The sequence below is a fragment of the Saccharopolyspora shandongensis genome (genome assembly GCF_900106995.1).
Classification (GTDB): domain Bacteria; phylum Actinomycetota; class Actinomycetes; order Mycobacteriales; family Pseudonocardiaceae; genus Saccharopolyspora; species Saccharopolyspora shandongensis.
In genome coordinates this window covers 112,214-169,884 of the sequence record NZ_FNOK01000011.1, presented here as the reverse complement: position 1 = coordinate 169,884, position 57,671 = coordinate 112,214, and the positions used below count along the sequence as shown (strand labels likewise).

The window sequence follows — 57,671 nt, the reverse complement described above, 5'->3', positions numbered from 1 at the left end:
TCGACGGCCCGCTCGGGCGCGCCGCTCTCCAACGCGCATGCCGCGGCATCGGCCGCGATCGTCGCCCACCGCTGCTGCGCGGTCGGCGACGCGACGACCCGTTTGCCGCGGGTGACCAGCGGCAGCAGGTCGACCGCGACCTCGAACGACTCCAGCGCCTCCGACCACCGGTGCGCCTGCGCACAGATCTGGCCCGACAGGCTCGCCGCCCGGATCCGCTGGTCGACGGGGGCGTTGGACTGCTCGGCGGCCTCCATGAGCACCTTGCGCGCCCACCGGTAGTACCGTCGCCGCCCGCTGCGCTGGTAGAGCGTGCGCAGGGCGCGACCGAGTTGGACGGCGATGCCCACGCGGTTCGGCGCGGTCGCCGGCATCGCGATGAGCGCCTGGTCCAGCAGCTCGATGGCGGCCTCGATGTCCCGCATCTTGCCGGTCAGCCGGAACCGGTGCGCCGAGACGATACCGAGCTGCGCCCACGCCGCAGGCTGCGACGCGGTGTCGAGCTTCGCGGCCTCGCGCGCGATCTCGGCCGCCCGGTCCAGATCGGTGGCCTCGCCGTGGTGCTCGAAGCGGCCGATCAACGTGGTGACCAGCGAGTGCAGCATCGCGCCGCGCTCGTCCGCGTTCGCCGCCTCCACCGCGGCCTCGCCGGCGGTGACCGCGGTGTCCAGCACCTTGGCCTCCCCGCCGTGCAGGAAGTGCCTGCGCAGCAGGGTCGCGTAGCCGGTGAGGGCGACGGCGCGGCTCTGGTCGTCGGTGGACATCGCGCGCACCGCGGGCGCGATCGGCCGCAGCACGCGGCGCAGCTGGCTCGCCTCGCCGGTGGCGTCGACGTGCTCGACGGTCGCCGCGGCGAGGTGCCAGATCGCCGTGCCCAGCAAGGGGTTTCCGCTCTCCAGCACCCCGAGCACGCCGATCAGCTCGTTGATCGCCGAGTTGAGGTCGGTCAGATCGCCGTCGCGGTGGAACCGCAGCCGCAGCGCCTTGGCCAGGTGGCACAGCGCGGCCCGCCGCGGTTCGCCGTCGGCGAGGGCACCGGCGCCGGACCCGAGGTGCTTGATGCCCTCGTCGAGATCCTCGGGCGAGCCGCCGCGCTCGAACCGGCGCAGCAGTGCCGCACCGAGGTTGATCAGCAGCTCGGAGGTGGCCGGTTCGTTGGCCGGCGAGATCCGGGCGGCCTCCCGGAACACGTCGATCGACTCGTCGTCGGACTGCGGCGCGTCGGCCAGCCGGGCGTGCAGCAGCAACGCGTTGGCCAGCCGGATCAGCGTCATCGCGCGGCGCTGGTCGCGGCGCGGTGTCTGCTCGACGGTCTCCCGTGCCACCTGCACGCTCTCCGCCGCCGATGAGGCGCTGTCGGTCTTGTTCGCGAGATCGGTGAGCGCCAGCGAGAGGTTGCACTGGTAGAGCACCCGGTCTTGGTCGCTGCTGTGCGCCGAGTCCCGCGCCGACCGGTAGTAGGAGATCGCGTCCTCGAGATCGGCCAGCGCGCCGCTGCGCACGTGCGTCAGCTGCGCGGCGCTGCCGAGGTTGTTGAGCACACCCGCGCGTGCGGGGTCGTTCTCGTGCAGCACTCCGGCGGTCGCCCGGAACACCTCGGCCACCCAGGGCAGCTGCTCGAAGTCCAGGGTGGTGACGATCTTGTTCATCGCCGCGATGGCATCGGCGTAGCGCTGCTCGGCGCTGCGCCGGGGTTCGGCGGCCGTCGCCTCGGGAGGTTGCGGGGCCTGCCGGGGTGGGGGCGTGGCGTCGTCCGGTTCGGCGGAGAACCAGCTGGAGCCGGAACCGCTGCGGTCCGGCCCCCCTGTCCAACGCTGCAGCCCGCTGAACCGTTCGCTCGCGCGGCTTGCATCGTCTGTCATCGGTCAGTTCTCCTGTGGCCTGCTCACCCGGGGCACCTCGAACAGGTGGGGCGTATCACGCTACCGGCGGACGCTTGCGCCGAATAGCCCGCGTGCATCACCTGAGATCGTGCCGTCGGGCAGTTGTGCCCGATGGTGCGATTCGTTAAGTGCTCGTGATCGAAAGTACCGCTTCGCGAGCGGAAAAGGTCATTCCTGCGACCATTACTACTCACGGCCAGCACGCGTCGGCGGCGACTTCGCGGTCGGCCGACCGCGGACGGACCGGTCCGGGGGCGGGTGATCGCGTCGGGCTCCCCGCCGTGCCGAGCCGTGCGCGTTCCGTGCCCGCCCCGCGAGGTCTACATTGGACGACTGCGCCTCCGCGGCGCCGCTTCGGCGGGTGGTCTCCCGATCTCGCGCGGTGCGCGCATCGCGGCGTCGCGTACTCGGTGGCACTCCGCGCCTCCCCGGGTGGATCGGGAATTCGAAGATCGAATTTCTTGGGAATGGAAATGACTGCAGGTGTCGATGTGAGCACGCGGAGTGAATGTGGCGGGGCGGCTTTGCGGGAATGGCTCCGTTCGGCTGAGTCGTCCCAGGAATAGGGAACGCGATCCCGGATGTTGAGGTGCTCGTCACTCCCAAGACGATCGACGGCAGGACTGTCAAGGGCCGTTCGGCGGGGTGTCGGGAGCGTCGCCGGGGAGCACCTGGAGTTACCTGGAGGTAGCGCTCTGACCAGGCAGGACGATGCCTCTGATGGTCACGAGCGGTGATCGTGTTTTGCGCCACGAGGGTGATCGAAGCGTGATCTCTTGACTGCGGGCTCGCGCGGGTTCACTCTGGTGCTCAACGCGGGGCTGGGCCGCCATCGGTGGGTCCCCTCGACAGCTGGCGTAGTTCCGGCTAGACTGCTACTTTGCGCTGCCCTCTTTCCGTCTGTCCTGCACCGGACCGTAGGATCGTGGGCGCCATTGCACCCTTGACAGCTGTGTTAGCGAACTGTGCCAGCGGGTACGGACCCCCGTCGGTCACTTCGCCGGGCACTTTCGCTGATGCGGCTGTAGCCAGTTCAGAGTCCCGGAAGGACGCATCTTGGCAGTCTCCCGCGCGACCAAGGTCTCTGCAGCTTCCAACTACACGTCGGGGATCCCTGGGGCACCCAAGCGGGTCTCGTTCGCGAACATTCGCGAACCGTTGAACGTGCCGAACCTGCTCGACCTGCAGATCCAGTCCTTCGAATGGCTTGTCGGTAACGAGGCCTGGTTCCAGCGCCGGGTCGACGCCGGCGAGGAGAATCCGGTAGGCGGTCTTGAGGAGGTCCTCAGCGAGATCTCCCCGATCGAGGACTTCTCCGGATCGATGTCGCTGTCCTTCTCCGACCCACGCTTCGACGAGGTCAAGGCCTCCGTCGAGGAGTGCAAGGACAAGGACATGACCTACGCGGCCCCGCTGTTCGTCACCGCGGAGTTCACCAACCACACCACTGGCGAGATCAAGAGCCAGACGGTGTTCATGGGTGACTTCCCGATGATGTCGAACAAGGGCACCTTCATCATCAACGGCACCGAGCGGGTGGTCGTCACCCAGCTCGTCCGTTCCCCCGGTGTCTACTTCGACACGGCGGTCGACAAGACCACCGACAAGGACGTCTTCAGCGTCAAGGTCATCCCCAGCCGCGGTGCGTGGCTGGAGTTCGACGTCGACAAGCGCGACACCGTCGGCGTCCGCATCGACCGCAAGCGCCGGCAGCCGGTCACCGTGCTGCTCAAGGCGCTGGGCTGGACGGCCGAGGCGATCCGCGAGCGGTTCGGCTTCTCCGAGACGTTGATGACGACCCTCGAGAAGGACCACACCGCCGGTACGGACGAAGCTCTGCTGGACATCTACCGCAAGCTGCGGCCGGGCGAACCGCCGACCAAGGAGAGCGCGCAGACGCTCCTGGAGAACCTGTTCTTCAAGGAGAAGCGCTACGACCTCGGTCGGGTCGGCCGCTACAAGGTCAACAAGAAGCTCGGGCTGGGCCACCCGTACCAGGCCGGCGTGCTGACCGAAGAAGACATCGTCACCACGATCGAGTACCTGGTCCGGCTGCACGCCGCCGAGACCGACATGCCCGCTCGCGGTGAGGGCGAAGGCGCGACCGTGCCGGTCGAGGTCGACGACATCGACCACTTCGGCAACCGGCGCCTGCGCACCGTGGGCGAGCTGATCCAGAACCAGGTCCGGGTCGGCCTGTCCCGCATGGAGCGCGTCGTCCGGGAGCGGATGACCACCCAGGACGTCGAGGCGATCACCCCGCAGACCCTGATCAACATCCGCCCGATCACGGCGGCGATCCGGGAGTTCTTCGGCACCTCGCAGCTCTCGCAGTTCATGGACCAGACCAACCCGCTCGCGGGCCTGACGCACAAGCGGCGTCTGAACGCCCTCGGCCCGGGTGGTCTGTCCCGGGAGCGCGCGGGCATGGAGGTCCGCGACGTGCACCCGTCGCACTACGGCCGCATGTGCCCGATCGAGACGCCGGAAGGCCCGAACATCGGTCTGATCGGCTCGCTCGCGACGTTCGCGCGGGTCAACCCGTTCGGCTTCATCGAGACGCCGTACCGCAAGGTCGTCGACGGCCGGGTCACCGACCAGATCGACTACCTGACCGCCGACGAAGAGGACCGCTACGTCAAGGCGCAGGCCAACGCGCCGATCGACGACGACGGCAACTTCATCGACGAGCGCGTGCTGGGTCGACGCAAGGGCGGCGAGGTCGAGCTGCTCGCGCCGACCGAGATCGACTACATGGACGTCTCGCCGCGGCAGATGGTCTCCGCCGCGACCGCGATGATCCCGTTCCTCGAGCACGACGACGCCAACCGCGCCCTGATGGGTGCGAACATGCAGCGCCAGGCGGTGCCGCTGCTGCGCAGCGAGTCGCCGCTGGTCGGCACGGGCATGGAGCTGCGCGCCGCGGTCGACGCCGGTGACGTGATCACCGCGGAGAAGGCCGGTGTGGTCGAGGAGCTGTGCGCCGACTACGTGACGGTGATGGCCGATGACGGCACCCGCCGCTCGTACCGGATGCAGAAGTTCTCCCGGTCCAACCACGGCACCTGCATCAACCAGAAGCCGATCGTCAACGAGGGCGACCGGGTCGAGGCCGGGCAGGTCATCGCGGACGGGCCGTGCACCCAGAACGGCGAGATGGCGCTGGGCAAGAACTTGCTCGTCGCGATCATGCCGTGGGAAGGCCACAACTACGAAGACGCGATCATCCTGTCCCAGCGCCTGGTGCAGGACGACGTGCTCACCTCGATCCACATCGAGGAGCACGAGGTCGACGCCCGCGACACCAAGCTCGGTGCCGAGGAGATCACCCGGGACATCCCGAACGTCTCCGACGACGTGCTGGCCGACCTCGACGAGCGCGGCATCATCCGCATCGGTGCCGAGGTCCAGGGTGGCGACATCCTGGTCGGCAAGGTCACGCCGAAGGGCGAGACCGAGCTGACCCCGGAGGAGCGGCTGCTGCGCGCGATCTTCGGCGAGAAGGCCCGCGAGGTCCGCGACACCTCGCTGAAGGTGCCGCACGGCGAGACCGGCAAGGTCATCGGCGTCCGCGTGTTCAACCGCGAGGACGACGACGAGCTGCCCCCGGGCGTCAACCAGCTGGTGCGGGTCTACGTCGCGCAGAAGCGCAAGATCCAGGACGGCGACAAGCTCGCCGGCCGCCACGGCAACAAGGGCGTCATCGGCAAGATCCTGCCGGCCGAGGACATGCCGTTCCTCTCCGACGGCACCCCGGTGGACATCATCCTGAACACCCACGGTGTGCCGCGACGGATGAACATCGGCCAGGTGCTGGAGACGCACCTCGGCTGGATCGCCTCCCAGGGCTGGACCATCGACGGCGACTCCGAGTGGGCCCAGCGCCTGCCGGAGGACCTCTACGACGTCGAGCCCGGTACCAACACCGCCAGCCCCGTCTTCGACGGTGCGCGGGAGGAGGAGATCACCGGCCTGCTGGCCTCCACCAAGCCGAACCGCGACGGTGAGCGCATGGTGGGCGGCGACGGCAAGGCACAGCTGTTCGACGGCCGCAGCGGGGAGCCGTACCCGTACCCGATCGCCGTCGGGTACATGTACATCCTCAAGCTGTCGCACCTGGTGGACGACAAGATCCACGCCCGGTCGACCGGCCCGTACTCGATGATCACCCAGCAGCCGCTGGGCGGTAAGGCGCAGTTCGGTGGTCAGCGCTTCGGTGAGATGGAGTGCTGGGCCATGCAGGCCTACGGCGCCGCGTACACGCTGCAGGAGCTGTTGACGATCAAGTCCGACGACGTGGTCGGCCGCGTCAAGGTCTACGAGGCGATCGTCAAGGGCGAGAACATCCCCGAGCCGGGCATCCCGGAGTCCTTCAAGGTGTTGCTGAAGGAGCTCCAGTCGCTGTGCCTGAACGTCGAGGTGCTCTCCAGCGATGGTGCGGCCATCGAGATGCGCGACAGCGAGGACGAGGACCTGGAGCGTGCCGCGGCCAACCTCGGCATCAACCTGTCCCGCAACGAGTCGGCCTCGGTCGACGACCTCGCGCACTGAACCTCGCCGCCGGTCCGCGGGAGCTGATCTCGCGGACCGGCGTCCGACCCAACCTGGCACCGCTGCCGGAGCTACCCGGCAGAACCTCTCGATCAAGGGAGAAGACCCGACGTGCTTGACGTCAACTTCTTCGATGAACTCCGCATCGGCCTCGCCACGGCCGACGACATCCGCCAGTGGTCCTTCGGCGAGGTCAAGAAGCCCGAGACCATCAACTACCGCACCCTGAAGCCGGAGAAGGACGGGCTCTTCTGCGAGAAGATCTTCGGCCCGACCCGGGACTGGGAGTGCTACTGCGGTAAGTACAAGCGGGTCCGGTTCAAGGGCATCATCTGTGAGCGTTGTGGCGTCGAGGTCACCCGCGCCAAGGTTCGCCGCGAGCGGATGGGCCACATCGAGCTGGCCGCCGCCGTCACCCACATCTGGTACTTCAAGGGCGTCCCGTCCCGGCTGGGCTACCTGCTCGACCTGGCCCCCAAGGACCTCGAGAAGATCATCTACTTCGCCGCGTACGTGATCACCTCGGTGAACACCGAGATGCGGCACAACGACCTGTCGACGCTGGAGAGCGAGATCAGCGTCGAGCGCAAGCGCGTCGCCGACCAGCGCGACTCCGACCTGGAGGCCCGGGCCCAGAAGCTCGAGGCCGACCTGGCCGCGCTCGAGGCCGAGGGCGCCAAGAGCGACCAGCGTCGCAAGGTCAAGGAAGGCGCCGAGCGCGAGATGAAGCAGCTGCGCGACCGCGCGCAGCGCGAGCTCGACAAGCTCGACGAGATCTGGGAGACCTTCACCAAGCTGGAGCCCCGCCAGCTCATCCCGGACGAGATCCTGTACCGCGAGCTCTACGACCGTTACGGCGAGTACTTCACCGGCGGCATGGGCGCCGAGGCGATCCAGTCGCTGCTGGGGACCTTCGACATCGGCGCCGAGGCCGAGCTGCTGCGCGAGACCATCCGCAGCGGCAAGGGCCAGAAGAAGCTCCGCGCCCTCAAGCGCCTGAAGGTCGTGGCTGCCTTCCAGGCCACCGGCAACGACCCGAGCGGCATGGTGCTCAACTGCGTGCCGGTCATCCCGCCGGACCTGCGTCCGATGGTGCAGCTGGACGGTGGCCGCTTCGCGACCTCCGACCTCAACGACCTGTACCGCCGCGTGATCAACCGCAACAACCGCCTCAAGCGACTGATCGACCTCGGGGCTCCCGAGATCATCGTCAACAACGAGAAGCGGATGCTGCAGGAGTCCGTGGACGCGCTGTTCGACAACGGCCGTCGCGGGCGTCCGGTCACCGGCCCGGGCAACCGGCCGCTGAAGTCGCTGTCCGACCTGCTCAAGGGCAAGCAGGGCCGGTTCCGCCAGAACCTGCTCGGCAAGCGCGTCGACTACTCGGGCCGTTCGGTCATCGTGGTCGGCCCGCAGCTGAAGCTGCACCAGTGCGGTCTGCCGAAGGAAATGGCGGTCGAGCTGTTCAAGCCGTTCGTCATGAAGCGGCTGGTCGACCTCAACCACGCGCAGAACATCAAGTCCGCGAAGCGGATGGTGGAGCGCCAGCGCCCGCAGGTGTGGGACGTGCTGGAAGAGGTCATCGCCGAGCACCCGGTGCTGCTCAACCGTGCTCCCACGCTGCACCGCCTCGGCATCCAGGCCTTCGAGCCGCAGCTGGTCGAAGGCAAGGCCATCCAGCTGCACCCGCTGGTCTGCGAGGCGTTCAACGCGGACTTCGACGGTGACCAGATGGCGGTGCACCTGCCGCTGTCGGCCGAGGCCCAGGCCGAGGCCCGGATCTTGATGCTGTCCAGCAACAACATCTTGTCGCCGGCCTCCGGCCGGCCGCTGGCGATGCCGCGTCTGGACATGGTCACCGGCCTGTACCACCTGACCCGTCAGGTGGACGGCGCCAAGGGCGAGGGCCTGGCGTTCTCCTCGGTCGGCGAGGCCATCATGGCCTTCGACCGCGGCGCGCTGGACCTGCAGGCCAAGATTAAGATCCGGCTGCGCGACGTGGTCCCGAACAAGGACCAGCTGCCGGAGGGCTGGGAGCCCGGTCAGCCGTGGCTGGCCGAGACCACCCTCGGCCGCGTGTGGTTCAACGAGCTGCTGCCCGAGGACTACCCGTTCGTCGACGACCTGCTGCCGAAGAAGAAGCAGGCCGCGATCGTCAACGACCTGGCCGAGCGGTACCCGATGGTCACCGTGGCGCAGACCCTGGACAAGCTCAAGGACGCCGGTTTCCACTGGGCGACCCGTTCGGGCGTGACCGTGTCGATCACCGACGTGGTCGTGCCGCCGAACAAGACCGAGATCCTGGACGGCTACGAGGCCAAGGCCGACCAGGTCGAGAAGCGGTACCGCCGCGGTGCGCTGTCCTACCAGGAGCGCAACGCCGAGCTGGTCAAGGTCTGGACGGCCGCCAAGGACGAGGTCGCCGAGGCCATGGAGGCGAACTTCCCCGAGGACAACTCGATCAGCGTGATCGTGAAGTCCGGGGCCGCCGGTAACATGACCCAGGTCGTCCAGCTGGCCGGTATGCGTGGTCTGGTGTCGAACCCGAAGGGTGAGTACATCCCGCGCCCGATCAAGGCGAACTTCCGCGAGGGCCTGTCGGTGCTGGAGTACTTCATCTCCAACCACGGTGCCCGAAAGGGTCTGGCCGACACGGCGCTGCGTACCGCCGACTCGGGTTACCTGACCCGTCGTCTGGTGGACGTCTCGCAGGACGTCATCGTCCGCGAGACCGACTGCAGCACCGAGCGCGGTATCCGGATGCCGATCGCGGAGCTGCTGCCGGACGGCACGCTGCTGCGCGACGCGCACGTGGAGACCAGCATCTACGCCCGCACCACGGCCGAGGACGTCACCGACGCCGACGGCAACATCGTGCTGGCCCGCGGTTCGGACCTGGGCGACCCGGCGATCGAGAAGCTGCTCGCCGCCAAGGTCACCACGGTCAAGGTCCGCAGCGTGCTGACCTGCGAGTCCGGCGTCGGCGTCTGCGCGGTCTGCTACGGCCGCTCGATGGCCACCGGCAAGCTGGTGGACGTCGGCGAGGCCGTCGGCATCGTCGCCGCCCAGTCGATCGGTGAGCCGGGTACGCAGCTGACGATGCGTACCTTCCACCAGGGCGGTGTCGCCGGTGACGACATCACCACCGGTCTGCCGCGTGTCCAGGAGCTGTTCGAGGCCCGGGTCCCGAAGGGCAAGGCGCCGATCGCCGACACCTCGGGCCGGATCCGGATGGAGGACAACGACCGCTACTGGAAGATCACCATCATTCCGGACGACGGCGGCGAGGAGATCGTCTACGACAAGCTGTCCAAGCGGCAGCGGCTCGCGGCGATCTCGGTGGACGGCAGCGAGCGGCAGATCGCCGACGGCGACCACGTCGAGGTCGGCCAGCAGCTGCTGGAAGGTGCGGTCGACCCGCACGAGGTGCTGCGCGTGATGGGCCCGCGCGAGGCCCAGCTGCACCTGGTGCGCGAGGTGCAGGAGGTGTACCGGTCGCAGGGTGTGGGCATCCACGACAAGCACGTCGAGGTCATCGTCCGCCAGATGCTGCGCCGGGTCATCATCATCGACTCGGGTGCCACCGAGTTCCTGCCCGGTTCGCCGGTCGAGCGCTCGCAGTTCGAGTCGGAGAACCGTCGCGTCGTCGCCGAGGGCGGCGACCCGGCGTCCGGCCGTCCGGTGCTGATGGGTATCACCAAGGCGTCGCTGGCCACGGACTCGTGGCTGTCGGCGGCCTCCTTCCAGGAGACGACCCGCATCCTCACGAACGCCGCGATCGAGGGCGCGAGTGACAAGCTGGTCGGCCTGAAGGAGAACGTGATCATCGGTAAGTTGATCCCGGCTGGTACGGGCATCAACCGGTACCGCAACATCCAGGTGCAGCCGACGGAGGAGGCGCGGGCAGCGGCATACGCGATCCCGTCCTACGACGACAGCTACTACACCCCGGACGTGTTCGGCACCGGTACCGGTGCGGCGGTTCCGCTGGACGACTACGACTTCGGCCGCGACTACCGCTGAAGTAACTAGTTGACCAAAGGGCCCCTGTCCGACTCCTCCGGACAGGGGTCCTTCTCCGTGCTGATACGAACAAAGCCCCATCCCGGCACCGTCGGGATGGGGCTTTGTCCGTCCGGTGTCAGAGGTCGAGCCGGCCTGACTTGACGGTGGTCAGGAACGTCTGGAGCTGAGCCTTGGTGAACACCTGCTGGCACGTCCTCGCCGCCCGCCTCTGAGTCATACCGCCACCTGAGGCGCGGAGAGCCCCAATTTTAGGCAAATTTGGAAAGGACACCGTCACCATGCTCTGGCTCCAGTTGAGCACGTTCGTGCTGTTCAACCTGCTCATCCTCGCCATGCTCACCACCCGGATCCCTCTGCGCGGCCTGAGGTTCGCCGCCGGGCAGCATGCCGGAGGCGGCGAACGCGACTACACCGTCTGGCGCCTCATCGCCGACGTCGAGGCCGAGAACGCCGAAGCTCGCGGCGCTGGACGGCGCCGTGCCACTGACCGAGAACTGCGCGAAATACCAACGGAATTCCCGGAGACCGACCCAGATCGACCCACACCGTGTCCCGCTGGCACAGCTCCAGGTTCTGTCGGCGTGATGGGGCGCGGCCGGTTGGCCGGTTGGGGCTTCGCGGTTACGGTGTGCGGCGGTGATGGGAGGCGGGGATGAATCAGCCCGGACAACCGTGGCAGCAGCCGATGCACCCTCCGGCGGGGGATCCGTTTCAGCAATGGGCGGCGCAGCGCGGTTGGCGAATGGCGCGGGACGTGCCTGGGGACGTGCTGGGGCAGCTGCCCGGGCCGCCGTTCCACGACTACGAGCACAAGGCGATTCCCTTGCTGCTGGCCGGTCTCCACGAAGGCATGCCGGCGCTGGTGATGCAGATCGCGAACTCGTACAAGTACACCGCGACGACTGGTTCGTACTATTCGACCACTACCGACCGGCAGGTCACCACGTCGAAGTCCGGCACTGCGACATCGTTCACGAGTGTTGCGGTGCTGGAGCTGTCATCGCCGATCCCGGAGCTCCTGGTTTACCAGCGACACGAAAAGCCGGGGGGATTGCTGGGAATGCTCGGCTTCGGCCGTTCCGAACAGGGCCCGCTCGCGACGGTGCAGATCGGCGATCCGTCACGGTCGCTGGAGGCGTTTGCGTACCAGATTTCCGGAGCCAGCCCGGAATACGCGCAGGCGGTGGCGACTCCGGCACGACTGAACTGGTTGTATGAGTCGTTCGCTACGTATGCAGGCCTGGACGTGCAGGCCAGGCCGTACTTCCGGTTCTCGGGCCGCAAGGTGATGTGCTGGACCGGATCGCGCCTGTTCAACCCGAGAGCGGTCGATGATCTGCTCGGCTGGGCGCGCTACCTGACGAGCTGGATTCCGCCCGCGGCATTCCAAGATCCAGCAGCCGCCGAAGCGGATCGGCAACACGTCCCGCTGTCGCAGTTGCGGCTTCCGTTGGGATGACTCCAGCGCATGAAGGGCGTCTTCGACCGGCTATGCCGACCGAAGGCGCCCTTCATCTGTCACTTGATCGGATGGCTCACCAGTTGAGGTCGCCGCTGATCGTTTCGTCCGGTGGGACGTCGGTGAAACCGCCCCCTTGGGCCTGCTTCTCCAGGGCGTCGGCGGCGGAGCCGAGGCCGCTGGCGAGCTGGTTGGCGGCGGATGTCCTGACTTCTTTGGCCCCGTAGGAAGGGGCATCGCGCTGGTATGTGGTGGCGTTGCCTTGCGCGTCGGGCACGACGTTTCCACTCGCGTCCCGCTGCGTGATGTTGTCGTTGGCGTCGATCTGCGTGACGTGCCCCGACTTGTCGTCGACGGTGTAGCCGCGGTCTTCGGCTTCGGACTGGAAGCCCTTGCCGAGCTGGTCCACGACTTTTCGCTCGTCCGCGGTTTCCTTCGTCACTCCGTCGAGGATCTTGCTGCCGATGTCCGCCGGGCTCTTGCCGCCGTCTCCGCCCGGCTTCCCGTCCGTGATCTGCTTGACGCTCTCGATGATTCGGATCGTGTCCAGGAGCGCCTTGATCGCCGTGATCACGTCCATGATGTGGCCGATGATCTTGGTGATCTTCTGGATCTGCTGGGCGGCCCGGGCGCAGGTGATGCCCGCTTCCGCCGTCGTCACCGCGGTCGCCGCGGCGATCGAGCCGCCGAAGGTCGGGCCGGCCGACGCCGTCGCCGTGATCCAGGTGGTGATCGCCCAGGTCAGGAAGTCGGAGAGGATGCCCTTGATCACGCCCTCGGCGGCTTCCATCATGGTGCCGCTCATCTGCAGCAGCTGCGAGATGTTGTTCGCCTGGCCGCCGGTGGCGTGCACGCCATCGACGAACTTCGCCATCTTCTTGCGCAGCGCGTCGGCGGCCTCGCCGTCCCAGTCCGCGAGCTCGCTGTCCAGCCTGTTGGTCAGGTTCTCGCCGAGCTTGTCGATCTCGCTCTGGACCTCGGCGAACGACTGGGCGCTCTTGGCCAGCGCCTCGCTGTCGCCGGTGACGAGCTGGATCGCGTCGCGCACCGGGGCCACGAAGTTGATCACGAACTCGACGCCGGTGCCGATGAGGAAGCCCATCGGGTCCAGCGCGAAGCTGGTCGCGCTGGACAGGTAGCTCTCGATGTCGCCCTTGAGCGCCTCGACGTCGCCCTTACCGGCGTCGTCGTTGGCCTTGATGATGTCCTTGACGAACGGCAGCTTCCCGAACGCCGACCCGTCGACGCGCGGGGCCGCCGGGTTGAGCGCGCTGTTCTCGCTGATCGCTTCCGCGTTGCTGGTCACCAGGAACCACCGCCGCCACCGCCGCCGCCCTTGCCGACCTCGCCGAGGATCTTGCCGAACATCTCGGCCATCGACCGGTCGGATTCCTGGTAGTCACGGCCGCAGGCGGTGATGTCCTCGCCGGCCTTGGTCAGCCCTTCGCTCATCTCGTCGAGGTGCTGCTTGAACTTCTCCAGCAGGTCGCGGTAGGAGCTGTAGGTGGTGGCCAGGCCGAGCAGGCCCCACGAGACCTCCGGGACCTCGGCGCCGGCGACCTTGTCCCGGACGGCCTTCGCGTCGGCGTTCATCCCGCCGATGTTGCCGCCGCACTGCATGATCATTTCGGCGGATGCTTTGTACCCCGGCATCGTCATCTCCTGCCGTCGAGGAAGGAATCCGGCTGCTCGTCGTCGTCGACCGGCGCTTCGGGCTGCTCGGGCTGGGCGCCGAACAGCTCTTCCTGGGTGCGCAGCACTCGGTCGAGCACGTCGCTGTCCGGCACGTACTCCTGCACGATCTCGGCCTGCTTGCGGGCGGCCTCGGCGACCGCGAGCTGCAAGGTGCTCATGACGGTGCTGGACAACTGCGCGGGAGACAGGCGCATCGCGTCCTGGGTGAACTCGATGCCGGTGACGCCGCCGGGGCTGGCGGTGACGGTGACCGAGCGATCCGCGGACGTGGCGGCCACCTGCAGCTCGCTGATCTGCTCGCGCATCTGACCGAAATCGCCCATTCGTTCCTCGGCCCGGCGGCCGGCTTCCTTGAGCGCGTCCAGTTTGCGTTGCAGATCATCCAGATCCGCGGACATGATTCGCCTCCTCGGCCCAGTGCTGACTGGTTCTGATCGGCTATCCTTGCCCATCGGACCCCAGCGGCGGGTCGAGTACCCGAAAAAATCCCGGAAACGGCGCAACCTTTTCCGGTCCAGGCGTACCGGCTGGTCATCGCCACTGCGTTGGAATTCCCGGCATTCGAGATCGAATTCATCGGCCGCGTCGCCGCCGTTACCGCAATGGCGCGCGCAGTTTCTCGATCGGCCGCCCGGAATTGGCTCGACCAAACGCGTTTTCCGGGCGGATCGCGAGGAGGCGGCCGGGCTCTCGGGCCGGGAGAGCGCATGTCGTGCGGCGCAGCATGGGCTCGATCGACCGGCCGGTATCGAAAGTTGCGGGGTCGCCGCCGCGTCTGGGAGTCTCCCAGCCTCGCGGCTCACCCCGCGGTGGTTCGGCCGGCGGAGCCGACCGGGTCGGGACTGCGGCGGGCATGCCGTGTCGTCGAGGGGCCGGCACGGCATGCCCGGTTGTTCGCGGCTGTCAGCCTTCGAGCTCGGAGAGGGCCTTCCGGACCCGCTCGACCTCGGCCTCCAGTTCGGCGAGCTTCGCCTCGTGCTGCTGGCGCGCCTCGTTCAGCACGCTCTCGATCGTGTCGGAGATGTCCTGGTGCAGCTCGGCGGCCGCCTTGGACACCGCGGCCGCCGCGACCGGCAGGCCCTGCACGATGCGCTTGCCCGCGTGCATCAGGTCGGCCTGCCACTCGCCGTCGGCGGTGCCGGTGACCGTCAGCGTGAGCTCGACCGTCCGGGTCTTCTTGGCCGTGCTCTGCTTGCGGGCCCGCGGCTTCTTCGGCGCCTCGGTGGCCTCTGCCTCGGACTGCGTCGACTCAGACTGCTCCGACTGGGGCTGCGCCGACTCGGTCTGGGTCGACTCCGGCTGGGCCTGCTCGGACTGGGCCGACGCGGTCTGCTCGGTGCTCGTCTGCTCTTCAGTCAATTCTGTCTCCTGTGTGTCGCGGCGCGGGAACCCAGAATAGAACAGGTGTTCCCTTTGTTGGTGTGGACATGTCGGGCGGTCGGGCGGCGCCGCCCGACCGGGTCACCGCTGCAGAACGGTGACCAATGCTTGCAGCGCGGGGCGGAAGGCGTGTTCCGCGGGGGCGGCGTAGCCGACCACCACGCCGGGTGGGTGTTGGCCGGGTGCGGCCCAGTGCGGCCCGAGCACCTCGAGCTCCACCGAATGCTTCCGCGCCCGAGTCAGGACTTCTCGCTCCGTCGGTCCCTCCGGGTCGAGCTGCAGGGTGATGTGCAGTCCGGCCGAGATCCCGGCCGGGTAGGGCCGGTGGTGCGCGCGCAGGTCGCTCAGCGCATCGAGGAGCTGCTCCCGTCGCCTCCGGTACACGGCGCGCGATCGGCGGACGTGCTGATCGTATGCGCCCGACCGGATCAGTTCCGCCATGGCCAGCTGTTCGAAAAGCGGGGCGTGCAGCCCGCTGTGCTCCTTGAGCGCGCGCACCGGCGCGACCAGGTGCGGAGGCAGCGCCAGCCACGCGAGCCGCAGGGCGGGAGCGAGGGTCTTGCTGGCCGTGCCCGCGTAGGCGACGTGGTTGGGCGCCATGCCCTGCAGCGAGCCGATCGGCCTGCGGTCGAAGCGGAACTCGCCGTCGTAGTCGTCCTCGATGATCAGCCGGTCCTCGGCCTTGGCGAGTTGCACGAGCTCCGTCCGGCGGGCCGAGCTCATGGCGACGCCGAGCGGGAACTGGTGCGCCGGGGTGACCACCACGGCCCGGCTGAGCTGCTGCGCGACGTCGATGCCGTCGCGGTCCACCGGCACGCCGCGCACCGCCATGCCGAAGCCAGCGGGGATCGCGCGCAGCTGGGGCAGGGACGGGTCCTCGAAGTCGATCGACTCCAGCCCCTGGTCGTGCAGGGCCTTGCTGAGCAGCGACAACGCCTGGGAGTAGCCGTTGCAGATGATGATCCGCTCCGGCGTGGTGGCCACCGCGCGGACCCGCGCCAGGTATTCGGTCAGCGCCTCGCGCAGCGCCGGGTGGCCCTGCGGATCGCCGTAGTCGAGGTCGCCGTCGGGGGTCGCTTGCAGAGCGCGGCGGCTGGCGGCCAGCCAGTCCCGGCGCGGGAAGGAGCTGAGGTTCGGCCGCCCGGGCCGGAAGTCCCAGCGCGGCGCCGGGGTTTCCGGGTCGGGCGGGGCGTCGATCGGGTCCGGGCTCGCCAGCCGTTCGGCGACGGTGGTCGGCGCGCCCTGGCGGGACAGCAGGAAGCCCTCGGTGACCAGCTGGTCGTAGGCGCGGGTGACGGTGCCGCGGGCGACGCCGAGGTCCTGCGCCAGGGCGCGGGTGGACGGAACGCGGCTGCCGGCCGGGAGGCGGCCCTCGCGGATCGCGGTGCGCAGCGCCTCGGCCAGCTTGCTGCTGTCCGGCCGGTCCGCCCAGTCCAGGTGCAGATCCAGCGAAGCGGGCCATCCGACTGTCACAACCACCGACCCTACCGAAGTGCCCGATTCGCCGATCCTGGCTCAGACGTGTTCCAGGCTCACCGTGCGTGGCGGTGCGGGTGGCGGCCCCCTGCGGGAACTACGGCCGCCGTCTGGACTCCGGGATCCCCGACTTGTGTATGACCAATACGCGGCTTCGGGGCTGTCCTCGCCCAGTAGCCCCGAAAGACGGGCCCAGTCTGAGAACCCGCGGCGGTGCGAGCTGAGTCCCACACCGCATGCGGCTGACGCCGCATTCCGAAACGACCACACCGCACCGGCTCGCAGCGCGGCCGCCCCGCTATGGGTCTTTTGCGCCGTTCTGCTCGCGCGGGGACCCTGCTCGTGATCGTCACTACACGGGTAATCCGGCCGATCCGTCCCGGCCTCGCGCGCGCGGTTGATACGGTTCCCGCCGGACGAGATCGAGTAGGAAACCGTGCCGGAGCTGGGGATCGCGGGCTGTCGCCGGGTGGTGGCGCAGCGCCCCGGCCGGTGCGGCGGAGCAGGTCGGGGGACGGGTGCCTGAGGACGACTTCGGACGCGACATCGGCGCGACCGAGCGGATGGTTCGCGAGTGGCAGGAGCGGGCGACCGAGAAGGCCGAGAAGTTCGGCCGGATGCAGCAGGAGATCGAGCAGATCTCGGTGACGGAGACCTCCCGGGACGGCGCGATCCAGGTGACGGTGAACTCCGCCGGCATCCTGCAGAACCTGCAGCTCTCCGAGAACGCCAGCAACCGCCCGATGCCGAAGCTCGCCGCCGAGATCATGCGCGCCGTGCAGACCGCGCAGGCGAAGGTTCCCGAACTCATGCAGCAGGCCGTGGCGGGCACGGTCGGGCTGGAGGATTCCGCCGCGCAGCACGTGCTGGGCCAGGCCCGCAAGTACTTCCCGGAGATGCCGGAGGACGAGGAAGAGCCGCAGAAGCCGGGTTCCGGCCTGCAGGAGTTGCGGTACGGCGTCGAGGACGACTACGAGGAGCCGCAGCAGCGGAGCCAGCCCTCGGCCCCGCCTGCGCCGCCCCAGCGCCCGGCCGCCCCGCCGCAGCAGCCGCCGTCGCGTCGTCGTCCGGACGACTTCGACGACGACGACTTCGGCGGCGGCTCCTTCCTGCGCTGATCCTGCCGAGCTGACCCGAGGGACCTTTTGCGATGCCGGACGAGATGAACGTCGTCATTGAGAACCTGCGCACCCATGCGTCCAAAGTGGATGGTGTGGTGGATCAGCTGAACGTCGCCGTCGACGCGTCGCAGCAGGTTTCGCTGGACAACGACGCGTACGGGATCCTCTGCCGTCCCTTCGCCTGGATGCTCGACCCGGTGGAGCAGCACGGCGTCGAGACGCTGCAGAAGGCCGTCGAGGCGATGCAGGAGGTCGCCGAGAACGTGCGCGGCGCCGCCGAGGAATACCAGGCCGCCGACGACACGGGCAGCGGCGTGATCGGCGGGGTCGAGGTATGAGCAACCCGCTCGTCGCGCAGCAGAAGGAGAATCCGGACGGACCCGGCCCGCTCACCGCGGGCACCGGCGACGCCGGGTGGGGCACCGGGATCGGCATCGCCGAGTCCATCAACGACGTCTCGTCGCTGAACGACGGTTCGAGCTGGGTCGAGAGCGGGCTGGCCTACGGCGGGCTGGCGCTGGAAGTCGTCAGCATCGCCACCGACCCGATCGGCACCCTGCTGTCCTACGGCCTGTCGTGGCTGATCGAGCACGTCGAGCCGCTCAAGGAGGCGCTGGACTGGTTCGCCGGCGACCCGGACGGCGTCAAGGCGTACGGCGAGACCTGGGCCAACGTCTCCAAGGCGGTGGGCGAGGCCGCCACCCAGTACAACGACGCGGTCAAGGCCGACACCGCGCAGTGGTCCGGCGCGGCCGGCGACGCCTACCGCCAGCAGGCGGGCGAGAAGGGCGAGGCACTCGCCGGCGCCGCGGAACTCGCCAACACGATCAGCACCGTGGTCACGGTGATGGGCGAGGTCGTCTCGTTCGTCCGCGAATTCGTCCGCGACCTGGTCGCCGACTGCATCTCCCGGCTGATCACCTACGCGCTGGAAGCGCTGGCCCCGCCGGGCGTCTCGCTGGCCTGGGTGGTGCCGCAGGCGGTCTCGTTCATCGCCAGAACGGTCGGCAAGATCACCAAGATCGTCACCAAGCTGATCAAGACGATCAGCAACGTGGCGCCGAAGCTGGCCAAGCTGGTCGAGGTCTTCGGCGACATCATGAAGGCCCTCGGCAAGCTGGGGAAACGAGCGGCCGACGGCGTGAAGACAGTGGCGACCAACGTCGGCAAGGTCGCGGACAAGCTGGACGTCGCGGGCAAGCTGGGCGACAAGCTGGCGGAGAAGACCTGGAAGAAGGTCGACGACGTCTTCGGCACGGACGTCGTCGGCAAGCACAACGCCAAGTTCGGCGGCCCGGACGCACCGGGCGGCGGCTCGGACGGCGACGGCGAGAGCGGCTCGTCCGGGACCGGGTCGAGTTCTTCGGGCAGCGGAACGGGATCGGGCTCGTCCGGCAGCGGCTCCGGTTCCTCGGGCGAGAGGCCGGGTCCGGGCGGCGGATCGGGATCGGGCGGCGGCACGACCTCGAGCCCCGCGGGCGGCGGCACGAGCGGTTCCGGCTCCACGTCGACGGGTGGCGGGTCCGATTCTCCCGGCACGGGTCCGCACGGCGGTTCGGGTTCGTCGCCGGATGCAGGCGGTTCGCACGGCGGAAGTTCCTCGTCGGGCGGTCCGGATTCGCAGGGCTCCTCGCCCGGCTCGGGTTCCCACGGCGGTTCCGGTTCGTCGCCTGACGGTTCCGGCTCGCCTAGTTCTTCACCCGATGGTCCCGGTTCCTCGTCGGCCGGTTCGGGTTCGCACGGCGGTCCCGGTTCGTCGCCGGATGCCGGCGGTTCCCACGGCGGTACCGGTTCCTCCGGTGCACCGAGCGGTTCGGATGCGCCACGCGGTGGTGTCGATTCGGGTTCGCACGGGCCGGAATCGTCCGGTCGCAGCGCGGACGCGGGCTCCGGCGGGCCGGCCGATTCGCCGCGAAGCGCGTCCTCAATGGACTCCGGATCGAGCGGCCACGGCGCCGCGGACGCGCGGTCCGCGGCCCCGGAAAGCGGTCCGCGTGCCGCATCGGCTCCGGACGGCGGTCCGGGTTCGGGTTCGCACTCCGGCGGAGGATCGGCGACCGGCGGGAGCGGCTCGGCCGCGAACTTCGGCTCGGGCGGCGGATCGCCGCACGTCGGCGGAGGTTCCGGCGGTGGCCCGGGGCACGTCGGCGGTGGCTCGGGCGGCGGTCCGGCTCATGCCGGTGGCGGCCCGGCCCAGACCGGGAGCGGCTTCGGCCCGGACGTCGCGAACCGCCCGCCGTCGACCCCGGCGCACACCTCGACCGCGAGCGTGAGCGCGCCGGAACGACCGGCGGACATGGGCGTCGCCGCACCGCCGCCCAACGCGCCCTCGGCACGACCGGACCAGCCCGCCACCGGAGGCGGAGCCGCAGGTGGCCCGGCCGCAGGAGCATCGGGCGGCGCACCGTCGTCCGCACCGGGCGGGAGCCGCCCGGGCTCGGGCGGCGGCTGGACGGGCACACCCGGAAGCCCCGGCGCAGCCGGGCGAAGCATGCCCAGCGGACGCGGCCCCGAGGCGCCGCGGCCACGCGGCCCGGAGGGCACCCCGGCGAGGAGCGGACCGGCGCAGCCGGACGCACCGCACCGCCCCGGCGGAGCCGGTCAGCGCCCGGCGCAGCCGGGAAGCCCCGCAGGGGCGCCGCGGGCCGACGGCCCGGCGAAGCCGGCAGGCCCGAACGGGCCGGTCCGGCCCGGTGGGCCGGGAGGCCCGGGGCATGGGCCTGGCCGTCCCAACGGTCCGGCGCACGCGAACGGTCCTGGCCACCCCAACGGCCCAGCGCGCGCGGATGCCCCGAGCCCGAACGGTCCGGCACGGCCCGATGCCCCGATGCGCCCGAACGGTCCCGGCGGATCGGCACACCCGGATGTCCCGGCCAGGCCGAACGGTCCGGACGGCCCGAATGCCCCGGCCAGGCCCAACGGTCCGACCGGTCCCCAAGGTGCACCGCGCCCCGACGCCCCGTCCCGCCCGGACGCCCCGAACGGTCCGGTGCGCCCTGACGCTCCAAACGGCTCGGCGCGCCCTGACACCCCGGCGCGCCCGAGCGGTCCGGTGCGGCCCGATGGCTCGGTCCGGCCAGACGCCCCGTCCCGCCCCAACGGTCCTGCGCGCCCGGATGCTCCGGCCCGCCCCGACGGCCCGTCGCGACCCGGCGGCCCGGACGGATCCGTCCGCAGTGGACGGACGGACGGCAGCCCGGAGATGCCGCGCCAGCGGCAGCCGGAAACCCCGTCCCGCCTGAACGATCCGGAGGCTCCGCGCCCGCAGGGCCACCCGGACGCGCCGCGCCCGGACGCGCCCCGCATCGACGGCCCGCGAGCGGACGCACCCCACGCGCCGCAGCCGAGCCGCCCGCATGCGGCCCGGCACGCCGACGCCGATCGCTATCCGTACGCGGACGTGAAGCACGGGGACTTCGCGCACGTCAAGGGCGAAGGCGTCCGCCACTGGGGCCCCGGCTGGCAGCAGCGGATGGTCGAGGACGCCCGGATCCGCGCCGAGTCCCTCGGCTACCACAAGCCGGACGCCCCGCACGCCCCGGAACCGGCCCCCGACGCGCCGCCGCGCTCCACTTCGGAGTCCATGGCGGCCGAGAAGCCGCCGGAGAACCCGTTCGAGCACCGCTGGAACGACAGGGTCGGCCGGGGCGAGCCGCTGGACATCTCCGCCGAGCTGCGCGAGAAGCTCGGCGGAAGGGGGCTCGGGATCCGCAACACGGATTCCGGGCTCTCGATGATCCAGGACCTCCCGCGCTCCAACTCCAACCCGGCGAATGCCGCACAGCGCATGCCCCGGCCGTCGGTTGACCCGAAGCGCTTCACGGTCGAGGTCCACGGCAGCCCGAACGGCGTGTACTTCAACGGCAAGGAGCTCTCGGCCAAGGAGCTGGCCGAGATCATCAAGGGCGCGCCGGGGTACAAGCACGGCGAGCCGGTGCGCCTGCTGTCCTGCCAAACCGGCGCCGACCTGCCGGACGGCTCCCCGAACTTCGCCCAGCAGCTGTCGAAGGAACTCGGCGTGGAGGTCCTGGCGCCCAACAAGGACGCCTGGGTCGACAACTTCGGCAACTTGTACGCCAGCGGCAGCCGCGCGGACTTCGACGTGGACGCCTCGGGCACGCCGCAACCGCGCTTCGACGAGCCGGGCCAATGGGTCAGCTTCAGCCCGGACGGAACCAAAGCGGTCCACGACAGCCCGTTCCCCCCGGGCCACGAACCGGAGTGGACCCGCTTCGGCCACCAAGCCGACGCAGCCCACCAGCGCGGCTACGGCGACCAGCCGCCGAAGGAGTTCCAGCACCCGGGCGGACCCGCCTGGAGCGGTTGGCATTCGCGGCCCGACGCGTACAACGAGCCGATCCCCGGGCACCTCTCGCCGACCGGTGAGTTCGTGCCGCACGGCGAGTTCGACGTGCACGGCAAGTGGATTCCGCACGGGCAGGTCGACAACCTCAACCGCTGGGTGCCGGGACACCTGGACGCCAACGGCCAACTGGCCCCCAACGGGCACTACGACCAGAGCGGCGGATGGGTACCGCACGGCCGCACCGACGAGTTCGGCCGCTGGGTCCCGGTCCACCGCGACGCCAACGGCTACCACGACCTGGGCCGGTACAACCCGCAAACCCACCAGTGGGAACCCACGGGCTACGTCGACCGGAACACGGGCCAGTTCGTCTCGAACAACCCACCGCAGCAGATGCCCCACGCCGGTTCGCCGCAGGCAGGACCGGGACACCAGTCGGCGCCGAACGCGGGTCAGGCCCAGCAGCCGCGACCAGCTGCGCCGCAGCAGATGACGGCGCAGTCCGGGTACGGGTCGCACCAGCAGGCCGGACAGCACCCGGTTGCATCTCAGCAATCGCCGTACCAGCAGCCGATGCAGCAGCAGGCTCCGCAGCAGCCGAACTACCAGCAGCAGCCTGCCCCGAACGCGGGTCAGCCGCCGCAGCAACCAGCCGCTCCGCGCACCTGGCAGCAACCCGCACCCCCGAACGCGGGTCAGCAACCGCCTGCGGCACCGAATACCGGTCAGCGGCCGCAACCAATGCAGCAGCAACCGGCACAACCTCCGCAGCAACCGCAACAACCGCTGGCTGCGAATCCGCAGCAATTCGGGCAACAGCCACCCCCTGCTGCGCGTCAGCAGCAGGGTCCAGTGGTCGGCGCGCCGCAGCAGGGGATGCGTCAACCGGCGCCCGCCGCGAATGCGCAGCAAGCGCCCCAGCAGCCCAACCAACCTGCAGCAGGAGCACAACCCGCCACTGGCCCGCAACGCCAGGCGCCGCAGTTCCCGGCAAGTCGGCAGCCGAGTGCGCCTCAGCAGCCCGCGCCGCCACCTGCGCGTCCGGCGGCACCGCAGCCTGCGGACGTCAGCGGCCCGCGCCCAGCGCCTGCGGCTCCGAACCAGCCGGCACCGCCGGTGGATGTCCGCGGCCCCCGCATGGACGGGCCGTCGCCCCAAACCAGGGCGCCATCCACCGACGCCGGCGGCCAACCGCAGACCCCTGGCAGTTCGCGTCCTGCCCAACCGCTGGCAGACGTCAACGGCCCCCGGCAACCGCAGTCACCGGAAGCCCCACGCCGACCGGATTCCGCACAAGGCCAGGGCACTTCGCCCCAGTCGCCCGCCGGCCATCGCGCGGATGCACCACCTGCCGAGACCAACGGCCCCGGGCAGAAGCCGGCCGATGCGCCGCCGCACGCCCCGGAGCCGGGCAAACCGACGGACACGACCGCGCCGCGAACCGACCAGCAAGCCGGGAGCTGGCGGAACGACTTCGAACCCGAGCGGTCGAACGCGCCCGAAACCCCGGCAGCGGACTCGCCGACGTGGCGGAACGACTTCGAACCGTCGGAGCCGACCAGCCCGCCCAAGAAGCACGAAGACGTGGAAACCGAAGCGCCTGCCGCAACGGATGCCACGACGAATGCGCCCAAGCATGACGCGGATGACTGGAGCCCGTTCGACCCGAAGCCGGACCCGGCCGCGCCGGCGCACTCCGAGCCGGAAGCGCCGAAGCATGACGCGGACGATTGGACTCCGTTCGATCCGAAGCCGGACCCGACCTCGCCGGGGCACTCCGAGGCGGATGCGCCGAAGCAGGACGCGGACGATTGGAGCCCGTTCGACCCGCCGTCGAAGTCGTCGGGGACCACGTCCTCGGCAGCTGACGAGATGTCCTCGAGCGAGCGGATTCGGTCCCTACTGGGCGGATCCGATTCGGACGTCGACTGGGACACCGACGTCCCGCACGCCGACGTCGAACCGGACGTCCAGCACCACGACGGTCTCGAGCAGCCTGGGAATGAGCTTCCAAGCGACGTCCGGGCCGCGGTCGACTACAACCGCGATGCGCTCGCGCAGAACTACCTCGACGACCCGGACTATCGGGTTTCCGAGCAGGACCGTCAGAGGTTCCACGACGCTTTCCCCAGTTTCTCCCCCAATACGCGGAAGGAAGCCTACGAGGCGGTTCTGCCGAAGATGCGGGCCGCGTTGGAGGAGAAGTACCCGCGTGCCGAGTACCCGGAGGTCCACGAGATCACCGATGAGGAACTCATGGCCATTCGCGTGTACAGCGAGAACGGCTATAGGGGCCTGAACAACTGGCTGAGGGAGAAGGAGCTCGGGGGCGCCCTTGGCGGGATTTACGACAAGGAGCCGTTTGCCAGGTGCCTGACGTCCGCCTTGAACCGACTGCCCAGCCATGAGGGGTGGGTCAGGCGGAATATCGGCGGGCGCAGCGAGGGCACGTTCGAGGATCACGTGCAGCGCTACGCGCCTGGCAAGGTCGCCGTGGAACAAGCGTTCTCCAGCTCCAGCGACCCGAAGTTCTCGTACGAGCCGTTGAGTGGCAAGCCTCTGATCCGCATGGAGGTCTACTCGAAGTCGTCGGTGGACATCGACTTCCTGTCCGGTAACAGGGGCGAATCGGAGTTCCTGTTCCACGGCCGGTCTTACTTCCGCACTCTGGAAGCAGAGGTCGTGGAGGAAATGGTCGACGGCAAGCTGGAGAAGGTCCTCGTCGTCAGGGCAGAGGAGGTTCCGTCATCCGAGATCACCCAGGAGATGCTCGACGATATCGGCCCGCGCCTGTTCTTCCGGGGCGATGACGGGGAGCCGATCCCGATTACTGACGACATGCTGGGTGGCAGGAGAGCGCGACGATGACCATGGGAATGGAGCAGTCCCTGTCCCGTGACGAGCAGCTGATGGCGGACCGGCTCCGCTCGGCGGACACTTCTGATGTGGTGTGGCGGTCCGGGAACCGCCGGAACAGCTGGGATGTTGCGGTTCTCCGCCGCGCGTTCGGGCGGAGCAGCGACGAGTTCTGCCGTGGGCAGCGCGGTCCGAAGCCGGCTGTCGACGACATCGCGCTGATCCACGGGATCCGTTCGAACTTCGGCGCCGCCGTGCGGGCCGCTGCCGTCGCCGACCAGGTCGCCGGCGGCGGATCGGGGCTTTCCGCCGCAGGGCAGATGATGTTGTTCGGCCTCGACTCGCTGGTGCGCGCGGAGACGTTCTACCGGATCGACGGGGCAGTGAGCCCCAGCAATACCGCGCTTTTCGGCCTGCTGCGCTGGCGGCACGCCCAGGGAACGCCCTGGCCCGAGGTCATCTCAGGGGCGTACCGCGAGGAGCTTCCGGAGCCCACTGGGTGGCTGATCGGGGATTCCCGGATGTTCGAGCACATCGACCGGGACGAAGTCTGCGATGCCGCGCTCGCGAAGTTCGCCGAGCGGCAGGCGTTCGGGTCCTTCCGCCGCCCGATCAATGACGCACGCACCCCGTCGGCGATCCTGCGCACGATCGGCCTGGCGACCTGGGCCGACGATCCGGAGGAAGTCTTCGCGCAGGCGGCGGCGAACGCGCTGCTGACCCACGGCCACCCGGACGCCTACCTGAGCGCGGGAGCTTTCGCCGTGATCATCGGCACGCTGCTCGCAGGTGGGGACTTCGGGGATGCGGTCGAGATCGTCCGCGAAGAGCTGGTCAAGTGGCCGTCCCCGGGCAACGTCGGCCGCGCTCTCGAAGCCGGTCGGGCGGCCGAGCCGGGGCGGTTGGCGGAACTCGCAGCACCGGGCGCGGCGCCGAACGCCCTGGCTGTGGCGGTCGCGGTGGCGCAGGCCAGGTTCGGCGATTTCGAAGCCGCTGTCGGACTGGCGAATCAACTGCTTCCCGACTCGACCGCGCTCGCCGGTGCGATGCTGGCGGCGGCGGGCGGGGACGCCGTGGTGCCCGCCCACTGGTTGGACGGGCTCGGGCTCGCGGATGTGATCGACCGGTTGGTCGACGACGTGGTGGCGTCCAGGGTGGGACTGCCGGGCCGGACCTGGCAGCGGACCTGGGCCCAGGACTACCCGTCGTTCTGAGCGCGTGGAGCTGACGGTGAACGAGAGCAGTGGAGCATGAGCCGAGACGAGGATGCGATGACGGACGAGCAGCGGCTGGTCCGGGCTTGGCGGCAGATCAAATCGAGGCCGGTGCTGCTTCCGCTGTCCTGGTTCCAGCACGTCGACGACCTGGGCGAACAAGCCTCGGCCCGCGAGAGGCTCCGCGACCCCGCAGCTGCATCGGCGCAGCCGCCGCGACGATCAGATGATTGGGGCTACGCCCGATACGGGCGCGCACTCGGCATGCTCGCGGGTGGGGCGCTGGGGGACGCTCTGGGAGCCCTGGGGCCGGCACCTGCGGACCAGCTGCTGACCGCTGCCAGGTCGCTGAGCGGAACGGGTTTCGGGACCGGGACAGAGCGGACTGCCTTGCTGCTCGCCGGTGCCGAGGCGGCGATCCGAGTAGCTGTCGAACGGCAGCGAGGCGTTGAAGCGGCTGTGGCGCTCCCGAGCTCGATCGCGCGTGGATTCAGCGCCGGCACCGGAGACCTCGGAGCCTTCGCCGTGTCCGTTCCGGTGGCCCTCGCCAGCCTTGGTGTGACCGACGAAGAAGCATTTCGCCGAGGGATGTCGGCGGGGCAGCAGTTGGGCTTCGCCCCGGTGGAGAGCGCAGGCGCTGCCGTGCTGGTCCTCTCCCTGGTGCGGGCTTTGACCGATGGCGACCAGAACCTGATCAGGATCGCGGCGAGCTCGATCGAGCAGCTCGACCGCTGGGGCGTGGACGACGGACTCCGCGGCCGGTTGGAGTTCCTGGCCGAAAACGCGCGCGCTGCGGAGAAGCTGCCGTTGGAGGAAGCGCTGGCAACGCTGGGAGGTGGCTCCTCCAGCGCAGCGGTCGTCACGAGGGCGCTGTACCTCACGTGGCGGTTCGGCCCTGATGGGCGAGCCGAGCTGCATGCTTCGTCGGTCGAGAACGGCAGCACCACTGCGGTCGCCTGCGGCTTGCTGACGGGGGCGCGGCACGGCTCCGGAGCCTTTCCACTGCTGTGGCGGCGGAAGCTGGCGACCGCCCAGAAGATCGAGGAATTGTCGTCCGACCTGTTCGAAAAGTTCGGAACGCCCGAACCGGCCGGAGCTGCTCCGGCCGAGCCGACACCTGTCGACGCCCACGAGCGGTTCGTTGGTTCGATGCTGGCCGGCGCAATGGGAGATGCCCTTGGGTTCGGCATCGAGTTCCACGACATTCCCACAATTCGGCGGAATCATGGGGGTGCTGGTCTCACTTCTCCGGTGCTTCGCGACGGTGTCGCTCAGGTCTCCGATGACACGCAGATGATGCTGTTCACCCTCGAAGGGCTCATCCGGGCTCATGTCGCTCGGCGGATCAATCCGACGGACAACGATCCTGTTCCCGAGGTTCAGCACGCTTATCAGCGGTGGTTCCACACGCAAGATGAACTGTGGGAACGGTGCGGCGGCCCTTATGCGCAGCACCTGCAGCAGCCCGATGGATGGTTGATCACGAATTCTGGGCTGTTCGGTGTTCGCGCTCCGAGCAGCACGTGTCGGCATGCGTTGGCGAATTTCGCGCGGACGCACCAGCACGCCACTCCGCAGTTCAAGATCAACGACTCCAAGGGGCGGGGCGGGGTGATGCGCGCCGCGCCGGTTGCGGTGTGGTCCAACGATCCCGCCGAGGTCTTCTACGCGGCTGTCGGCACCGCTGCGCTGACGCACGGCCATCCCTCCGGCTACCTCTCCGCCGGGGTGCTCGCGGTGATCGTGCACCAACTGATCCGCGATGTGTCGTTGCCGGAGAGCGTTCGGATGGCCCGAGGCCTGCTGCTGCGGTGGCGCGGACACGAGGAGCAGCTGCAGGTCCTGGATGCCGCTGTTGAGCTGGCAAAGAAGGGCCCCGCAAGTCCGGAAGAACTCAACAACACCCTCGGGCACGGCCGTGTCGGAGAGGAAGCTCTCGCGATCGGCCTCTACGCCGTGCTGGCCACCGACAACCTGCGGGATGCGTTGCTGTTGGCCGTGAACCACTCGGGGAGCTCGCCTTCGACCGGGATCGTGTGCGGCAACATCGCTGGAGCGCTTTACGGTGCTCGAGCCATTCCGCAGGAGTGGCTCTCCGTCTTGGAACTGCGGGAGCTCGTAGAGACCCTGGCAAAGGATGCGCTGGTCGAGTTCAGCCCTGGCCCGCCGACCGATCAGTCCTGGACCCAGCGCTACCCCGCCTGGTGACCGCGGGGAATGCATCGCGATGACTGACGAAACGGGCTGGGGCTGAGATGGCGGACGGCGAGGTGGAGCGGCGCACGCGTCGGGGTGAACCGACGGTGTTGGGTCGTGGCCGTGATCGCGAAGAGCGGCAGGGCCGGGCACTCGGTGCGGTGGTCGGATTCGCCATCGGGGATCGGCTCGGGTCGGCGGTATCCGAGATGAGTTGGCCGCAGATCCGGCAGCAGTTCGGAGATCGTGGGATCACGAGCTACGCGCCGACTGCCGAACAGCTGCCGTCCAGCCTGCTGCGGTTGGCCCTGTCGTTGGATGCGGTGATCAGAGCCGATCGGGCCCGTGTCGCCGGCGATGAGCCGGACCTCGGTCAGGCGCTCGCCGAGGCGTATGAGCTGGCCGCACAGCGGTTGCCCGCCTTCGCGAACGACGTGATCGCGGAGTCGGCGGCCCACTATCCGATCGACCCGCAGTTCGCGAGCTCGTTGGCGTTGGTCGACAACCGGGCGGACGAAGTCGTTCGGTACGTGCCCTTGGCTCTGTGGACGGAGGTCTACTCACGTCTGTTCCAAGCAGCGCGCGGAGCGGCATCCACTTCGGCCGATGCCGAGGATGCCTCTTCCATCGCTGCGTTCGTCGTGATGCTGCAGCAGTGCATCTTCACGCATAACCCTGGGCGAGGGCTCACCACGGCTGAAAGGCTGCTTGGCGAGCTCGATGATTCCGAACTGCTCGCGCTGCTGAGTCGTGCGGAACGCATCGCGCGGCACGGGATCACGCCAGAACAGATCGAACAACTCGGTTCCGGTGATACTCCTGCGGAGGCGATCGCGATCGCGTTCTGCGCTGCTACCGCTGCGTCGTGGGACTTCGACGAATCCCTTCGGATCGCGGTGAACCACTCCGGGAACAGCGCGGTCACCGGTGCGTTGTGCGGCGCTCTGCTAGGAAGCAGCTTCGACGGAGTGCGCGGGATTCCCGCGCATTGGGCGGAGGGGCTGACCGGCGGACACATGCTGCACCGGCTCGCCCAGGACGCCTGCGAGCAGTTCGGGCCAGAGCCTCGGGACGATGCCGAGTGGCAGCAGCGGTATCCGATCTCGCCTGCTGGGGGAACTTCGCCCGCCGACGCGGTTCCCTCGGCCACCGAGGACTGCGGATGTGACGCTCCGCGTGGAAGTTCAGCTGAGGGCGTCGAACTGAAAGACTCGGTTGGGCGGGGTGAGTCGGGTTCCACTGGGGAGGGGAAAATGAGCCGAGCGACAGAGCCGGAGTTGACCGCGCTTGAGCAGGCGATCGAGCGGTATGCGGCCGAGCAGGGGCCGATCGAGGACGTCTACCGGGAGTTCTTGGTTGCGAGCCTGCTGTTGGTCACGTCGCCGGATTCGTCGCAGCCCGCGTTTTTCCAGGTCGAGGGTCAGCCCAAGGAGCAGATCTGGGTCTGCACGGACAAGAGTGCCGTGCCGGACCTCGGGATGCCGGAGCTAGGGGCGGGCACCACCACGGTCAACGGCTACCGGTTGCTGCCGCTGCTCGCCGAGCGGAATGTGCGGATCCTCACCCAGGGCGAGCTGCACGACTTGCAGCTGATCGGCTCGCGGGCCATCGAGGTTTCCGCGCCAGCGGTCACCGATGAGCTGCGCGCCGAGGCTGCGCGGCAGCCAGGGACCTGGTTGGCGGTGCCGGATCAGATGTATCGCGACGAGGCACGAGAGAACATCCCGGAGCACGCCTTGATCGGCGCGTACTGGGTCGATGAGAACGGCACGCTCTCCGCGCGGTACCAGCTGAATTCCGAGTACCGGCCGAGCCCGGCCACCTTGGGCTTCCCGCAGCCGGAGAGCCCACTGGAGAAGGTCCTGCACCTGTGGACGACCGGCTACGTGTCCGACAGGTCGATGCTCTTGGCGGTGGCGCAGTCCGAGGTCGCTCTCCTCGCGCACGAAGACGGAGTCCCGGCGGCCATCCCGCTTGGCGGGAAGTCGGCGCTCGTTGCCGGCTCCAGTCCCAAGTACATTCCCGACTCCGCCAAGGGAAAGGTCCGGGCTGCGGTTGCCCAGATGAAGCGTGCTTTCGACGATGTCGACCTGGTCGTTGACCTGGGTGCGCGCCACCAGGCGCACATCGGAGGAAAAGCGCTGCTGAGAGCGCTGGAAGAACTCCCAGCCGAAGAGCCCCAGCCGGACCCGGGCGGCGAAACCGGAGGCACCCCTGCGAACACGTCTCCGGCGACCGGGTCCGCACAGCCGCAGGTTCAGGCTCAGCCGCAGCAACCCGCTCCGCCTGCACAGCCGCCCAACCCCCACGAGCGGTTCATCGGTTCGATGTTGGGCGGTGCGATGGGGGATGCTCTTGGGTTTGCTATCGAGTTCCACGACATCGGGATGATTCGGCGCAACCACGGGGATGCCGGGCTCACCAGGCCGGTGCTTCGGGACGGCGTTGCGCAGGTTTCTGACGACACGCAGATGATGCTGTTCACCCTCGAAGGGCTCATCCGCGCTCATGTCGCCCGGCGGATCAATCCGACCGACAACGATCCCGTTCCTGAGGTGCAGCACGCTTATCAGCGGTGGTTCCACACCCAGAGCCAGCCGTGGGATCGCGCCGGCGGGCCCTATGCGCAGCACTTGCAGCAGCCCGATGGATGGTTGATCACCCATCCCGAGCTGTTCAGCACGAGGGCTCCGGGCAGCACCTGCATGTCCGCCCTCGCCAAGTTCGCCCAGACGCATCAGCACGCCACTCCGCAGTTCAAGATCAACGACTCCAAGGGTTGCGGCGGCGTCATGCGCGCCGCGCCGGTCGCGGTGTGGTCCAACGACCCGGCCGAGGTGTTCTTCGCCGCCGTCGGCACGGCCGCGCTGACGCACAGCCATCCCAGCGGCTACCTTTCCGCCGGAGTGCTCGCCGTGATCGTGCACCAGCTGATCCGCGATGTGCCGTTGCCGGAAAGCGTCCGGATGGCACGGGATCTGCTGTTGCGGTGGCGGAGGCACGAGGAGCAGTTGAAGTTCCTCGACGCTGCCGTCGAGCTCGCGAAGAAGGGCGCCGTCAGTCCCGAGGAGATCAAGGACACACTCGGTCAGGGCTGGGTCGGGGAGGAAGCTCTCGCGATCGGGCTCTACGCCGCGCTGGCCACCGATAACTTGAGGGACGCGCTTCTGCTGTCCGTGAACCACTCGGGGGACTCCGACTCCACCGGGATCGTGTGCGGCAACATTGCGGGGGCTCTTTACGGGGCTCGGGCCGTTCCTCCGGAGTGGCTCGCGTCCCTGGAGCTGCGGGAGCTCGTCGAGACGCTGGCCAAGGATGCGCTGGTCGAGTTCAGCCCCGGGCCGCCGACCGACCCGGGGTGGACCCGGCGGTACCCCGCCTGGTGACCATGAGGGAGACATCGCGATGACCGACGCCCGACCGCCGCAGCTGTCGTGGGCCGAACGCTTCCGCGGCGCCATGCTCGGCGGGGCCGTTGGCGACGCCCTCGGCGCCGGCGTGCGCAACACCAGCACCGCCGAGATCCAGCAGTGGTTCGGGCCGCAGGGCGTCGTCGAATACCTGCCCGTCTTCGGGCGGCGCGGCGCGGTCAGCGACCTGACCCAGCTCACCGTGTTCACCATGGAAGCGCTGCTGCGGGCGAAGGCCGCGAACCCGGGTGGCAACGGGTGGTTGCCGACCGAGTTCGTCTTCACCAACTACCTGCGCTGGCTGCACACCCAGGGCGTCCCGTGGGATTACGCGATGTCGGCGTACCTGTCGACGGAACCCGCGCCCAACAGCTGGTTGCTCGAACGGCCGGAGCTGTACTCGACCCGCAACCCGGAGGGCGCGGCGATCTCCCTGCTCGGGCGGATGGCCCGGCAGTCCCCGCTCGGGGCAGACGGCCTGCTGCGTCCTCCGACCGGCATGGACGGTTTGGCGGACTGCGTGGCCTGGGCCGCGCCGGCCATGGTGTGGTCGAACGCGCCGGAGGCCGTGTACTCGACCGGCGCCTCCACCGCGAACCTGTTCACCTCCGCCCCGAACTCCGTCAGCGCGGCCGGCATGCACGCCGACGTGCTGGCCCAGCTGATCCGCGGGGTGCCGTTGTGGGACGCGGTGACCGCATCCGACCGCAACCGGCTCGGCAGCGCGTACCAGGTCCGCGAGGTCCCCGCCGACGTCCGGCGGACCGTGCACGCGGCGATGTTCGTCGGGCAGCGGGGCGTTCGCCCTTCCCCCTCGGACCTAGACATCGAGTTCGACACCAACAACAAGCCCGGCGAGCTCGGCATCGCGCTGGCCGCGGTGGGCAGCACCCGGAACTTCGCCGACGCGGTCCGGGTCGCCGTGAACCAGTCCAGCGACAGCGCCGTCACCGGCGCGCTGGCCGGGCAGCTCGCCGGCGCGATCTACGGGCCGGGCGGGATTCCCGCGCAGTGGGCGGAAGAACTGGAACTGCGCGAGGTCATCGAGATCCTCTGCGCGGACGCCACCGAAGCCTTCGCGCCGCCACCGCCGCCGCAGTGGGCCCAGCGGTACGCGCCGAACTCCGGGCGGCTCGGCGGCCCCCGGGAACTCGGCGCCGGCGCGCCGAACACCGTCGAAGGCTTCGCCGAGCGGACCATGATCATGCCCGCGATCACGGCCGCACCGGACGCCGTCGACACGCCCCCGCAGGGCATCCAGCCGCAGAGCGCGCGCTCGGAGAACATCGGCGCCCCGACCTTCCCGGCGGCCCGCACCGAAACTCAGGCGGAATTCACGGCGACCGACCCGTCGAGCACCGGCCCGATCCCGGTGCCGCGCCTGCTGTCGAACGGGGCCCCGGTCGAAACCACCACGGTGTTCCCGGCGGTCGACACCCCGGCCGAGTCGGAGCAGGTCGACGCCGAACCGCAGATCGGGGCCTTCCCGCCGCTGGCCGCTCCCCGCGCCGCGGCTCGGGAACCGGAAGTCCGCGCGACGCCTGCCGAGCCCGAGCAGGTCGACGCCGAACCGCGCGCCGCTGACCGGGACTTCAGGCGGATCATCGTGCCGGAGCCCGGCGACATCGCCGAGCGACCTGCCGATGCCGTCGCAACCGGCGCAGTGGAAGAAGACGACGCCGAGCAGGGGTTTGTCGTCGCCGACGTGGCGCCGGAGCCCGCGATGTCCGTCCTCGCGGAGGACGTCGTCCCCGCTTCCTCCGAAGACCAGCCCCTCGCCACTCCGCCGGTGGAGCGCGAACCGGTCGACATGGAGCCGCCGGCGCGCGCGCCGATCGACCTCGAACCGGCAGAAAACCTGCCGGATGCGCTCGAAGTGGACGCCGACCCGGCAGGAGCCGACGAGCCGGAGGCCGATGTGGCGGTTTTCCCGGCCTTCGTGGAGCCCGCGCCGGCGGAGGTCGAGCAGGCGGAGCCGCTCGGGCTGTCCGACGCATTCGACGCCGGAGAAGTGCGGGTCGAAGAGCCCGCGCTCGGCCCCGACCACATCGCCCGGCCGAGCGTCTTCAAGCCGATCTTGGAAGACGCCGCGGTCCAGGAAGCAGAACCGGAGCCCGCCAAGCTCGAACCGGAGGACGCGCTCGACGCAGACCTGGTGGAGTCCGGAAAGCCGGACATCGCCTTGGCGGCGGAGATCGAGGCCGAGCCGTTGGGCGCCGATCACATCGCGCGGCCGAGCGTCGCCGAATCCACCGCGCCGGAAGACACCGAGCTCGAAGACGTCGTGATTCAGGACGCGGCGCTCGAAAACGCCGTGCCCGAACGCGCCGAGCTCAAGGGCGCCGTGCTCAAGGACGTCGTGTTCGACGACGGCGAGCCCGAAGGCGCCGTGCTTCAAGACACCGAGCTCGAAGAGGTCAAGCTCAAAGACGCCGAGCTGGAAGAGCAGGCCGCGGTCGAGCAGGCCGAGGTCGACAAGCGCGAACAGGCCGTCGAGGCGCTCCAGGCCGCAACCGACCCCAAGCCCGCCGAGCCCGCGGTGGCGGTGCCGCCGATCGTCCGCGGCGAGCACGCCAAGGCCGACCGGCCCGACGACAGCGCGCCGTCGCTGACCGAGCGCGTGCTGGGCTGCTTCCTCGGCGGGGCGCTCGGCGACGCCCTCGGCGCCGACCTGGAGTTCATCACCGCCGAGGAGATCGCCAAGCGCTTCGGCCCCGACGGGCCGAGCGGCCTGCGCGAGGCGTACGGGGTGCACGGCGCGATCACCGACGACACGCAGATGACGCTGTTCACCGCCGAGGGCCTGATCCGCGGCAGCGTCGCCGCCCGGATGCTCGGGGCCGAGGACCCGCTGCCCGAGGTCCAGCTGGCCTACCAGCGCTGGCTGCACACGCAGGGCGTCGAGTGGGATGCCGCCGCCGGGCGGTTCCTCCCCGACTACCCCGCGCCCGACGGCTGGCTGATCGAGGTGCCCGGCCTGTTCAAGACCCGCGCCCCCGGCAAGACCGTGTTCCGCGCGCTGGCCCGGTTCGGCGAGGGCCACCCGGCCGGCTCGTTCACCGAGAAGATCAACGACTCGAAGGGCTGCGGCGGCGTGATGCGCGCCGCCCCGGCCGCGCTGTGCTCCACCGATCCCGCCGAGGTGTTCCGGCTGGCGGCCCGCACCGCCGCGCTGACCCACAGCCACCCCGCGGGCTACCACTCCGCCGGGGCGCTCGCGGTGATCGTCCAGCAGGCGCTGCTCGGCCGCGGCCTCGACGACGGCGTGTGGCTGGCCCTGCAGGTCCTGGAGACCTGGGAGGACCACGAGGAGACCAGCGCCATGCTGAAGGCCGCCGTGGACCTGGCCGAGGCGGGCGTGCCGACGCCGCAGCAGGTCGCCGAGACGCTCGGCGGCGGCTGGGTCGGCGAGGAGGCGCTGGCGATCGCGGTGTGCGCGGCGCTGGTCGGCGGCGAGGACGTCGAGCTGGCACTGCGGATCGCCGTGCACCACGACGGCGACAGCGACTCGACCGGTGCGATCTGCGGGAACATCGTGGGCGCGCTGCTCGGCGTCGGAGCCCTCCCGGTCGACTGGCTGGCCGAGCTGGAGCTGCGCGACGTCGTCGAGCAGGTGGCGCTGGACTGCGTCGCCGAGTTCGGCCGGGGCGCGTTCCAGCCGGGACCCGCCGCGATCGAGCCGCCGACCGATGAGGACTGGAACGAGCGCTATCCCGTCCGCCCGCAGTGGTCGGTTCCGGAGCCCGCGCTGCGGACGGCCGGTGACGAGCCCGCCGCGGAGTTCCCGGCGCCCAAGCCCGCGCCGCGCCGCATCAACGGAGTCGTTCGCACCGAGACCTTCGAGGGGGAGGGCAAGTGATCCTCGGTACGCACATCCCGGGGTTGTACGGCGTCATCGACGGCGAACCCCAGCTGGTGATCGACCTGCGGGACGGCGGGGCGCGGATCAACGGCAGGCCGGATGCGATCCCGGTCGAGCAGGTGACCGCGGTGTTCTTCGAGCAGGAGGACGACGCCCACCCGGTGCGCCCGCAGTTCCCGGCGCCGGCGTCCTATGGTTCGGTGCCGGACCGGTCGGCGTTGCGGCAGGAGCTGGTCGACTCGCTGCACGGCGCGCTCGCCGCCGCGCTGCCGGAAGGCTGGCGCGAGGCCCAGGTGAACTGCACGGCCCTGGGCGCCCGGATCGAGATCACCGCGACCGTCACCACCGACGAAGAGCACCAGTGGATCCCGGCGCAGGAGGTCGTCGACGCGCTGCGCGGGCTCCGCAACGTCGAGTACCGCCCGGACACCGGTGCGTGGACCACGGCGAGCATCGCCATCAGCCGCGACGGCGCCGACTACCGGACCGGGCACGATGCTCCGCAGTGGACGCGCGACGACGAGGGCTTCCGCGCGTACTACGACGAGCTGCGCTTCTACCCGCGGATGACGGCGCCGGACTGGCTGTTCGAAGCCGCGTTCCAGCACCACGCGGACAACCGCGGCGGCTTCGAGATCCCCGGCGCCGTCCGCATGGTCCAGGTCTTCGACGGCCGCGGCGCGGACGACCGCCCGGTGGCGCACCGGCCCGCGCTGCCGTGGGCCGAGAAGCAGATGGTGCTCGACTACCTCTACGGCGGCGAGATCCTGCTGTCGGCCCCCGGCACCTCGGCGGACGAGGTGGACCCGCAGCAGCCACCGGAGGTGCCCAAGCAGTTCCACACCGACGGAACCTGGGTGTGGCCGCTGGCGATGGCCTACTACCTCGGAGTGCACGACATCGCGCCGCCGCGCGACTTCCTCGAGCACGTCCGGCGCAACGGCCACCGGCCGCCGGAGATCGTCGCCGAGCGCGCCGCGGCGGAGGCCAAGGCGCTGGTGCTGGGCGCCGACCCGGACGCCCTGGAGAACGTCCCGCCGGCCGAAGCGATCGAGCTGGCCAGGGGCTTCATCGGCGCGATGGGCATGAGCCGCCGGTTCTACAGCTTCGAGCAGCCCGTCGAGGGCGGCTGGTGCATGCTCCGCGAGCTCGACGGCTGGTGGGCGGTGTTCTGCGTCGACGGCGGCGCGGTCAAGAACAAGTCCAGGTTCCCGGAGCCGTTCTCCGCCGCCGCGCACCTGATCGGCGCGATGGCGCTGACCCGGGACCAGTTCCTGCGCGCGCCCGACGAGCCGCTGGCCGACTTCGAGTGCCCGATCCGGCCGCTGCCCGGCGAGCCGCCGCTGGACGCCTACGACGACAAGTTCCTCGTCGACCTGCGCGCGGGTGACGAGGTCGACAGGTTCGGCGACCCGGCGGGCAACACGGTCTTCGTCGCGGGCACGACGCTGCCGCAGCGATCCGCGCCGCCGCAGCAGCCGGCCGGGGACTACCGCAAGTACCGGGTGCTCACCGGGTTCCAGGTGATCTCCGGCGTGGCGAAGCCGGACTTCGGCCAGGTCGGCGGCGGCACCGCCTTCGTCCTCCCGGCGGACCTGCGCGCGCTGGTCGCGGACGGCTGGCTCGCGGAGGCCTGACCGAACAGCAGGAACGACCAGCGGAAACACCTCTGCTCACCGGCGTCCCTTTGGGCCATCCGGGGGCGTGGCCGACGGCTCGGCCGCCGGTACGCTCCCGCATGGCGATTTTCGGGGGCGACACGGCAGGAGACCGCATTGGCAACACTGCGGAGGGCCCCTCTCACCACCACCGCCGACTTCGGGGCGGCGTCATGAGGGAGTCGTCCGGGCGCGGCCGGTACCTCGACTACTACGGCGATCCGCGGCCCATCCCGGACCTGGTCGGCCGGACGCCGCCGGAGGCGCTCGCGGTGGCCAACGCCGTCGGGGTGGAGGTCGTCGTCGGCGGCCCGGACGGCGATCCGCGGCCGCTGCGCCGGGACCACGGCCGCATCCAGCGCCAGCACCCGGCGGCCGGGCAGCCGATCGGGCAGACCAGCTGGGTCGTGGTGTGGCCGGCCGAATGATCTGGCCGATGTGAGCGATCTCGCTCTGCGGGAGGCTCTTGTCAGCCTGGGTAGAGTGACCGGGAGGACAGCCGCGAGCTCGCACCCCGAGGTGGCGCCGTCGCAGCGCCGGGTGATCGAGCAGGTCAAGAGGGACCCCGTTTTGACCCTCTGAGAACGGGGCAGGTATCTTTGTTTATCGGACCCGACACCCATCGGGTCGATCCGCATGCCCGTGCATGACGTGGTCGCCAGCCGCTGGTTGAGACCGCGCCAGCGCCGAGGATGTGTGGAACTCCTCTTGACAACCCTCTGGGGTCGTTCCCATTGGGGCGCATCGGCGCCGAAAGGCCGAGGAGCGGGCGACACGCCCGACCTCGTGGTGCGGGAGGAGTCCCGAAACACAGTGCCTGACAGGTGCTCGACGCCAGGGCACGCCGAAGCTCGAACGAGCGCCGCTTGGTCGAGTACCAGAAGACGCGAACGCTGACAGAAAGCCGGTCCATGCCCACCATCCAGCAGCTGGTCCGTAAGGGCCGCCAGGACAAGGTCGCGAAGACCAAGACCGCGGCGCTCAAGGGGAGCCCGCAGCGGCGTGGCGTGTGCACCCGCGTGTACACGACCACCCCGAAGAAGCCCAACTCGGCACTGCGCAAGGTCGCCCGTGTCAAGCTGACCAGCGGCATCGAGGTCACGGCCTACATCCCGGGCGAGGGCCACAACCTGCAGGAGCACTCGATCGTGCTCGTTCGTGGCGGTCGTGTGAAGGACCTCCCCGGCGTGCGCTACAAGATCATCCGCGGTTCCGCTGACACCCAGGGTGTGAAGAACCGTAAGCAGGCTCGCAGCCGGTACGGCGCGAAGAAGGAGAAGAGCTGATGCCCCGCAAGGGTCCGGCCCCGAAGCGGCCGCTGCACGCCGATCCCGTGTACGGCGCGCCGCTGGTCACGCAGCTGGTGAACAAGGTCCTCGTGGACGGCAAGCGCTCGTTGGCCGAGCGGATCGTTTACGCGGCGCTGGAAGGCTGCCGGGAGAAGACCGGCACCGACCCGGTCGTCACGCTCAAGCGTGCCCTCGACAACGTGAAGCCGACCCTGGAGGTCCGCAGCCGCCGTGTCGGTGGCGCGACCTACCAGGTGCCGATCGAGGTGCGCGCCGGTCGCTCCACCACCCTCGCGCTGCGCTGGCTGGTCGGTTACTCCCGGCAGCGCCGCGAGAAGACCATGGTCGAGCGCCTGATGAACGAGCTGCTGGACGCGAGCAACGGTCTCGGTGCGAGCGTCAAGAAGCGTGAAGACACGCACAAGATGGCGGAGTCCAACAAGGCCTTCGCGCACTACCGCTGGTGACGTGGGGTCGGCTCTTGCCCGCCTCGGCGCACCGATTCGACAGCTTGCACCTGCTGTAGGGAACGGGGAAGAAACTCGTGGCACGCGACGTGCTGACAGACCTGACCAAGGTCCGCAACATCGGCATCATGGCCCACATCGATGCGGGCAAGACCACCACGACCGAGCGGATCCTCTACTACACGGGGATCACGTACAAGATCGGCGAGGTGCACGACGGCGCCGCGACGATGGACTGGATGGAAGAGGAGCAGAAGCGGGGTATCACCATTACCTCGGCTGCTACCACGACCTTCTGGGGCGACACCCAGATCAACATCATCGACACCCCGGGCCACGTCGACTTCACGGTCGAGGTGGAGCGGTCGCTGCGCGTCCTGGACGGCGCGGTCGCGGTGTTCGACGGTAAGGAAGGTGTCGAACCGCAGTCCGAGCAGGTCTGGCGTCAGGCGGACAAGTACGACGTTCCGCGCATCTGCTTCGTCAACAAGATGGACAAGCTGGGTGCGGACTTCTACTTCACGGTTCGGACGATCGAGGATCGCCTCCACGCCCGGCCGCTGGTGCTGCAGCTGCCGATCGGCGCCGAGTCGGACTTCCAGGGCGTCATCGACCTGGTCCGCATGAAGGCGCTGACCTGGCGCGGCGAGGTCCAGAAGGGCGAGGACTACGAGGTCGAGGAAATCCCGGCCGACCTCGCCGACAAGGCCGCGGAATACCGCGAGAAGCTGATCGAGGCCGTCGCGGAGTCCGACGAGGCCCTGATGGAGGCCTACTTCGGCGGCGAGGAGCTGACCGAGGAGCAGATCAAGGCCGGCATCCGCAAGCTGACCAACAGCCGCGAGGCTTTCCCGGTCCTGTGCGGTACCGCGTTCAAGAACAAGGGTGTCCAGCCGATGCTGGACGCGGTGGTGGACTACCTGCCGTCGCCGCTGGACGTCCCGCCGGTGCAGGGTCTGCTGCCCGACGGCGTCACCCAGGCCGAGCGCAAGCCGAGCGTCGACGAGCCGTTCGCCGCGCTGGTCTCGAAGATCGCGGTGCACCCGTTCTTCGGCAAGCTGACCTACGTCCGGGTCTACTCGGGCAAGGTCGCCGCGGGCACCCAGGTCATCAACTCGACCAAGGAGCGCAAGGAACGCATCGGGAAGATGTTCCAGATGCACTCCAACAAGGAGAACCCGGTCGAGGAGATCCAGGCCGGTCACATCTACGCGGTGATCGGGCTCAAGGACACCACGACCGGTGACACCCTGTGCGACCCGGCGAACCCGATCGTCCTGGAGTCGATGACCTTCCCGGCTCCGGTCATCGAGGTGGCCATCGAGCCCAAGACGAAGGCCGACCAGGAGAAGCTCTCCACGGCGATCCAGAAGCTCGCCGAGGAAGACCCCACGTTCCAGGTCAAGCTGGACGAGGAAACCGGTCAGACCATCATCAAGGGCATGGGCGAGCTGCACCTCGAGGTGCTCGTCAACCGGATGAAGACCGACTTCAAGGTCGAGGCCAACATCGGCAAGCCGCAGGTGGCCTACCGCGAGACGATCCGCAAGTCGATCGACAAGTACGAGTACACGCACAAGAAGCAGACCGGTGGTTCCGGTCAGTTCGCGCGCGTGATCATCGGCCTGTCGCCGATCGAGCAGACGTCGGAGAGCGCGACCTACGAGTTCGCGAACAAGGTCACCGGTGGGCGCATCCCGCGCGAGTACATCCCCTCGGTGGACCAGGGCGCGCAGGACGCGATGCAGTACGGCGTGCTGGCCGGCTACCCGCTGGTCGGCGTGAAGGTGACCTTGCTCGACGGCCAGTACCACGAGGTCGACTCGTCGGAAATGGCCTTCAAGGTCGCCGGTTCGATGGCGCTGAAGGAAGCCGCCGCCAAGGCCTCCCCGGCGCTGCTCGAGCCCATGATGGCGGTCGAGGTGACCACGCCCGAGGACTACATGGGCGATGTCATCGGCGACCTGAACTCCCGCCGTGGTCAGATCCAGGCCATGGAGGAGCGCAGCGGTACCCGCGTCGTCAAGGCCCTCGTGCCGCTGTCGGAGATGTTCGGGTATGTCGGCGACCTGCGGTCGAAGACCCAGGGCCGCGCCAACTACTCGATGGTGTTCGACTCCTACGCCGAGGTTCCCGCGAACGTGGCGAAGGAGATCATCGCCAAGGCAACGGGCGAGTGACCCGGTGCCCGGTCGCGGCTGAGCCGAGGCCGGGCACGAGGCAAACGCCTCGCGAAGGCGACCGGGGAGCAATCCCCTCCAGTTCGGCGGCGGACGGGCCGCCACCCCGCAAGGGGAGCGGCCCGCTCGTCACCTACCCGACAGGACTCCGCCTGGCACAACAAGTCGTACGGCGGAAAGTTAACAAGTCCAGGAGGACAATCCAGTGGCTAAGGCGAAGTTCGAGAGGGACAAGCCGCACGTCAACATCGGGACCATCGGTCACGTTGACCACGGCAAGACCACGCTCACCGCGGCCATCACCAAGGTTCTGCACGACAAGTACCCGGACCTGAACCCCTTCACGCCGTTCGACGAGATCGACAAGGCGCCGGAGGAGCGCGAGCGCGGTATCACCATTCAGATCGCGCACGTCGAGTACCAGACCGAGAAGCGCCACTACGCCCACGTGGACGCCCCGGGTCACGCCGACTACGTGAAGAACATGATCACCGGTGCCGCGCAGATGGACGGCGCGATCCTGGTGGTCGCGGCCACCGACGGCCCGATGCCGCAGACCCGCGAGCACGTGCTGCTGGCCCGCCAGGTCGGCGTTCCCTACATCCTGGTCGCGCTGAACAAGTCCGACATGGTCGACGACGAGGAAATCCTCGAGCTCGTCGAGATGGAGGTCCGCGAGCTGCTGTCGGCCCAGGAGTTCCCGGGTGACGACGTGCCGGTCGTCCGCGTTTCCGCGCTGAAGGCGCTGGAGGGCGACGCCGAGTGGGGCGCCAAGATCGTCGAGCTGATGGACGCCGTGGACGAGAACGTCCCGGACCCGGTCCGCGAGATCGAGAAGCCGTTCCTGATGCCGATCGAGGACGTCTTCTCCATCACCGGCCGCGGCACCGTGGTCACCGGCCGCATCGAGCGCGGTGTGGTCAAGGTGAACGAGGAGGTGGAGATGGTCGGCATCAAGGAGAAGCCGATCAAGACCACCGTCACCGGTGTCGAGATGTTCCGCAAGCTGCTCGACGAGGGCCAGGCGGGTGACAACGTGGGTCTGCTGATCCGCGGTGTCAAGCGCGAAGAGGTCGAGCGCGGCATGGTCGTCGTGAAGCCCGGCACCACCACCCCGCACACCGAGTTCGAGGCTCAGGTGTACATCCTGTCCAAGGACGAGGGTGGCCGGCACACGCCGTTCTTCAACAACTACCGTCCGCAGTTCTACTTCCGGACCACCGACGTGACCGGCGTGGTGACCCTCCCCGAGGGCACCGAGATGGTCATGCCGGGCGACAACACCGAGATGTCGGTCCAGCTGATCCAGCCCATCGCGATGGACGAGGGTCTGCGCTTCGCGATCCGCGAGGGTGGCCGCACCGTCGGCGCCGGTCGCGTCACCAAGATCAACAAGTGACGTGGCGAGGGCCCGCTCCCGTTCTTCGGGAGCGGGCCCTCTTGCTTTTCAGGTGACAAACCTGCCGGAGTTTCGTCTTCGAGGCGGCGAGGCCGCCGCGCATGCAGGGCGCCCGCCGGTGTCCGGGATTCCGCCACGGGACTGCCCGGGCGGGGTGAGTCCGGCAACAGTTCTCCCGTAATGCCACCCCCGATTTGGGCTGGATAAACGGGTGTGCCATCCTGTATGGGTTGCTCGTTCAGGGCGGCCGGGTTTTGAACTGATCGAAATCGAGAAGGTTCGAAGCAACGGCCGCTTTGCTGCGAGGGCCTCGCGCCCTTGTTCTGGTTCACCGGCTGTTCTCAGGCGGTGCTGGTGCCGCCGGTTCGCCGGGGGCGGGCCGAACAGGGCACAAGAAGGTGTACGGGCCGCAAGGCCCACCCCGTCGGCGACGTTCGAGGGGACCGGTATGCGGTAGCCGGGCGACACGCCCGACCGCGTGTACCGGGCACCAGATACCTGAACAGGGGCGGACTGAGAGCTGTGGCGCCTCCCGGCATCGGGACGACGCAAGGCTGAGGCCGCGTGGGGCACCACCGCCCGCGAGGGTGCGGTGCACCCGCACCCAAGACGAAACCGCGGCACGAGACTAGAGGAACGGCAAGCCACTATGGCGGGACAGAAGATCCGCATCCGGCTCAAGGCCTACGACCACGAGGCGATCGACGCGTCCGCGCGCAAGATCGTCGAGACCGTGACGCGCACCGGCGCTCGGGTCGTTGGGCCGGTGCCGCTGCCCACGGAGAAGAACGTCTACTGCGTCATCCGCTCCCCGCACAAGTACAAGGACTCGCGGGAGCACTTCGAGATGCGGACGCACAAGCGGCTCATCGACATCCTCGAGCCGACGCCGAAGACGGTTGACGCGCTGATGCGCATCGACCTGCCGGCCAGCGTCGACGTGAACATCCAGTAAGCGCGGCGACGAGGTAGCTGGAGAGAACGAGACCTATGTCTGACAGGCAGATCAAGGGGATTCTGGGCACCAAGCTCGGCATGACCCAGGTCTTCGACGACCAGAACCGGATTGTCCCGGTGACCGTCGTCCAGGCCGGGCCGAACGTGGTGACCCAGATTCGGACCCCTGAAAAAGACGGCTACGCGGCCGTGCAGCTGGCGTTCGGCGCCATCGACCCGCGCAAGGTGAACAAGCCGCGGAGCGGCCACTTCGCCAAGGCCGGCGTCACCCCGCGCCGCCACGTCGTGGAGCTGCGCACCGCCGACGCCGGTGAGTACGAGCTGGGCCAGGAGCTCGGCGCGGACGTCTTCGAGGCGGGCGCGGTTGTCGACGTCGTCGGCACCAGCAAGGGCAAGGGCTTCGCGGGCACCATCAAGCGGCACGGTTTCCGCAGCCAGGGCGCCAGCCACGGTACCCAGGCCGTGCACCGCAAGCCGGGTTCCATCGGTGGCTGCGCCACCCCCGGTCGCGTGTTCAAGGGCATGCGGATGGCCGGGCGGATGGGTTCCGACCGCGTCACCACGCAGAACCTGAAGGTTCACAAGGTGGAGTCCGAGACCGGCCTGCTGCTGATCAAGGGTGCCGTCCCCGGCCCCAAGGGCGGCCTGGTCCTGGTTAAGAGTCCCGCGAAGGGTGGTGCGTGATGAGCCTGACGCTCGATGTCCGTACCCCGGACGGTAAGACCGACAGCACCGTCGAACTGCCCGCCGAGATCTTCGACGTGCAGGCCAACGTGGCGCTGATGCACCAGGTCGTGGTGGCCCAGCTGGCCGCCGCGCGCCAGGGCACGCACTCCACGAAGACGCGCGGCATGGTGTCCGGCGGCGGCAAGAAGCCGTACCGCCAGAAGGGCACCGGCAACGCCCGGCAGGGCTCCATCCGGGCCCCGCAGTTCACCGGTGGTGGCATTGTCCACGGCCCGCAGCCGCGGGACTACTCGCAGCGGACCCCGAAGAAGATGAAGGTCGCCGCCCTGCGCGGTGCCCTCTCCGACCGGGTTCGCGCCGGCCAGCTGCACGTGGTCACCGGCGTGGTCGGCGGCGAGACGCCGTCCACCAAGTCCGCCAAGACCGCGCTGCGGAACTGGACCGAGGCCAAGAAGGTTCTGATTGTGCTCAACCGCCACGAGGAGGAGAACTCCTGGCTGAGCCTGCGGAACCTGCAGAATGTGCACCTGATCGACCCGGGTCAGCTGAACACCTACGACGTGCTCAACAGCGACGACGTGGTGTTCACCAAGGCCGCGTACGAGCGCTTCGTCGCGGGCCCGGTCAAGGGCCGGTCGGTCAAGGCCACCGCGTCTTCCGCAGAGGAGGCAGAGCAGTGAGCGCCGACCCGCGAGACATCATCCTTGCGCCGGTGATCTCCGAGAAGAGCTACGGGTTGCTCGAGCAGAGCCAGTACACCTTCCTGGTGGACCCGCGCTCGAACAAGACCGAGATCAAGATCGCGATCGAGAAGATCTTCGACGTCAAGGTCACCAGCGTCAACACGATCAACCGCAACGGCAAGCGCAAGCGTTCCCGCTCCGGGTTCGGCAAGCGCAAGGACACCAAGCGGGCGATCGTCACCCTGTCGCCGGAGAGCAAGCCGATCGAGATCTTCGGCGGACCGGCCGCCTGACCGGTGCTGATTAGGACGAGGTTGCGTTAACAATGGGCATTCGCAAATACAAGCCGACGACGCCGGGCCGTCGTGGCGCGAGCGTGTCCGACTTCGCCGAGATCACCCGGTCGGAGCCGGAGAAGTCGTTGGTCCGTCCGCTGAACAAGAAGGCGGGCCGCAACGCTCAGGGCAAGATCACCACGCGGCACAAGGGTGGCGGTCACAAGCGGGCTTACCGCGTGATCGACTTCCGCCGCAACGACAAGGACGGTGTGCCGGCCAAGGTCGCGCACATCGAGTACGACCCGAACCGCAGTGCTCGGATCGCGCTCCTGCACTACGCCGATGGCGAGAAGCGCTACATCATCGCGCCGAACAACATCAAGCAGGGCGACGCGATCGAGAGCGGTGCGCGTGCGGACATCAAGCCGGGTAACAACCTGCCGCTGCGCAACATCCCGACCGGCACCGTGATCCACGCGATCGAGCTCCGCCCCGGACAGGGTGCGAAGATCGCTCGCTCGGCCGGTGCCCGGGTGCAGCTGGTGGCCAAGGACGGCCCGTACGCCCAGCTGCGGATGCCCTCGGGCGAAATCCGCAACGTGGACGCGCGGTGCCGGGCCACCGTCGGCGAGGTCGGCAACTCCGAGCACGCCAACATCAACTGGGGCAAGGCCGGCCGCATGCGGTGGAAGGGCAAGCGCCCGACCGTCCGTGGTGTCGTCATGAACCCGGTGGACCACCCGCACGGTGGTGGTGAGGGCAAGACCTCCGGTGGTCGTCACCCGGTCAACCCGAAGGGCAAGCCGGAGGGTCGCACCCGCCGCCGCAAGCCCAGTGACAAGCTCATCGTCCGCCGTCGCCGTACCGGCAAGAAGCGCTGAGCAGGGAGGTAAGCAAACATGCCACGCAGCCTGAAGAAGGGCCCGTTCGTGGACGACCACCTGCTCAAGAAGGTGGACGTGCTTAACGAGTCGGGCAAGAAGACCGTGATCAAGACTTGGTCCCGCCGGTCGACGATCATCCCGGACATGCTGGGCCACACCTTCGCGGTGCACGACGGCCGCAAGCACATCCCGGTGTTCGTCACCGAGTCGATGGTCGGGCACAAGCTGGGCGAGTTCGCCCCGACCCGGACTTTCAAGGGCCACGTCAAGGACGACCGGAAGTCGCGCCGCCGCTGAGCCGGGGCTGTGACACGAACGAGTAAGAGCAAGGGGTAGCAGGATGACAGCCCGATCCGACGACACTGCTGCGGAGTTCCCGCACGCAGTGGCGCGGGCCCGGTTCGTCCGCGTGTCGCCGATGAAGGCGCGGCGCGTGGTCGAGCTCATCAAGGGCCGGAGTGCCGCCGATGCCCTGGCCGTGCTCCAGTTCGCGCCGCAGACCGCCAGCGGTCCGGTGTCGAAGGTGCTCGCCAGTGCGATCGCCAACGCTGAGAACAACCTCTCCCTCGACCCCGAGACGCTGGTCGTGCGCCACGCGTACGTGGACGAGGGCCCGACGTTGAAGCGGTTCCGGCCGCGCGCGCAGGGCCGTGCGTACCGGATCCGCAAGCGGACCAGCCACATCACGGTCGAGGTCGAGTCTCGCCCGAAGGCGGCGACCAAGTCCCGAAAGAGCCAGAAGGGGAGTGCCCGGTAGTGGGTCAGAAGATCAACCCGCACGGCTTCCGACTCGGCATCACCACGGACTGGAAGTCTCGCTGGTACGCCGACAAGCAGTACTCGGAGTACGTCGCGGAGGACGTCAAGATCCGCCGGCAGCTGTCTCGCGGCATGGAGCGCGCTGGGATCTCGAAGGTTGAGATCGAGCGCACCCGCGAGCGGGTCCGCGTGGACATTCACACCGCCCGGCCGGGCATCGTCATCGGCCGCCGCGGTGCCGAGGCGGACCGCATCCGCGGTTCCCTGGAGAAGCTGACCGGCAAGCAGGTCCAGCTCAACATCCTCGAGGTCAAGAACCCCGAGGCGGACGCCCAGCTGGTCGCGCAGGGCGTGGCCGAGCAGCTGTCCAACCGCGTGTCCTTCCGGCGCGCGATGCGCAAGGCCATCCAGTCGGCCATGCGCTCGTCGCAGGTCAAGGGCATCCGGGTGCAGTGCTCGGGTCGCCTGGGCGGCGCGGAGATGTCCCGCTCGGAGTTCTACCGCGAGGGCCGGGTCCCGCTGCACACGCTGCGCGCGGACATCGACTACGGCTTCTTCGAGGCCCGCACCACCTTCGGGCGCATCGGCGTCAAGGTGTGGATCTACAAGGGCGAGCTGGTCGGTGGCCTGAAGCAGAAGCAGCAGGAGTCCGAGGTCCGTCCGCCGCGCGGCGGCGGCGACCGCGGTGACCGCGGTGACCGCGGTGGCCGTCCGGACCGCGGTGGCCGTCGCCGGGGTGCCGGTGGCGCGGACCGCGCTGCAGCTGACAAGTCCGCCAAGGCCGAGAAGGCCGCGGAGGGCGAGCAGCCGCAGGCTGCTGCGGCTGAAGAGAAGACGGAGGGCTGAGACGTGCTCGTCCCACGCAGGGTGAAGTGGCGCAAGAGCCACGCGCCGAAGCGCAAGGGCATGGCCAAGGGTGGTACCCGGATCAGCTTCGGTGAGTACGGCATTCAGGCGGTCGAGCACGGCTACGTGACCAACCGTCAGATCGAGTCGGCTCGTATCGCGATCACCCGGCACGTCAAGCGTGGCGGCAAGGTGTGGATCAACATCTTCCCGGACCGCCCGCTGACCAAGAAGCCCGCCGAAACCCGTCAGGGTTCCGGTAAGGGTTCGCCGGAGTCCTGGATCGCCAACGTCAAGCCCGGACGCATCATGTTCGAGCTGACCTTCCCGAACGAGAAGACGGCGATCGAGGCGCTGACCCGTGCGGCGCACAAGCTCCCGATGAAGTGCAAGATCGTGTCCCGCGAGGGTGGTGACTTCTGATGGCAGCGGGTGTCACCGCATCGGAGCTCCGCGAGCTCAACGCCGAGGAGCTCGTGCAGCGGCTGAAGGAAGCCAAGGAGGAGCTGTTCAACCTCCGCTTCCAGATGGCCACCGGTCAGCTGAGCAACAACCGGCGGCTGCGCACGGTCCGGCAGGACATCGCCCGGATCTACACGATCATGCGTGAACGCGAACTGGGCCTGACGGTTTCCCCCGAAGGCGCTGAGGAAGGCGCGGCATGAGCGAGAAAGGACAGGGCGTGGAGCGCAACCGTCGCAAGGTGCGCGAGGGCTACGTCGTCTCGGACAAGATGGACAAGACGATCGTGGTCTCCCTCGAAGACCGCAAGAAGCACGCGCTGTACGGCAAGGTCCTGCGGCAGACCAGCAAGGTCAAGGCGCACGACGAGGCCAACACGGCCGGTGTCGGCGACCGCGTGCTGCTGATGGAGACTCGTCCGCTGTCGGCCAGCAAGCGCTGGCGACTGGTCGAGATCCTCGAGAAGGCCAAGTAAACGAAGGTGTGCGGCCGGCCGGCCGCCGGGAACCCTCCCAGCGGCCGGCCGTTCTCGTGCCGGAAGTTGACCGCGCGCGTCAGGTCGGAAATTTGGCGCGCCAGAGTGTGCCCGGGCCAGATCCGGGTACTTAGGGTCAGGAGAAAGACGTGATCCAGCAGGAGTCGCGACTGCGTGTCGCCGACAACACCGGGGCCAAGGAGATCCTCACGATCCGTGTCCTCGGTGGGTCGGGTCGGCGGTACGCGGGCCTCGGGGACATCATCGTGGCGACCGTCAAGGAAGCCATCCCCGGCGCCGGAGTCAAGAAGGGCGATGTGGTCAAGGCCGTCATCGTCCGGCAGAAGAAGGAAAAGCGTCGCGCGGATGGTTCCTACATCCGTTTCGACGAGAACGCCGCGGTGCTGGTCAAGCCCGGCGGTGAGCCGCGGGGCACCCGTATCTTCGGACCGGTCGCCCGCGAGCTGCGCGACAAGAAGTTCATGAAGATCATCTCGCTCGCGCCGGAGGTTTTGTGATGAAGATCAAGAAGGGCGACACGGTCGTCGTCATCTCCGGCAAGGACAAGGGCGCCAAGGGCAAGGTCATCAAGGCCATCCCGCAGGAGCAGCGCATCCTGGTCGAGGGTGTCAACCGGATCAAGAAGCACACCAAGGTCTCGCGGACCGAGCGTGGCGCGCAGTCCGGCGGCATCGTCACCCAGGAAGCACCGATCCACGTGAGCAACGTGATGGTCGTGGACTCCGACGGCAAGCCCACCCGGGTCGGCTACCGCATCGGTGAGGACGGCAAGAAGGTTCGCATCTCTCGTCGTAACGGTAAGGACATCTGATCATGACTACCGCTGAGAAGATCGTCCCGCGGCTGAAGACCCGTTACCGCGAGGAGATCCGCCAGGCGCTGAACGAGGAGTTCAACTACTCCAACGTGATGCAGACGCCGGGCGTGGTCAAGGTCGTGGTCAACATGGGTGTTGGCGACGCCGCTCGGGACAGCAAGCTGATCGAGGGCGCGGTCCGCGACCTGTCGATCATCACCGGTCAGAAGCCGGAGATCCGCAAGGCTCGCAAGTCCATCGCGCAGTTCAAGCTCCGCGAGGGCATGCCGATCGGTGCGCGGGTCACCCTGCGCGGCGACCGGATGTGGGAGTTCCTGGACCGCCTGGTCACCATCGCGCTGCCGCGTATCCGCGACTTCCGCGGGTTGTCGCCGAAGCAGTTCGACGGCAAGGGCAACTACACGTTCGGCCTCAACGAGCAGTCGATGTTCCACGAGATCAACCCGGACAACATCGACCGCCCGCGTGGCATGGACATCACTGTCGTTACCACGGCCACCAACAATGAGGAGGGCCGGGCGCTGCTGAAGCACCTGGGCTTCCCGTTCAAGGAGAACTGAGCGATGGCCAAGAAGGCGCTGGTTATCAAGGCGGCGCGCAAGCCGAAGTTCAACGTCCGCGGCTACACCCGCTGCCAGCGCTGCGGTCGGCCGCGTGCGGTGTTCCGCAAGTTCGGCCTGTGCCGCGTGTGCTTCCGCGAGATGGCGCACGCCGGCGAGCTGCCCGGTGTGAGCAAGTCCTCCTGGTGACTGCCCGCCTGCTGGGGTGATACCGATTGCCGGTACCCTCAGCAGGCGCTACCAGGGCTGATGCCCACGCTCCGCGGCGAACGCCGTGCTTGCACGCGAATTGACAAGGGAACCGGCTGCTCGGCCGGCAAACCCCGAACTTCGTCCAGGCCAGGGCCCAGACGGCCACCTCAGGGTGGTGCGCGATCGGGGCCCATCGGAACCAGACGAGAAAGGTTGAGCAGGTCATGACGATGACCGATCCGATCGCAGACATGCTGACGCGTCTGCGCAACGGAAACTCGGCATACCACGACGAGGTCGTGATGCCGCACTCCAAGCTGAAGGCGAACATCGCCGAGATCCTCAAGCGCGAGGGCTACGTGTCCGGCTCGCGCGTCGAAGAGGGCGAAAACTGCAAGCAGCTCGTCGTCGAGCTCAAGTACGGCCCGAACCGCGAGCGGAGCATCGCGGGCCTGCGCCGGGTCTCGAAGCCCGGCCTGCGGGTCTACGCCAAGTCCACCAACCTGCCGAAGGTGCTGGGTGGCCTGGGCGTCGCGATCATCTCGACCTCCGGCGGTCTGCTGACCGACCGGCAGGCCATGAAGAAGGGCGTGGGCGGGGAAGTCCTCGCCTACGTCTGGTAAGGGAGGAGGAGCGGCAATGTCGCGCATCGGAAAGCTGCCGATCACCGTCCCCTCTGGCGTCGAGGTGACCATCGACGGCCCGGCGGTGACCGTGAAGGGCCCCAAGGGCAGCCTGCACCACCAGGTTGCCGAGCCGATCATCGTCGAGAAGGACGAGGACGGCGCGGTGCTGGTGAAGCGCCCCAACGACGAGCGGGAAAGCCGTTCGCTGCACGGGCTCACCCGCACGCTGGTGAACAACATGGTGATCGGCGTCAGCCAGGGATACCAGAAGAACCTGGAGATCCACGGCGTCGGTTACCGCGTGATGCAGAAGGGGTCGAACCTCGAGTTCGCCCTCGGCTACAGCCACCCCATCGTGATCGAACCGCCGGAAGGCATCCAGTTCGCGGTCGACGGCCCGACCAAGCTCTCGGTCAAGGGCATCGACAAGCAGCTGGTCGGCGAGATCGCGGCCAGGATCCGCAAGCTGCGCAAGCCCGACCCGTACAAGGGCAAGGGTGTCCGCTACGCAGGGGAGATCATCCGCCGCAAGGTCGGGAAGACGGGTAAGTGACCATGAGCGAGACGACAGCTACCAAGCGCAAGCCGGTGGGCAAGGACCTCTCGACCAAGCGTCGGCTTGCCCGCGCCAAGCGGCACACGCGCATCCGCAAGAAGATCGTCGGCACCGCCGAGCGCCCGCGCCTCGTCGTGACCCGTTCGCTGCGCAACATCGTCGCGCAGGTCATCGACGACACCAAGGGCCACACCCTGGTTTCGGCTACCAGCCTGGAAGCCGATGTCCAGGCCTTCGAGGGCGACAAGAAGGCCAAGGCCACCAAGGTCGGCGAGCTCGTCGCGGCCCGTGCCAAGGACGCCGGCATCGACAAGGTCGTGTTCGACCGCGGCGGTAACGCCTACCACGGTCGCGTGGCCGCGCTGGCCGACGCCGCCCGTGACGGCGGACTGGAGTTCTGACAAGTGGCTAAGAACGAGAACGGAAGGGACGCCTGATGCCTGGACGCACTCGGCGTGAAGGCGGGGAGTCCGGCGGCAAGGACCGCCGGGACCGCCGCGACGGCGGCCGTGGCGGGGCGGCCCAAGAGAAGACCCCGCAGTTCGAACGCGTCGTGACCATCAACCGCGTCGCGAAGGTCGTCAAGGGTGGCCGGCGGTTCAGCTTCACCGCGCTGGTCGTCGTCGGCGACGGCGACGGCATGGTCGGTGTCGGTTACGGCAAGGCCAAGGAAGTTCCGGCGGCCATCGCCAAGGGCGTCGAGGAGGCGAAGAAGAACTTCTTCCGCGTCCCGCGTCTGGGCGGCACCATCACCCACCCGGTGCAGGGCGAGGACGCCGCGGGCGTCGTGCTGCTGCGTCCGGCCAGCGCCGGTACCGGTGTTATCGCCGGTGGCCCGGTGCGTGCGGTGCTGGAGTGCGCCGGTGTCCACGACGTGCTGAGCAAGTCGCTGGGCAGCGACAACCCGATCAACATCGTGCACGCCACGGTCGCCGCGCTGAAGATGCTGCAGCGGCCGGAGGAGGTCGCGGCTCGTCGCGGCCTGCCGCTGGAGGATGTCGCCCCGGCGTTCATCCTGCGTGCCCGTGCGGCGCAGCAGGGGGCTTGATCGACATGGCACAGCTGAAGATCACCCAGGTGCGTGGTCTGGTCGGCTCCAAGCAGAACCAGCGCGACACCATGCGCACCCTCGGGCTGCGCAAGATCCGTCAGTCCGTGGTGCGTCCGGATGACTCCAACGTGCGCGGCATGATCAACGCCGTCCGTCACCTGGTGACGGTCGAGGAGGTCGACTGACATGGTCATCAAACTGCACGACCTGCGTCCGGCCCCCGGCGCCAAGCGCGACAAGGTCCGCGTCGGTCGCGGTGAGGGCTCCAAGGGCAAGACCGCGGGCCGCGGTACCAAGGGCACCAAGGCTCGCAAGAACGTCTCCCCTCGCTTCGAGGGCGGGCAGATGCCGATCCACATGCGGCTCCCGAAGCTGAAGGGCTTCAAGAACCGCTTCCGCACCGAGTACCAGGGTGTGAACATCGGTCGGCTGGCCCAGGCGTTCCCGGAGGGCGGCACCGTCGGCATCGACGAGCTGATCGCCAAGGGTCTCGTCAAGAAGAACGAGCTCGTGAAGATTCTCGGCGACGGGGATCTGGAGGGCATCAAGCTGGAGGTGACCGCGCACGCGTTCACCGGCAGCGCCCAGGAGAAGATCACCGCTGCGGGTGGTTCGGTCACCAAGCTGGACCGCTGACAACGGTTTTCCCACCGAGGGCCGGGCGACGACAAGTCGCCCGGCCCTCGGCCTTTTTCCCGATCAGGTGAAGTGCGCGGGGAGATTCCGGCCGGCCGACTTGACCTCGCGGGTGCTCGAATCGCGCTGCGACGGCGTCTATTTCGCGTATTTCGAGAACGTCGCCCAGTGGTTTTCCCGGTTTTCGGGGGAATTGTGAATGTCTTTGTTCGCCGATGGCTGACGCCGTGATCAGCAGTGAGGCTTCGGTCGCCGTCCGTGGCTGCGTTCGGGCCTGCTAGAGTCGCCCCGGCAGTGCCGTAAACATCGGGTGCTGCGGAAATTGCCGCATCTTTCCCGGCCGGTTCCGACCGGCTCGCGTACAGGAGGTTCGCGTGCTCGGCGCCTTCCGCTCGGCTCTGGCGACGCCGGACCTGCGCCGCAAGATCCTGTTCACCCTGGGCATGGTCGTGCTCTACCGGCTCGGTGCCACGATCCCCGCCCCCGGGGTGTCGTACCCGAACATCCAGCAGTGCATCGAGGAGATCCAGGGCAGCGGTTCGCAGAGCGTCTATTCGCTGCTCAACCTGTTCAGCGGCGGTGCACTGCTGCAGCTGTCGGTGTTGTCGCTGGGCATCATGCCCTACATCACCGCGAGCATCATCATCCAGCTGCTGCAGGTGGTCATCCCGCGCTTCGAGCAGCTGAAGAAGGAAGGCCAGTCCGGCCAGTCGAAGCTGACCCAGTACACCCGGTACCTGACGATCGCGCTGGCGATCCTGCAGGGCACCGGCATCGTGGCGCTCGCGGTCCGCGGCCAGCTGTTCCAGGGCTGCTCGACGTCGGTCATCCCGGACGACTCGGTGCTCAACCTGATCACCATCGTGGTCGTGATGACCGCCGGCGCCGCGGTGCTGATGTGGATGGGCGAGCTGATCACCGAGCGCGGCATCGGCAACGGCATGTCGCTGCTGATCTTCGTCTCGATCGCCTCGCGGATCCCGGCCGAGGGCGGCGCGATCCTGCAGTCGCACGGCGGCCTGGTGTTCGCCGTGGTCTGCGCCTTCGCTATCGTGATCATCGCGACCGTGGTCTTCATCGAGCAGGCCCAGCGCCGGATCCCGGTGCAGTACGCCAAGCGCATGATCGGGCGCCGGATGTACGGCGGGACCTCCACGTACCTGCCGTTGAAGGTGAACCAGGCGGGTGTCATCCCGGTCATCTTCGGTTCCTCGCTGCTGTACCTGCCGCAGCTGCTCGGTCAGCTCGCCGGCAACCAGGACACCTGGTGGGCGCGGTTCATCCAGACCTACATCGTGTCGCCGTCCAGCTGGGTGCACATCCTGCTGTACATGTCGCTGATCATCTTCTTCGCGTACTTCTACGTGTCGATCACGTTCAACCCGGAAGAGCGCGCCGACGACATGAAGAAGTTCGGCGGCTTCATCCCGGGCATCCGGCCCGGTCGGCCGACCGCCGAATACCTGAGCTTCGTGCTGTCCCGGATCACGCTGCCCGGCTCGCTGTACCTGGGCGTCATCGCGATCCTGCCGAACTTCTTCCTCGGCATCACCGGCGGTCAGGGCGGGAACCAGAACTTCCCGTTCGGCGGCACCGCGGTGCTGATCATGGTCAACGTCGGTCTGGACACCGTGAAGCAAATCGAGAGCCAGCTCACGCAGCGCAAGTACGAGGGTTTCCTCCGGTAGGCTGGACGGTCCGGGCGCGCGTCGACGCACGCCCGGATACCCCCGTTGCGGGTGGGGCGACCTGGTGTGTCGACCCCCATGCGTAGGGTGTGAACGCGGCTGCCCGGATGCAGGTGGGCGTTCGCGGAGCTCGTCAGCAGTTGGCGCGCGATCGGATTGATTCGGAGGCAGACCCTTGGTGCGATTGGTTCTCGTCGGCCCGCCTGGTGCGGGCAAGGGCACCCAGGCAGCCGTGCTCAGCGAACAGCTGGACGTCCCGCACATCTCCACCGGAGACCTGTTCCGCGCGAACATCGGCAACGCCACGCCGCTTGGCCAGAAGGCCAAGAGCTACCTGGACACCGGCGACCTGGTCCCGGACGAGGTCACCAACGAGATGGTGCGCGACCGCCTTTCCGACGAGGACGCGGCCAAGGGCTTCCTGCTCGACGGCTACCCGCGCACCACCACGCAGGCCGAGGTGCTGGCCGAGATGCTGCGCGAGCGCGGCACGGAGCTGACCGCGGTGCTGCAGTTCGACGTGCCGGAGGAAGAGCTCGTCACGCGGATGCTCGCTCGCGGGCGCGCGGATGACACCGAGGACATCATCCGTCGCCGGCTCGCGGTGTACCGCTCGGAGACCGAGCCGCTGCTGGAGTACTACCAGGACCGGATCGTGAAGATCGACGCCGTCGGCTCGATCGAGGAGATCACGGCCCGCGCGCTGGAAGCGCTGCGCAACCGCGCTTGAGCCGGTAGGCCGGCCGCGTGCGGCGGCCGGCCGGAACCGCAATCGAGAAAGAACCTGAAGGTGAGTGCCTTGTTGCGTCGGGGTAAGGGCATCGAGCTCAAGTCGCGGGGCGAGATCGAGGCGATGCGCGCCGCCGGCCTGATCGTCGCCCGTACGTTGGCCGCGGTGACCGAGAACGCGAAGCCCGGTGCGACCACCGGTGAGCTGGACGCGATCGCGGAGCAGGTGATCCGGGACGCTGGCGCGGTGCCGTCGTTCAAGGGCTACCACGGGTTCCCGGCGTCGATCTGCGCCTCGCTGAACGAGAAGGTGGTGCACGGCATCCCGTCCAGCAGCGAGGTCCTCGCCGAGGGCGACCTGCTGTCGGTGGACTGCGGCGCGATCCTGGACGGCTGGCACGGCGACTCCGCGGTGACGCTGGCGATCGGTGAGGTCAGCGCGCAGGACCGGGCTCTGTCGGCGGCCACCGAGACCAGCATGTGGGCCGGCATCGAGCAGGTCCGGGCCGGGAACCGGCTCACCGACATCTCCCACGCGGTCGAGACCGCGGCCCGCGCGGCCGCGAAGGCCGACGGCCTGGAGTATGGGATCATCGCCGAGTACGGCGGCCACGGCATCGGCACCCAGATGCACATGGAGCCGTTCCTGCCGAACCTCGGCAAGCCCGGGCGCGGCCCGAAGCTGCGGGTCGGCATGGCGATCGCGGTGGAGCCGATGCTCACGCTGGGTTCGGCGGACACCGAGGAGCTCGACGACGCCTGGACGGTCGTGACCGACGACGGTTCGCGCGCGGCGCACTGGGAGCACACGGTGGCGATCACCGAAGACGGCCCCTGGGTCCTCACCGCCGCCGAGGACTGATCGGGCCCCGCCGCAGTTTCAACGGGAATCGAAGGTTCGATTTCAAGGGAACCTGCGGACCTGCGGCGTGTCGCGGCACGACACGCCGCAGGGTGTGGACAATCCGTTCGATTTCGATGGAAATCGACCCTCTGATCTCAATGGGAACCGCGGGTCACCGCGGCCGGCGGCAGGCGTAGATGCGGGCCGGGGGCACGTTCCGCCAGATCGCCGTGCGGGGCAGCACCTCGTCGAAGGTGTCCTCCAACGCCGATACGAACTCGCGGGTGGACGGCCGCCACAGCGTCGTCAGGTAGGTGACCGTCGTGAACACCCCGCCCGGCGCCAGCACCGAGACCGCCTGCTCCAGCAGGTCGCGCTGCTTGTCCGGCGGCAGCAGGGTCCACGGGATGCTGCTGATGACCGCGTCGACCCGGTCGACCCCGGCGGCGTCCAGCAGTTCGCGCAGGTGCGTCACGTCGCCCGCGATGACTTCCAGCCAGGGCTTGGTGCGGTGCAGGTAGCGGACCATCTCCTGGTCGATCTCGACCGCGAGGTGCCGCGCGCCGTCGGACAGCCGGTGCTGGATGGGGCCGCTGAGCGCGCCGGTGCCCGGACCGAGCTCCAGCACCGTGGGCGTGCCGAAGCTGGGCACCACGGTGGCCACCGCAGTCGCGACGTGCCGGGAGGTCGGCAGCACGGCGCCGAACGTCGACGGCTGGCGGGCCGCTCGGTTCAGGAACGTCCAGTACTCGCGCAGCTTCTTTCGCTTGCTCACGGCTGCTCCTGCCAGTTCGCCGAACGCGGCGGCGGTAGCTGGTGCTTCCATCGCAGCGTCCCGCTGCCGTCCGCGCGTCGCAGCGCGTGGCAGGGCGTTTTCACGAAGTCGCGTTGCGGGGGTGCTCTCGCTCATGTGCAAAGCCTGCGCCCCTGCCCTACCCGACGGCCTCCCGGGTTCGCCCTGACGAGACCCGAGCCACGCCCGGTCAGGGTCTCAGCGCAGGGGCCGGCGGCAGATGTAGTGCAGGATCGGCGGGATGTTCCGCCAGGTGGTGTGGGTGATGATCTCGTCGAACGTGTGCCCCAGGCGGGCGCGGAAGCGGCGGCCGCCCGGCGTCTGGTCGGCGGGCAGGTAGGTCAGCGCCGTGAACGCGCCCTGCGGGGCGAGCGCCTCGGCGGCCTGGCGCAGGATGTGGTTCTGCGCGTCGCTCGGCAGCAGCGACCACGGGATGCTGCTGATGACGGCGTCGACGCGGTCGATGTTGTGCTTGTCCAGCAGCGCCAGCAGGTCGCCCGCGTCGCCGTGCACGATCTCCATCCACGGCTTGTGGGCCCGCAGGTGCTCGACCATGCCTTCGCCGAGTTCGATGCCGACGTGCCGGGCGCCTTCAGGCAGCCGGCGGTGGATGCCGTCGCTCAACGAGCCGGTGCCGGGACCGAGCTCGACCACGACCGGGGTGCCGGTGGTCGGCACCACCTGGGCCACCGTGGCAGC

49 protein-coding genes (2 of these 49 running past the window's edge) are annotated in these 57,671 nt (G+C 68.8%); 41 read left to right on the top strand and 8 right to left on the bottom strand.

The genetic code is table 11. The annotated features are described in order from the left end of the window. Nucleotides 1–1,862, bottom strand: partial view of a CHAT domain-containing protein gene (locus BLW84_RS14485; protein ID WP_093265681.1) — the 5' portion only. 1,276 nt of this gene lie to the left of the window's left edge; only the first 1,862 of its 3,138 coding nucleotides appear in the window; it begins with the start codon at nucleotides 1,860–1,862; the stop codon falls past the left edge of the window. Nucleotides 1,863–2,939: 1,077 nt separating this feature from the next. On the opposite strand from BLW84_RS14485, the gene rpoB reads away from it, so the two are divergent. The 4 genes from rpoB to BLW84_RS14465 all read left to right on the top strand — a co-directional run bounded on the left by rpoB (nucleotide 2,940) and on the right by BLW84_RS14465 (nucleotide 11,919). After that, nucleotides 2,940–6,434 carry a DNA-directed RNA polymerase subunit beta gene (rpoB, locus tag BLW84_RS14480; protein ID WP_093265680.1) on the top strand — a complete coding sequence of 1,165 codons (3,495 nt, stop codon included), beginning with the start codon at nucleotides 2,940–2,942 and terminating at the stop codon, nucleotides 6,432–6,434. Between the two features lie 111 nt (nucleotides 6,435–6,545). Continuing rightward, nucleotides 6,546–10,457, top strand: a complete 3,912-nt coding sequence (locus BLW84_RS14475) for a DNA-directed RNA polymerase subunit beta' (protein ID WP_093265678.1) — start codon at nucleotides 6,546–6,548, stop codon at nucleotides 10,455–10,457. A gap of 281 nt (nucleotides 10,458–10,738) precedes the next feature. Next, complete coding sequence (locus tag BLW84_RS14470; RefSeq protein WP_177226470.1) at nucleotides 10,739–11,116, top strand: hypothetical protein; 378 nt, start codon at nucleotides 10,739–10,741, stop codon at nucleotides 11,114–11,116. After that, nucleotides 11,113–11,919 carry a hypothetical protein gene (locus BLW84_RS14465; protein WP_143060948.1) on the top strand — a complete coding sequence of 269 codons (807 nt, stop codon included), beginning with the start codon at nucleotides 11,113–11,115 and terminating at the stop codon, nucleotides 11,917–11,919. Before BLW84_RS14470 ends, BLW84_RS14465 begins: the two co-directional genes overlap by 4 nt. A 76-nt stretch (nucleotides 11,920–11,995) precedes the next feature. On the opposite strand, the gene BLW84_RS14460 is transcribed toward BLW84_RS14465, so the two are convergent. The 5 genes from BLW84_RS14460 to pdxR all read right to left on the bottom strand — a co-directional run bounded on the left by BLW84_RS14460 (nucleotide 11,996) and on the right by pdxR (nucleotide 16,467). Next, entirely contained in the window at nucleotides 11,996–13,225 is a 1,230-nt protein-coding gene (locus tag BLW84_RS14460; RefSeq protein ID WP_093265675.1) for a WXG100 family type VII secretion target, read from the bottom strand. Further along, nucleotides 13,222–13,572, bottom strand: coding sequence for a WXG100 family type VII secretion target (locus BLW84_RS14455; protein WP_093265674.1), 351 nt, complete (start codon nucleotides 13,570–13,572; stop codon nucleotides 13,222–13,224). Before BLW84_RS14455 ends, BLW84_RS14460 begins: the two co-directional genes overlap by 4 nt. Nucleotides 13,573–13,574: 2 nt before the next feature. Beyond that, entirely contained in the window at nucleotides 13,575–14,012 is a 438-nt protein-coding gene (locus tag BLW84_RS14450; protein ID WP_093265672.1) for a YbaB/EbfC family nucleoid-associated protein, read from the bottom strand. A gap of 505 nt (nucleotides 14,013–14,517) precedes the next feature. Next, the gene (locus BLW84_RS14445) at nucleotides 14,518–14,973 is read right to left on the bottom strand and encodes a DUF6319 family protein (RefSeq protein ID WP_093265670.1); all 456 of its coding nucleotides are present in this window, start codon (nucleotides 14,971–14,973) and stop codon (nucleotides 14,518–14,520) included. A gap of 102 nt (nucleotides 14,974–15,075) precedes the next feature. Further along, nucleotides 15,076–16,467, bottom strand: a complete 1,392-nt coding sequence (gene pdxR / locus BLW84_RS14440) for a MocR-like pyridoxine biosynthesis transcription factor PdxR (protein WP_093265668.1) — start codon at nucleotides 16,465–16,467, stop codon at nucleotides 15,076–15,078. 521 nt (nucleotides 16,468–16,988) lie between these two features. On the opposite strand from pdxR, the gene BLW84_RS14435 reads away from it, so the two are divergent. The 37 genes from BLW84_RS14435 (at nucleotide 16,989) to map (ending at nucleotide 56,197) form a co-directional block, all read left to right on the top strand. Continuing rightward, the gene (locus BLW84_RS14435) at nucleotides 16,989–17,588 is read left to right on the top strand and encodes a YbaB/EbfC family nucleoid-associated protein (RefSeq protein WP_245761142.1); all 600 of its coding nucleotides are present in this window, start codon (nucleotides 16,989–16,991) and stop codon (nucleotides 17,586–17,588) included. A gap of 32 nt (nucleotides 17,589–17,620) precedes the next feature. Then, nucleotides 17,621–17,929 (top strand): ESX-1 secretion-associated protein, encoded by a 309-nt coding sequence (locus tag BLW84_RS14430; RefSeq protein WP_093265666.1) that lies wholly within the window; start codon nucleotides 17,621–17,623, stop codon nucleotides 17,927–17,929. Beyond that, nucleotides 17,926–24,765 carry a WXG100-like domain-containing protein gene (locus BLW84_RS14425; protein ID WP_093265664.1) on the top strand — a complete coding sequence of 2,280 codons (6,840 nt, stop codon included), beginning with the start codon at nucleotides 17,926–17,928 and terminating at the stop codon, nucleotides 24,763–24,765. The genes BLW84_RS14430 and BLW84_RS14425 overlap by 4 nt, the downstream gene beginning before the upstream one ends. After that, nucleotides 24,762–25,967, top strand: coding sequence for an ADP-ribosylglycohydrolase family protein (locus BLW84_RS14420; protein WP_093265662.1), 1,206 nt, complete (start codon nucleotides 24,762–24,764; stop codon nucleotides 25,965–25,967). Before BLW84_RS14425 ends, BLW84_RS14420 begins: the two co-directional genes overlap by 4 nt. 762 nt (nucleotides 25,968–26,729) lie before the next feature. After that, complete coding sequence (locus BLW84_RS14415; protein ID WP_245761141.1) at nucleotides 26,730–28,175, top strand: ADP-ribosylglycohydrolase family protein; 1,446 nt, start codon at nucleotides 26,730–26,732, stop codon at nucleotides 28,173–28,175. Nucleotides 28,176–28,222: 47 nt separating this feature from the next. Further along, on the top strand, nucleotides 28,223–31,549 hold the full coding sequence (locus tag BLW84_RS14410; RefSeq protein ID WP_093265658.1) for a type VII secretion system-associated protein: 3,327 nt from the start codon (nucleotides 28,223–28,225) through the stop codon (nucleotides 31,547–31,549). A 19-nt stretch (nucleotides 31,550–31,568) separates the two neighbouring features. Beyond that, on the top strand, nucleotides 31,569–35,432 hold the full coding sequence (locus BLW84_RS14405; protein ID WP_093265657.1) for an ADP-ribosylglycohydrolase family protein: 3,864 nt from the start codon (nucleotides 31,569–31,571) through the stop codon (nucleotides 35,430–35,432). Then, nucleotides 35,429–37,072, top strand: coding sequence for a TNT domain-containing protein (locus BLW84_RS14400; protein ID WP_093265655.1), 1,644 nt, complete (start codon nucleotides 35,429–35,431; stop codon nucleotides 37,070–37,072). Before BLW84_RS14405 ends, BLW84_RS14400 begins: the two co-directional genes overlap by 4 nt. A 194-nt stretch (nucleotides 37,073–37,266) precedes the next feature. Further along, nucleotides 37,267–37,521 carry a PASTA domain-containing protein gene (locus BLW84_RS14395; protein WP_093265654.1) on the top strand — a complete coding sequence of 85 codons (255 nt, stop codon included), beginning with the start codon at nucleotides 37,267–37,269 and terminating at the stop codon, nucleotides 37,519–37,521. A 483-nt stretch (nucleotides 37,522–38,004) separates the two neighbouring features. Then, nucleotides 38,005–38,379: a 30S ribosomal protein S12 gene (rpsL, locus tag BLW84_RS14390; protein ID WP_009948619.1), complete on the top strand. Its 375-nt coding sequence runs from the start codon at nucleotides 38,005–38,007 to the stop codon at nucleotides 38,377–38,379. Continuing rightward, nucleotides 38,379–38,849 carry a 30S ribosomal protein S7 gene (rpsG, locus tag BLW84_RS14385; RefSeq protein ID WP_010315434.1) on the top strand — a complete coding sequence of 157 codons (471 nt, stop codon included), beginning with the start codon at nucleotides 38,379–38,381 and terminating at the stop codon, nucleotides 38,847–38,849. The genes rpsL and rpsG overlap by 1 nt, the downstream gene beginning before the upstream one ends. A 77-nt stretch (nucleotides 38,850–38,926) precedes the next feature. Beyond that, nucleotides 38,927–41,029 (top strand): elongation factor G, encoded by a 2,103-nt coding sequence (fusA, locus tag BLW84_RS14380; protein WP_093265652.1) that lies wholly within the window; start codon nucleotides 38,927–38,929, stop codon nucleotides 41,027–41,029. Nucleotides 41,030–41,234: 205 nt separating this feature from the next. Next, nucleotides 41,235–42,428, top strand: coding sequence for an elongation factor Tu (gene tuf / locus BLW84_RS14375; RefSeq protein ID WP_093265650.1), 1,194 nt, complete (start codon nucleotides 41,235–41,237; stop codon nucleotides 42,426–42,428). Nucleotides 42,429–43,077: 649 nt separating this feature from the next. Beyond that, nucleotides 43,078–43,383, top strand: coding sequence for a 30S ribosomal protein S10 (gene rpsJ, locus BLW84_RS14370; protein ID WP_009948626.1), 306 nt, complete (start codon nucleotides 43,078–43,080; stop codon nucleotides 43,381–43,383). Between the two features lie 35 nt (nucleotides 43,384–43,418). Further along, the gene (gene rplC, locus BLW84_RS14365; RefSeq protein ID WP_093265649.1) at nucleotides 43,419–44,069 is read left to right on the top strand and encodes a 50S ribosomal protein L3; all 651 of its coding nucleotides are present in this window, start codon (nucleotides 43,419–43,421) and stop codon (nucleotides 44,067–44,069) included. After that, the gene (gene rplD, locus BLW84_RS14360; RefSeq protein ID WP_093265647.1) at nucleotides 44,069–44,752 is read left to right on the top strand and encodes a 50S ribosomal protein L4; all 684 of its coding nucleotides are present in this window, start codon (nucleotides 44,069–44,071) and stop codon (nucleotides 44,750–44,752) included. The genes rplC and rplD overlap by 1 nt, the downstream gene beginning before the upstream one ends. Further along, nucleotides 44,749–45,048, top strand: a complete 300-nt coding sequence (gene rplW, locus BLW84_RS14355) for a 50S ribosomal protein L23 (RefSeq protein ID WP_093265646.1) — start codon at nucleotides 44,749–44,751, stop codon at nucleotides 45,046–45,048. The genes rplD and rplW overlap by 4 nt, the downstream gene beginning before the upstream one ends. A gap of 32 nt (nucleotides 45,049–45,080) precedes the next feature. Continuing rightward, entirely contained in the window at nucleotides 45,081–45,914 is an 834-nt protein-coding gene (rplB, locus tag BLW84_RS14350) for a 50S ribosomal protein L2 (RefSeq protein WP_093265644.1), read from the top strand. A gap of 18 nt (nucleotides 45,915–45,932) precedes the next feature. Beyond that, the gene (rpsS, locus tag BLW84_RS14345; RefSeq protein ID WP_093265642.1) at nucleotides 45,933–46,214 is read left to right on the top strand and encodes a 30S ribosomal protein S19; all 282 of its coding nucleotides are present in this window, start codon (nucleotides 45,933–45,935) and stop codon (nucleotides 46,212–46,214) included. 43 nt (nucleotides 46,215–46,257) lie between these two features. Continuing rightward, entirely contained in the window at nucleotides 46,258–46,674 is a 417-nt protein-coding gene (gene rplV, locus BLW84_RS14340) for a 50S ribosomal protein L22 (RefSeq protein ID WP_093265641.1), read from the top strand. Further along, on the top strand, nucleotides 46,674–47,522 hold the full coding sequence (gene rpsC / locus BLW84_RS14335; RefSeq protein WP_093265639.1) for a 30S ribosomal protein S3: 849 nt from the start codon (nucleotides 46,674–46,676) through the stop codon (nucleotides 47,520–47,522). Before rplV ends, rpsC begins: the two co-directional genes overlap by 1 nt. Nucleotides 47,523–47,525: 3 nt before the next feature. Beyond that, nucleotides 47,526–47,945 (top strand): 50S ribosomal protein L16, encoded by a 420-nt coding sequence (gene rplP, locus BLW84_RS14330; RefSeq protein ID WP_093265638.1) that lies wholly within the window; start codon nucleotides 47,526–47,528, stop codon nucleotides 47,943–47,945. Beyond that, nucleotides 47,945–48,187, top strand: a complete 243-nt coding sequence (rpmC, locus tag BLW84_RS14325) for a 50S ribosomal protein L29 (protein WP_093265636.1) — start codon at nucleotides 47,945–47,947, stop codon at nucleotides 48,185–48,187. The genes rplP and rpmC overlap by 1 nt, the downstream gene beginning before the upstream one ends. Next, complete coding sequence (gene rpsQ / locus BLW84_RS14320; protein WP_093265635.1) at nucleotides 48,184–48,459, top strand: 30S ribosomal protein S17; 276 nt, start codon at nucleotides 48,184–48,186, stop codon at nucleotides 48,457–48,459. The genes rpmC and rpsQ overlap by 4 nt, the downstream gene beginning before the upstream one ends. A 149-nt stretch (nucleotides 48,460–48,608) precedes the next feature. Further along, the gene (gene rplN, locus BLW84_RS14315) at nucleotides 48,609–48,977 is read left to right on the top strand and encodes a 50S ribosomal protein L14 (RefSeq protein ID WP_010315405.1); all 369 of its coding nucleotides are present in this window, start codon (nucleotides 48,609–48,611) and stop codon (nucleotides 48,975–48,977) included. Next, nucleotides 48,977–49,291: a 50S ribosomal protein L24 gene (rplX, locus tag BLW84_RS14310; protein WP_093265633.1), complete on the top strand. Its 315-nt coding sequence runs from the start codon at nucleotides 48,977–48,979 to the stop codon at nucleotides 49,289–49,291. Before rplN ends, rplX begins: the two co-directional genes overlap by 1 nt. Before the next feature lie 2 nt (nucleotides 49,292–49,293). Continuing rightward, nucleotides 49,294–49,857, top strand: coding sequence for a 50S ribosomal protein L5 (gene rplE / locus BLW84_RS14305; RefSeq protein ID WP_010315400.1), 564 nt, complete (start codon nucleotides 49,294–49,296; stop codon nucleotides 49,855–49,857). A gap of 3 nt (nucleotides 49,858–49,860) precedes the next feature. Further along, on the top strand, nucleotides 49,861–50,046 hold the full coding sequence (locus BLW84_RS14300) for a type Z 30S ribosomal protein S14 (protein ID WP_010315398.1): 186 nt from the start codon (nucleotides 49,861–49,863) through the stop codon (nucleotides 50,044–50,046). A gap of 227 nt (nucleotides 50,047–50,273) precedes the next feature. Further along, nucleotides 50,274–50,672: a 30S ribosomal protein S8 gene (gene rpsH / locus BLW84_RS14295; protein ID WP_010315396.1), complete on the top strand. Its 399-nt coding sequence runs from the start codon at nucleotides 50,274–50,276 to the stop codon at nucleotides 50,670–50,672. 16 nt (nucleotides 50,673–50,688) lie between these two features. Continuing rightward, the gene (gene rplF / locus BLW84_RS14290) at nucleotides 50,689–51,228 is read left to right on the top strand and encodes a 50S ribosomal protein L6 (RefSeq protein ID WP_093265631.1); all 540 of its coding nucleotides are present in this window, start codon (nucleotides 50,689–50,691) and stop codon (nucleotides 51,226–51,228) included. 2 nt (nucleotides 51,229–51,230) lie between these two features. Continuing rightward, complete coding sequence (gene rplR / locus BLW84_RS14285; RefSeq protein ID WP_245761139.1) at nucleotides 51,231–51,632, top strand: 50S ribosomal protein L18; 402 nt, start codon at nucleotides 51,231–51,233, stop codon at nucleotides 51,630–51,632. Between the two features lie 35 nt (nucleotides 51,633–51,667). Beyond that, nucleotides 51,668–52,279, top strand: a complete 612-nt coding sequence (rpsE, locus tag BLW84_RS14280) for a 30S ribosomal protein S5 (RefSeq protein WP_093265628.1) — start codon at nucleotides 51,668–51,670, stop codon at nucleotides 52,277–52,279. 5 nt (nucleotides 52,280–52,284) lie between these two features. Continuing rightward, on the top strand, nucleotides 52,285–52,467 hold the full coding sequence (rpmD, locus tag BLW84_RS14275; RefSeq protein WP_093265627.1) for a 50S ribosomal protein L30: 183 nt from the start codon (nucleotides 52,285–52,287) through the stop codon (nucleotides 52,465–52,467). 1 nt (nucleotide 52,468) lies between these two features. Continuing rightward, nucleotides 52,469–52,918 carry a 50S ribosomal protein L15 gene (gene rplO, locus BLW84_RS14270; protein ID WP_093265625.1) on the top strand — a complete coding sequence of 150 codons (450 nt, stop codon included), beginning with the start codon at nucleotides 52,469–52,471 and terminating at the stop codon, nucleotides 52,916–52,918. 374 nt (nucleotides 52,919–53,292) lie between these two features. After that, nucleotides 53,293–54,606 carry a preprotein translocase subunit SecY gene (gene secY / locus BLW84_RS14265; RefSeq protein ID WP_093265624.1) on the top strand — a complete coding sequence of 438 codons (1,314 nt, stop codon included), beginning with the start codon at nucleotides 53,293–53,295 and terminating at the stop codon, nucleotides 54,604–54,606. A 175-nt stretch (nucleotides 54,607–54,781) separates the two neighbouring features. After that, the gene (locus BLW84_RS14260; protein WP_177226468.1) at nucleotides 54,782–55,336 is read left to right on the top strand and encodes an adenylate kinase; all 555 of its coding nucleotides are present in this window, start codon (nucleotides 54,782–54,784) and stop codon (nucleotides 55,334–55,336) included. A gap of 69 nt (nucleotides 55,337–55,405) precedes the next feature. Further along, nucleotides 55,406–56,197 carry a type I methionyl aminopeptidase gene (map, locus tag BLW84_RS14255; protein WP_093265622.1) on the top strand — a complete coding sequence of 264 codons (792 nt, stop codon included), beginning with the start codon at nucleotides 55,406–55,408 and terminating at the stop codon, nucleotides 56,195–56,197. Nucleotides 56,198–56,351: 154 nt separating this feature from the next. On the opposite strand, the gene BLW84_RS14250 is transcribed toward map, so the two are convergent. Both BLW84_RS14250 and BLW84_RS14245 read right to left on the bottom strand, forming a co-directional pair. Further along, nucleotides 56,352–56,954 (bottom strand): class I SAM-dependent methyltransferase, encoded by a 603-nt coding sequence (locus tag BLW84_RS14250; RefSeq protein WP_093265620.1) that lies wholly within the window; start codon nucleotides 56,952–56,954, stop codon nucleotides 56,352–56,354. A gap of 216 nt (nucleotides 56,955–57,170) precedes the next feature. Further along, nucleotides 57,171–57,671, bottom strand: the 3' portion of a protein-coding gene (locus BLW84_RS14245; RefSeq protein ID WP_245761138.1) for a class I SAM-dependent methyltransferase. The gene runs 141 nt beyond the window's last position; 501 of the gene's 642 nt are visible here — the last part of the coding sequence; its start codon lies off the right edge, out of view; its stop codon occupies nucleotides 57,171–57,173.

Bases quoted from the DNA above. Each gene is read 5' to 3' on its own strand.
- BLW84_RS14470 (WP_177226470.1), top strand. From the start codon at position 10,739: ATGCTCTGGCTCCAGTTGAGCACGTTCGTGCTGTTCAACCTGCTCATC.
- BLW84_RS14465 (WP_143060948.1), top strand. From the start codon at position 11,113: ATGAATCAGCCCGGACAACCGTGGCAGCAGCCGATGCACCCTCCGGCG.
- BLW84_RS14455 (WP_093265674.1), bottom strand. From the start codon at position 13,572: ATGCCGGGGTACAAAGCATCCGCCGAAATGATCATGCAGTGCGGCGGC.
- BLW84_RS14450 (WP_093265672.1), bottom strand. From the start codon at position 14,012: ATGTCCGCGGATCTGGATGATCTGCAACGCAAACTGGACGCGCTCAAG.
- BLW84_RS14430 (WP_093265666.1), top strand. From the start codon at position 17,621: ATGCCGGACGAGATGAACGTCGTCATTGAGAACCTGCGCACCCATGCG.
- BLW84_RS14425 (WP_093265664.1), top strand. From the start codon at position 17,926: ATGAGCAACCCGCTCGTCGCGCAGCAGAAGGAGAATCCGGACGGACCC.
- BLW84_RS14420 (WP_093265662.1), top strand. From the start codon at position 24,762: ATGACCATGGGAATGGAGCAGTCCCTGTCCCGTGACGAGCAGCTGATG.
- BLW84_RS14410 (WP_093265658.1), top strand. From the start codon at position 28,223: ATGGCGGACGGCGAGGTGGAGCGGCGCACGCGTCGGGGTGAACCGACG.
- BLW84_RS14405 (WP_093265657.1), top strand. From the start codon at position 31,569: ATGACCGACGCCCGACCGCCGCAGCTGTCGTGGGCCGAACGCTTCCGC.
- BLW84_RS14395 (WP_093265654.1), top strand. From the start codon at position 37,267: ATGAGGGAGTCGTCCGGGCGCGGCCGGTACCTCGACTACTACGGCGAT.
- rpsL (WP_009948619.1), top strand. From the start codon at position 38,005: ATGCCCACCATCCAGCAGCTGGTCCGTAAGGGCCGCCAGGACAAGGTC.
- rpsG (WP_010315434.1), top strand. From the start codon at position 38,379: ATGCCCCGCAAGGGTCCGGCCCCGAAGCGGCCGCTGCACGCCGATCCC.
- rpsJ (WP_009948626.1), top strand. From the start codon at position 43,078: ATGGCGGGACAGAAGATCCGCATCCGGCTCAAGGCCTACGACCACGAG.
- rplC (WP_093265649.1), top strand. From the start codon at position 43,419: ATGTCTGACAGGCAGATCAAGGGGATTCTGGGCACCAAGCTCGGCATG.
- rplD (WP_093265647.1), top strand. From the start codon at position 44,069: ATGAGCCTGACGCTCGATGTCCGTACCCCGGACGGTAAGACCGACAGC.
- rplB (WP_093265644.1), top strand. From the start codon at position 45,081: ATGGGCATTCGCAAATACAAGCCGACGACGCCGGGCCGTCGTGGCGCG.
- rpsS (WP_093265642.1), top strand. From the start codon at position 45,933: ATGCCACGCAGCCTGAAGAAGGGCCCGTTCGTGGACGACCACCTGCTC.
- rplV (WP_093265641.1), top strand. From the start codon at position 46,258: ATGACAGCCCGATCCGACGACACTGCTGCGGAGTTCCCGCACGCAGTG.
- rpmC (WP_093265636.1), top strand. From the start codon at position 47,945: ATGGCAGCGGGTGTCACCGCATCGGAGCTCCGCGAGCTCAACGCCGAG.
- rpsQ (WP_093265635.1), top strand. From the start codon at position 48,184: ATGAGCGAGAAAGGACAGGGCGTGGAGCGCAACCGTCGCAAGGTGCGC.
- rplX (WP_093265633.1), top strand. From the start codon at position 48,977: ATGAAGATCAAGAAGGGCGACACGGTCGTCGTCATCTCCGGCAAGGAC.
- rplE (WP_010315400.1), top strand. From the start codon at position 49,294: ATGACTACCGCTGAGAAGATCGTCCCGCGGCTGAAGACCCGTTACCGC.
- BLW84_RS14300 (WP_010315398.1), top strand. From the start codon at position 49,861: ATGGCCAAGAAGGCGCTGGTTATCAAGGCGGCGCGCAAGCCGAAGTTC.
- rpsH (WP_010315396.1), top strand. From the start codon at position 50,274: ATGACGATGACCGATCCGATCGCAGACATGCTGACGCGTCTGCGCAAC.
- rplF (WP_093265631.1), top strand. From the start codon at position 50,689: ATGTCGCGCATCGGAAAGCTGCCGATCACCGTCCCCTCTGGCGTCGAG.
- rplR (WP_245761139.1), top strand. From the start codon at position 51,231: ATGAGCGAGACGACAGCTACCAAGCGCAAGCCGGTGGGCAAGGACCTC.
- rpsE (WP_093265628.1), top strand. From the start codon at position 51,668: ATGCCTGGACGCACTCGGCGTGAAGGCGGGGAGTCCGGCGGCAAGGAC.
- rpmD (WP_093265627.1), top strand. From the start codon at position 52,285: ATGGCACAGCTGAAGATCACCCAGGTGCGTGGTCTGGTCGGCTCCAAG.
- rplO (WP_093265625.1), top strand. From the start codon at position 52,469: ATGGTCATCAAACTGCACGACCTGCGTCCGGCCCCCGGCGCCAAGCGC.